We start from the raw sequence: 52812 nt of genomic DNA, 5'->3' as shown, positions 1-52812 counted from the left end.
GTATAGATTTAGTTAAGTTTATCGTATCGGTATTGGCTGGTTGCTACATATACCAGCATGTTATTTAGGAATTGCACAAGCAGCAAGAAATTATGCAGTTCAATTTGCGGGATCATACAAACCAAATAGTTTAAATCATTCTATTAGTTTATTGCCGAATGTTAGAAGATTAGTTGGAGAATTAGAACTTGAGCTTATGCAAGCTCGCGTCTTTTTATATCAAATTGCGAAAAAGTACGATGAGGCAGAGGATAAACTATCATTACAAGCTGAACTAGCAGCAGTAAAATATGCCGTAACGAATGCGGCAATATCTATTGTAGATAAAGCAATGCGCATCGTAGGAGCAAAAAGTTTATCAGAAAAAAATCCACTTCATCGCTACTATTTAAACGTCAGAGCAGGATTGCACAATCCGCCGATGGATGATGCAACACTGTCTATATTAGCGGATGCGGCGTTTCGGTCGTAGATTAAAAAACATACTAGCTAAGAGAAAGAAGATCCTATTGTAGGATCTTCTTTTTTTATAAAAATTACTAGAACGGGAATTCTATTAAATTATTAATCATATTACTTAAAAATTAAGCGTAAGAATATAGTAAATGAAGGGAGATATAAAATGAATAAAGTGAAACTGAAAGTATTTAATATAAAGTATGTAGTGATATGTATTTTATTCACGATTATATGTATCCTCACTTCATTCTTCATTTCTAGTAATTCAAACGTATTCAAATCGTATTATGTTAATCAATTATTAGGAAGTAATTCTACTAAAGGCCTTATGTATATGATAGGAAGTGAGAATCGATATTTTGCAGAAGAATTTCATAAAGAAAAAGGAAGAGCGTCTTTGGAATCTTTTTTACTTTCACTTTCTACAAATATTAATGTCAATGATCTCCGAAGTTTATTAACTCGAGAACTTCCAAATATGAATCAATTTTATTCGGAAATATTAATTGCTGGGGAAGGAACAGATTATACGAACATTCCTGAAGAATCCAGCATTCCTTTAGAGAATATTAAAGATAAAGGTTCTGCTATTGAACACCCAAAGAGTGAGAAAGAAAACAATTCAAATACACAAAATAACGGTGAAAATAAAGTTTTTATTTATCATACACATAGTTGGGAATCGTTTATTCCTCTTATTCCAGGTGCTACTATACCCGATGATGCTTCCAGTACAAATAATGAAGTGAATATTACGTTTGTTGGAAATTATTTAAAACAAAAGTTAGAAGAAAAAGGAATAGGTGTCTCACATGATACGACAAATATGAGGGATTTTCTGCGAAATAAAAATTTGAATTGGGCCCAATCTTACAAAGGATCCCGTCAAGTATTACAAGATAAATTAGCACAAGATAAAAATATTATGTTTCCAATGGATCTTCATAGAGATGATGCACGAAAAAATATCACAACAAAAAATATTAATGGAAAGAATTATGCTCGGCTTTATTTTATTTTAGGACGAGAGAATCCTAACTATGAAAAAAATAAAAAAATAGTAACGGCAATAAATTCATATTTAGATGAGAAGTATTACGGTTTAAGCCGGGGGATTTTTATTAAAGATCGTAAAAGCGGGAATGGAGTATACAATCAAGATCTTTCTCCAAATGCATTACTTATTGAAATGGGAGGCGTAGATAATACACCAGAAGAATTATATGCTTCCGTTGATGCATTAGTAGACGCATTTAGCCACTATTATAATGAAGTAACTAAGAAAAATAACTAAATATAATTGAAAAAATCTTTCTTTTCATTCTTCTTTTTATCGTTTTATTGGAGAATGCTATGCTTCTTATTTCACCTACTGTATAATAAGAAAAAAGCACGAAAAGAGGTTATCTCATGCTAGAGGTTATTGCAACATGTTTAGAAGATGTGAAACGAATTGAACGAGCTGGCGGGAAGCGAATTGAATTAATTTCATCTTATACAGAAGGCGGTTTAACGCCGAGTTATGCATTTATAAAAAAAGCGGTAGAAGCAGTACATATTCCAATTCACGTTATGATTCGTCCGCATGCGAAGTCTTTTACATATACGGAAGAAGAAATTGAAATGATGAAAGAAGATATTATAGTTGCGCAGGAATTAGGAGCAGCTGGTGTTGTATTAGGTGTACTAAACGAACAAAATGAAGTGGATGAAGAGAAACTAGCAGATTTATTGTCTGTTGTAGATGGAATAAATGTAACGTATCACCGTGCGATAGATGATATAGAAAATCCAGTGGAAGCGATGAAAACTTTAAAGAAATTTCATAAAGTGACTCACGTTTTAACTTCAGGTGGACAAGGAGATATAGTTGATAATATTCCGGTGCTTACAGAGATGCAAAAGGTAAGCGATGGTCAAATTCAACTTGTTGCTGGAGCTGGCGTGACGAAAGAAAATATAAAGCAATTGCTAGATGAAACTGGAATCACGCAAGCTCATGTCGGTACAGCAGTAAGAGAAGGGAAATCATGTTTTGCTGAAATTGATCTTAATATAGTACAAGAATTAGTTCGAATGATAAAGTGAAACTTTAATCAGTGGGGGCATCCCCCATTGATTATTAGTTGAACCAATCGGGCTTTTACGGGCAGTTGATCCCCACCTCAAAATTCAGCTTCTTTGTTTTCGCTGAATTTTGAGGTGGGGTCTTACTGCCCGTTAATACGGGATAAAATAAACACGTAAGAAAGAGGAGAAACGATGAAGGAAAATACGAAGAAAGAATTATTCTCATGGGCTAAAACGATAGGATTTACCCTTGTATTAATCGCAATTATTCGTGGTGTTTTATTTACACCGTCATTAGTACAAGGCGAATCAATGATGCCCACTTTAGAAAATAACGAACGAGTTCTTGTGAATAAGATTGGTTATAGTATAAGTGGATTAGATCGCTTTGATATTATCGTCTTCCACGGAAAAGAAGGATACGATTTAGTAAAACGAGTAATTGGTTTACCAGGTGATACAGTTGAGTATAAAAATGATGTTTTATATGTAAACGGAAAAGCAATGGAAGAACCATATTTAAAAGAGTTTAAAGAAAAAGCAGCAGGCCGTGTATTAACTCCAGACTTTACGTTAGAACAAATCACAGGAAAAACGAAAGTGCCAGAAGGCCAAGTGTTTGTTTTAGGGGATAATCGTGAAGTTTCTAAAGACGGTCGTATGTTTGGATTTATTTCAGAAGATGAAATTGTCGGAAAAGGACAAGCTGTTTTCTGGCCGTTGAAACAAGTAAGAGCGTTATAAAGCAAGTATGGGAGAAATATTCTTCCGGCGGATTTAAATCACATTTTTTGTGAAACTGAATGTTCAGTTAAGAAAGACAGAGGTCATTTTGATTATTATTTTTCAAAATGGCCTCTGTTTATTTGAAGATAATATTGAAAGGAGGGAATTAAGATGACAACGAAAGAATCAAAAGTTATCTTAAACAGGAAAGGAGCCAGGAAAGTAAACGAAATTCCTAAAGAGGTCTTACAGTTACTACAGCAAGGGAAAATAGAAAGTGTTAATCTAACAGAATGGCTAGCTATAAATCATATTGAACTACTTAAAAATGTCTTACCTTCAATAGGACTCAAGAATAGTTTGGAATATATAGTAGGTGAATTGGAAAAACAGAACGTTGAAACAGGAATGAAAGTCATACGAATAACAGGCACTTTACTAGATGAAATTATAATCAAAGAGAATGAAGGAAACAAGGAAGACGTACTGTTAAAATTATCTAAGCATATTTCAGATAGTGTACGATGTTGGGCAGCGTTTATGAATAAAAAATCAAATAACACATTAAAAGATACATTAACGTATATTCGACCTTTTGCGGCGGATCATCATTTTGGTGTTCGAGAAATTGCTTGGATGTCAATTAGAGAAGATCTTTCACAAAATATAGAAGAAAGTGTGGAATTGTTAGTAGAATGGGCAAAAAGTGAAGATGAGAATATTCGCAGGTTCTCTGTAGAATCTATTCGTCCTCGAGGTGTATGGAGTAAACATATTGAAATATTAAAACAAGAACCAGAAAAAGCACTTCCCATTCTTAATTTACTTAAATCAGATCCATCAAAATATGTACAAGATTCGGTTGGAAACTGGTTAAATGATGCAAGTAAAACGAAACCGGATTGGGTAATGAACCTGTGTGAAGAATGGGAAAAGGATACTGACATAAAATCAACTAGTAGAATGATTAAAAAAGCTAAAAGAACGATTTTGAAAAATAAGTAATATGTAACTAATAGACTTGTTAGTTCTACGAAGGAACAATCAATCATGTTAAAAAAAGAATACTTTGAATAACTATGAGAAGAGCATGTATTGAACAATACATGCTCTTTATATTTTCTTTTATATCAGTGTTATTAATGAAAGGTGATCAAATTTTATTTCAAATCTAAACTTCCGTACTTTTTTATTGTAACTTTTATTCAAATAGTTTTGTAGCAACATGTACTTTGGAAAGTGAACCGTCTCTATTTCTAAAAATAATTTTATATTCACCGTCAGGAAGCCAATCACTCCAATTTATACTAAATTCACTTATCGCTTGTTCCCCTGGTTTTAAAGTTCCGTCAATCATCCAAGCACCTTTAGCGTTATATAAAGTATAACTAAAAGGAGAATCACCAGTATTTTGTACAAGAACGCTTAAGTTATCTCCATTAAAATAGTTGAAATTATAAGTGGTTGATCCGAAAAATGCAACGTCTTCGTTAGTTATGGCACGTTGTTCAATTTGAGAGTCTAGCTTAGTATCTTCGTTTGTAGCAAATGTCACATTATAACCTATACAAAAAGATAGCATAATAGCAGGAATCACTAGCAACTTTTTCAAAAGAAACACTCCTTATATTTCGTATTATGTATATGATAATTGAAAAATATTGAAATGTAATAGTTTAATGTGAAAATTTACAAATGTATATAATTATTTACGCTTATTTTAAATTACTGACAAAACATAAAGATTAAGTAATTGAAAAAAATATTGATAGAATTGAAAGAATATTTTATAATTTTAAATTATATGTTTGTTTCGAAAAATGGAATTCAAGTTCCGAAATTCGGAACAAGAGGGAGATAGAATGAGTATAAATAAAACGGCAGTTAAGACAATGGATATTTTGGAATTGTTTTATGAGCATGAAGAACTAAGTTTAACAGAGATGGTTCAGCTTACGAGTATGCCGAAAACATCTGTTTATCGTTTAATCGGCTCGTTAGAAGAAATGGAGTTTTTACAAAAAAACGAGAAGGGAAGATATCGTCTAGGAGTCGTTTTTTTACGATTTGGTCAACTTGTTTCACAAAGGTTATCAGTAAGAAATATTGCGATTCCATATATGAAAGAGCTTAGGGATAGTTTAGGGCAGGCAGTTAATTTAATTATTCAAGATGGTAATGACGCGATTTATGTGGAAAAGATGGAAGGAGTTCAGCCGGTACGTGTGTATACGGCGGTTGGAAGACGAGCTCCACTTTATGCCGGTGCTTGTCCAAGAATTTTACTATCGTATTTCTCTGAGGAAGAGAAACGAAAATACATAGAGGAAACGGATTTAAAGCAGTTTGCAGATGGAACAATCGTGGATAAGAAGCAATTGCTAGAAGTGTTACAAATGGCGAAAAAGGAAGGACATACCATTAGCTACTCTGAGTTAGAAAATCATACTGCGGCTATAGCAGCGCCTATTTTTGCAAGCGATGGAACGGTTGTAGCAGGTATTAGTATTTCGGGATTAGCAATTGAGTATAGCGAAAGTAATATTTCATATTTTATCGCGAAGGTGAAAGAAACAGCACATCGCATTTCGAAAGAACTCGGCTTTTTGGCATAGAAAGAGGGAGTAGGATGAAATTTTCTGCATTAGGGGATCAAGCAATTATTGTTACATTTGGTGAAGAAATGGGGATGGATGTATACGAAAAAGTGCAACGACTATTTCAAGCACTACAGCAACATCCGTTTACAGGAATGATTGAATGCGTTCCGTCGTTTACTTCCTTAGCGGTCTACTACAATGTATACGAAGTATGGAAGCGAAATGAGAGAAGTGAAGGGTTATATAATTACGTTTGCCAATATATAAAAGAGCTGTGTGATTCGTATAAAGAAGAATTGAACCGAGATGTGAAACAGATTTCTATACCAGTTTGTTACGGGGAAGAATATGGACCTGATTTAGAAGAGGTTGCACATTATCACGGTTTGCAAGTAGAAGATGTGATTCGAATACATAGTGAAACAACATATTTTGTGTATATGCTAGGTTTTACACCAGGGTTCCCGTATCTAGGAGGACTATCAAAAGAACTAGAAACACCTAGAAAAGAAACACCACGGCTGCAAATCTCTCCTGGTTCAGTAGGTATTGGCGGTAATCAAACAGGTATTTATCCGCTTGAAACACCAGGTGGATGGAATATTATTGGCCGAACACCAATCTCCTTATTTAATCCGGAAGAAGAAACACCAACTTATATTCAAAGCGGTATGTATTTACGATTTATTCCAATAACGAAAGAAGAGTACGTATCACTTGAGGGGGCTAAGGAATGGATGTAGAGGTTTTGCATGCAGGAATGTTTACAACAGTCCAAGATTTAGGGCGATCTCATTATCAACAATACGGCGTACCTGTTGGCGGGGCTATGGATCAAAGTGCACTTCGGATGATCAATATGTTAGTTGGTAATGAAGAGAATGAAGCGGGACTCGAAATGACGATTATGGGACCGAAAATGTTAATAAAGAAAACGACGTTACTTGCGATTGGTGGTGCGGATATGGAACCGCTACTAAATGGGGAGCGTATTCCATTATGGTGTCCTATTTTAGCGGAAGAAGGTAGCATGCTTTGCTTTGGAAAAGTGAAAAGCGGTTGCAGAACGTATGTGACTTTTGCAGGTGGTATACATATTGATCGTACAATGGGAAGCAAAAGTACTTACATACGTGCTGCGATTGGTGGTATTGAAGGAAGAATGCTGAAAAAAGGGGATTATTTTCAACTTGGTACGCACTCAGAAATGGCGAATCGTTTCATTCAAGACTTACAAAAGGATGAGCGAATGAAAACGAAATGGGCAATTAGCAGCAGCGTACGACCAAAGTATAAGAAACATCCTAAGCTTCGTGTCATCACTGATTTTGAATATGATCAATTTACAGAAGAAAGTATACAGGCATTTTTTACGAAAGAGTATAAAGTATCTAATTACGCTGACCGTATGGGCTATAGAGTTGAGGGAGAAGTTTTAAATAGGATGGAAGAAAAAGAGATTTTATCGAGTCCGGTTACATTTGGGACCATTCAAGTTCCAAACGGTGGACAGCCTATTATATTAATGGCAGATAGGCAAACGACAGGTGGCTATCCGAGAATGGGAAATATCATTTCAGTAGATTTACCTCTTCTTGCCCAGCTAAAACCGGGGGACTATGTTTCTTTTGAGAAAATTAAGCTTGAAGAAGCGGAACAATTGTACATAGAAAAAGAAATAAATATGAATCTATTAAAGAAATTCATCGCTTTACGAAGCTGAAATTAGGAGGAAACATTGTGACTACAATCGATTTAAACTGTGATTTAGGAGAAAGTTTTGGAGCTTATAAAATGGGGAATGATGATGAAATTCTTCCGTTCGTTTCCTCTATAAATATTGCTTGTGGTTTTCATGCGGGTGATCCAACTGTAATGAGAAAAACGGTTGAGAAAGCACTGCAGCATAATGTAGCAATAGGGGCACATCCTGGTTTTCCTGATTTAATTGGATTTGGGAGAAGGAACATGAACGTTTCAGCAAATGAAGTATACGATTATGTTTTATATCAAATTGGTGCATTAGACGCTTTTATGAAAGCAGCTGGCGGGAAAATGCAGCATGTAAAACCGCACGGTGCTCTATATAATATGGCGGCGACTGATTCGGAAATTGCAGATGCGATCGCAAAGGCAATTTATCATATGAACCCCAATCTATTACTTTACGGATTAGCGAATAGCGAGGCGTTTATACAGGCCGCGGAAAAATACAATATAACTCTCGTACAAGAAGCTTTTGCTGATCGTACGTATCAGCAAGATGGGACGTTAACAAGTCGTACGGAAGAAAATGCACTCATAAAAAATGAAGAAGAAGCGATAAAGCAAGTGCTTGAAATGGTGAAAGAAGGCTATGTAAAAGCGGTGAACGGAGAGAAAGTAGTAGTTCAGGCGAAAACAATTTGTTTACATGGTGATGGAGAGAAAGCAGTGCAATTTGCGAAGAAAATATACGGAACATTCGAACTTAATGGTGTTTCTATTTGTGCACCAAAATAAAAAATAGGGGGAAGTGCTGGAATGATTAAATTAATCGGGATACTACTTGTTGCAGTTGGCTTTTTATTTAGATTAAATACACTGTTAGTCGTTATGGTTGCAGGTATTGTTACTGGTATGGTTTCAGGATTAAGTTTTTATGATGTGATCAGTATGTTCGGTAAATTTTTCATAGAAAATAGATATATGTCTATGCCGATTATACTAACTTTACCGGTAATCGGAATTTTAGAGCGTTACGGTTTAAAAGAAAGAGCAGAAGCACTTATAACGAAATCAAAAGGCGCAACAACTGGAAGAGTCTTAATGTCGTATTTTACGATAAGAGAATCATCAGCAGCACTTGGATTGAATATTGGTGGTCATGCACAAACAGTAAGACCGCTCGTTGCACCGATGGCAGAAGGAGCAGCACAAGGTAAATACGGTAAACTGCCTGAAAAATTAAGAGAGAAGATTAAAGCAAACGCAGCAGCTGCGGAAAATACAGCTTGGTTTTTCGGAGAAGATATATTTATCGCGACTGGTGCGATTTTATTAATGAAAGGATTCTTCGATTCAGTAGGTATGCATGTCGGTGTGTGGGATATGGCGCTTTGGGGTATTCCAACCGCAATATCAGCACTTATTGTAAGCTGGATCAGGTTTAGAAGATTTGATAAATATATAGCGAAAACGATGACATCAAAAGAAAAAGAAGAGAAGGAGGCAATATAAAATGAACATCATTACAATGGATACAATTTATTACGTATTAGGTATAATCGTTGCCTTTATCGCTGTTCGTATCGCATTCGATCGTGAACATCCAAATCGATTTGGTTCTAGCTTATTTTGGGCGTTATTTGCAGTTACGTTTTTATTCGGAAATGTAATCCCTTCGTTTTATGTTGGCTGTATCGTACTTGCTATGGTCATGTTAGCTTCACTAAATAAAGTAACAAAATCAGAAGAGAAAGAAGTTCCAGTACAAGAACGTGTAAAACATGCTGAGAAATTAAAGAATAAAATTTTTATGCCTGCACTATTAATACCAATTTTTACAATCATCGGTACGTTAACGTTAGGAAAAATCAAATGGGGGAATGTTTCGCTTGTTGATCCAGATAAAGTAACGCTAGTCGCATTAGCGCTTGGGGCATTACTTGCATTTGTTGCGGCAATGCGTATCACAAAATCGAAAATAACAACGCCTGTGCAAGAAGGAAGCAGACTACTACAAGCTGTCGGCTGGGCTGTGATTTTACCACAAATGTTAGCAGCACTTGGCGGTATTTTCGCGAAATCTGGCGTTGGGCAAGTCGTTTCTGATTTAGTCGGCCAAGTATTACCGACAGAGTATCCGTTCGTTGCTGTTATGGCGTATTGTTTAGGAATGATGCTCTTTACAGTCGTAATGGGAAATGCATTCGCAGCATTTGCCGTTATTACTGGCGGAATTGGCTTACCTTTAATTGTACAAATGCACGGAGGAAACCCAGCAATTATGGCAGCACTCGGGATGTTTGCTGGATATTGCGGAACGCTGCTTACACCAATGGCAGCAAACTTTAATATCGTTCCGGCGATGCTTTTAGAGCTAAAAGATAAAAATGCAGTTATTAAAGCGCAAGTACCAATTGCTCTTTCAATCTTTATTATCAATATGTTTATTATGTACGGACTTGTATATCGTTTCTAATTAGGAGGGTAAAACTATGAAAACAGTATTACTAACAGGATTTGATCCGTTCGGCGGAGAAAGCATCAATCCAGCTTGGGAAGTCGCAAAAAGTTTGCACGAAAAAACAATCGGAGAATACAAGGTTATTAGTAAACAAGTACCAACTGTATTTCATAAATCAATACAAGTATTAAAAGAGTATATAGAAGAACTAAACCCAGAAATGATTATATGTATCGGACAAGCTGGGGGCAGACCAGATATTACGATAGAGCGTATCGCAATTAATATTGATGATGCAAGAATTGCTGACAATGAAGGGAATCAGCCGGTAGATGTACCGGTTGTAGAAGAAGGACCTGCTGCCTATTGGTCTACGCTTCCGATGAAAGCAATTGTAAAAAGACTTCAAGAAGAAGGCATACCAGCTTCCGTTTCACAAACAGCAGGTACATTCGTTTGTAATCATTTATTCTATGGTCTCATGCATGGACTAGAGAAACAGGGTAAGAAAATAAAAGGTGGATTTATTCATATTCCGTTTTTACCAGAACAAGCGAGTAACTATCCAGGCCAACCGAGTATGTCACTTTCTACTATTGGTAAAGGGATAGAATTGGCGATTGAGGTAACGACGATAGTTGAGGTGGATATTGTGGAAGTTGGAGGTACGACGCATTAAGTAGAATGAATTGTACAACACCTCCTGTAAACAACTGGTATAATAAGAATAGGAAAATACATAGAGGTGATTGTTGTGCAGCAATTTGAAGAAGTACGTTCAATTTTAGAGCAAGCGAAGAAAATTACAGTGTTAACAGGTGCAGGAGCAAGTACGGAAAGTGGTATCCCAGATTTCCGTTCAGCAAATGGATTGTATGCTGATGCGAATGTCGAGATGTATTTATCAAGAGGATATTATAATAGAAGCCCGAAAGAATTTTGGAAGCATTATAAAGAAATCTTTCAAATTAATACGTTTCATCAATATAAACCAAATCGTGGCCATCGCTTTTTAGCTGAATTCGAAGAACAAGGGAAAGATATTACGATTTTAACGCAAAATATTGACGGTTTACATCAATTAGGCGGTAGTAAACATGTCATTGATTTACATGGAACACTTCAAACAGCACATTGTCCGAAGTGTAAAGCGGGATATGATTTACAGTATATGATTGATCATGAAGTGCCTCGTTGCGAGAAGTGTAATTTTATCTTAAATCCAGACGTCGTTTTATACGGAGATACATTACCGCAATATCAAAATGCAATAATACGTTTATATGAAACAGATGTACTTATCGTTATGGGAACGTCATTAAAAGTACAACCTGTCGCTTCATTCCCAGAAATTGCAAAGAGGGAAATAGGGGCAACAACGATCTTAGTAAATGAAGAGTTAACTGGGCAAGAATATAACTTTGATTTTGTTTTTCAAAATAAGATTGGTGAGTTTGTTGAAGGATTGTCTTCGATTAAATAAGTTATCGAAAAAACTGAGGTATCCACCTCAGTTTTTTATTTGAGTAATCGCTGTATTAAACAACATGAAAACATTTCGATAATGTAGTAATCACATCTTTATAACCCATAAAAAATGTTTTGGTTGGCAAAATAGCAGAATAGGAAGAAATGTTTTCTTTAGCGAGTACACAGTCGTCATAAAGTAAGCTAATATGTAGCTGTTGTAAAGGTTCTATTTGGTTTTGATTTAGGTATAAAACTAAGTCATTATAAAGTTGTTCACTATAATCACTTACAGAATGTTCTAATGAAAGCTGACCTGCTATGCTAGTCCACCATACTTTAAAACTACATATTAACTCTTTAAAGGATTCTTCATTACATAAATGAGTGTCAAAAAACTTCTCATAAAAGATATGATTTTCTTCATAGAAAATTTGTAAATCATATTTGTCGTTAGCAATTTGTTTGCGAAGTGTATGCCATAATTCTTTGAAATTCGCTTCAAAGTCAGTAGAGAAGTTTAATTGTCTTGCTATGTAAGGAAATCTCAAATTTTCTTTTTTCTCTTTTTGGTTGAGATACATATTTTGAATATAAATCATAAAATTTAAACAATGTGACGTATTAGTATGTATTGTAAATGCATCTGTCATTTCGTTTTCTCCTTAGTAATGTCTTTTATTGATTTATTTCTTAAGTATACAAAGAAATGAAAACGAGGGGTATAAAAAACCAATTATTACGATATTTCTTTCAGAATAAAATTCATGTTATGACGTATTAAGGGGAATGGTAATAAATAGGATGTAAAATTAAAATACTGAAAATTAAATCTTTTATTTCTTTTATAATTAATATAAAATTCTATATATATCATATAAATAAATTTGATACATAATGGTTCTGTGTAGAAATGTTAATAGAATGAAGCGAGGGAGCGAAATGAGACAGAAAAAGGAGCAGAAGAAACAATCGAAAAAGAAAAAGACTCATATTCCTTTTCGGTTAAATGTACTATTTTTTATCGTCTTTCTTTTATTTTCAGCTATTATAATTCAATTAGGTAAAGTACAAATCATTGATGGCGAAACGTATAGAAATGAAGTGAACAAAAAGGAAGATGTAACGGTAAGCACGCCTGTTCCTAGAGGAAAAATGTTTGATCGGCAAGGTCAAGTGATTGTAAATAACAAACCGCTACGAACCGTTACATATACGAAAATGAAAGGAGTAGATTCGAAAGAAGTTTTACAAGTCGCAAGACATTTAGCGCAGCTAATTGAAATGTCACCAGAAGATATAGGTAAGTTAACAGAAACAGATAAAAAAGATTTTTGGATGCAGTTAAATGAAAAGCGTGCCGCAGCAAAAGTAACGAAAGAAGATGAGAGTACATTTAGGAAGCAAGAGATAGAAGGGAAAGAATTAGATGGAAAAGTAGAAGAGTTGCGCCGAGAAAGAATTACACAAGAAGAATTAAGTGAACTTTCAAAAGAGGATCTAGAAGTACTAGCAATTAAAAGTAAGATGAATGCGGGATATAAAATGACGCCGCAAATTGTTAAAAAGGATGTAAGTCAAAATGAATATGCAGTCGTAAGTGAAAGATTGGCAAGTTTGCCAGGAGTGGATACGACAGTGGATTGGGAACGTGAATACCCAAATGATAAAATACTTCGTTCTATTCTTGGTAGCGTTTCTACTGAAAATGAGGGGTTGCCAAGAGAACAATTAGATTATTATTTAGTACGTGATTATAACCGAAATGACCGTATTGGTAAGAGTTACATCGAGAAACAATACGAAGATGCATTACATGGAACGAAAGAACAGACTAAAAATATTACGGATAAAGCAGGAAATATTATTCGGACGGAAAAAGTGACCGAAGGAAAAAGTGGAAATAATTTAATGTTAACAGTAGATATGGAGTTACAGAAAAAAGTAGAAGAAAGTCTTGAAAAGAATTTACGAGCATTTCATTCTGCAGAGCCGATGATGGATCGTGCGTTCGTAGTAATGATGAACCCGAAAAATGGCCAAATTTTATCAATGGCAGGAAAGAAAATTGTAAATAAAGATGGTGGGATGCAAATAGAAGATTTTGCTTTAGGAACGATGACAAGTTCTTATGAGTTAGGCTCAACTGTGAAAGGGGCTACATTATTAGCCGGATATCAAACGGACACAATTAAGCCGTATACGCATTTCTTTGATGCACCAATGTATTTTAAAGGAAGTACGAAGCCGAAGAAATCGTGGAAAGAATTTGGTGATATTGATGATTTAAGAGCTTTACAAGTATCATCAAACGTTTATATGTTTAATACAGCATTAAAAATGGCTGGTATAAATTATGTACCAAACAATCCGTTAGACATTAAACAAGAGACATTTAATAAAATGCGCTACTATTTTAGACAGTTCGGGTTAGGTGTACCAACGGGTATTGACTTGCCGAATGAATCGATTGGTCAAATGGGTAGAACTGATAACATACCAGGTTTTTTACTTGATTATGCGATTGGACAGTACGATACATATACGCCGCTTCAACTTGCTCAATATATTTCAACGATTGCAAATGGTGGTTACCGAATGAAACCACAAATTGTACAAGAAGTGAGAGAGCAACCACATAGACCAGAGGATGTTGGAAAAGTTGTCCGGTCTATTGAACCAGTTATTTTAAATCGAGTGGATATGGACACTTCATACATTAATCATGTAAAAGAAGGATTTAGAAGAGTTTTTCAAGAAACTGACGGAACAGGTACTGCAACGTTTAAAGGATTACCGTATAAACCAGCTGGAAAAACAGGGACAGCTGAAACTGTATATGGTGGAGAAAGTGATATTGGAAGAGATGAAAACTATAACCGGAAAAAATGTTATAATTTAACTCTTGCCGGTTATGCACCATATGATGCTGATCCGGAAGTAGCTTTTTCAGTTGTTGTACCATGGGTGAATGATGACAAATCAGGAATTAATTCCGCGATTGGTAAAGAGATTTTGGATGCGTATTTTGAATTGAAAACGAAAAGAGCGGGTGGAAATCCAGTCCCAGTAGAGCAGCCGAACAAGGCCCAGTAAAAATAGTATCACTGCATGGAGACATATTGTGCAGTGATATATTTTTTGAGTTAAAAAGCGTTTAAATAAGGTGGGAATGGATATGAAAGAGGAGATTAAAAGAGGCTGGGGAAAATACATACTCTTCGTGTTTGTTTTGGTAGTAGCCTATCATTCTTTTACTTTATGTAAAGTGGAAGGGAAATCAATGCAACCGACTTTATATGAAGAAGACTACGTATTTGTAAATAAAGCAGCAGTACATTTTTCTAACTTAGAGCACGGAGAAATTGTCATTATAAAGGAAGAAGATGAGTCGAAATATTATGTAAAACGAGTAATAGGACTTCCTGGTGACGTAATTAACATAACGAATGGAACAGTATATGTGAATGATAAAAAGCAAGAAGAACCGTATACAAATAAAGATTTATTCAATAATACGCAAGTGTTTTATAACTTTCAAAAGACAAAAATCCCGCCAAATAAGTTATTTGTAATGGGAGATAATCGTGAACTTAGTAGAGATAGTCGAAATGGTTTAGGATATATTGAAGAAGATAATATAATAGGCAAAGTGGAATTTGTATATTATCCTTTTTCAAAAATGAAGATCATAGAATAAGTGGGGTAATACAAAACCCCACTTATTAAAGTTTCACTTTATCTTCTTTAAAAAACCTTTAGGGTTAAATGAAATGAAAAACTTATGCTTGGATTCATCGATTATGAAATTATTATTTTTAGCTAAAAACTCTTCAACAGCTTCCATTGGGCCAGGCCCCCAATCGGGAGAAACAGGATTTCCATTAATAGATGTATCCTCTACAATAATATAACTGCCAGTAGTAACGATAGATTTATAAAGTAAAAGTTCTTTTGCTACATGCTCTTTACTATGATCTGAATCTAAAATAACTAAAATCACATCATCAGGTTTACGCATACTTAATATTTTTTGCACAGCGGTTACTGAAACAGAAGAAGCTGTTAAATACGTAATACGATCATGGGATGGACGATTTGGTTGTGGAAATACATCGATAGTCAGAACGTGTCCTTTTCCAATTAAATCTAATATAGAAGCTAAATACAGTGCACTACCACCGTAAAAGGTCCCACATTCAATAATTAAATCAGGTTTTAATTCGTAAATGATTTCTTGATATAAAAAGAGGTCAGAGGGAAGTTTGGAAATGGGAACCCCGAGCCAATGTGTATCATATAACCAGACTCGACTATCGTAATATTGTTTTAAAAATTCGCTACTTAAGTTATCCATCTTGAACACTCCTTTCTGAAACGAAAGTTGTACAATATAATATGTAAAACATAATTATAAGGAGAATGTTTTTGAATAAAAATGAGCAAAACACCTCATTAAAAACCAATTGTGTGTATAATGAAAAATCTTTGTACAGCAAATTTAATCAAAATGCAGTGTAAATCTGTAGATGAGGAGGAAAGGAAATGATCGTATGTATAAGTACACAATTTGATTCATTAGAAAAGGAAATGAAATACTCTTATTGAATAGAAATAAAAAGCCGAATATGGGAATGTGGAATGGTGTTGGAGGAAAAATAGAAGATAATGAAACGCCATACGAAGGAATAATTAGAGAAACGTTGGAGGAAACGGGAATAGAGCTTCCATGTGTAACGTATAAGGGGAATGTTATTTTTAAAGATAAAGACGAGTCTTGGCATAGTGAGGGAATGTATGTATTCCTTGCTGATTTGCCAGATGGAGTACATATGAATACACCGTTAAGTACGGCGGAAGGATTATTAGAATGGAAAGAAATTGATTGGATATTAGATGGTGATAATAGAGGTGTAGTTAGCAATTTACAAAGATACTTACCAGTAGTATTAACAGAAGAAAATCAGTTAGAGCATATATTCACATATGACAACCGGAATATTATTAATTATACAACTGTATTTTTGACAGAAGATGATGCGAACAAAAGGTATGAAAAACAACTCGTTTCTCAATAGGAAAAATATGAAAACAATCACTCTTATAATCTAGTAGATAATATTGTAATAGAGCAATCGGCTAGATAAGAATTTGGATGATATTACTTTTCTTATATTAACAGAGTAAATAAAGCGATTTGAAGGGGGGAACTCAAATTATGGCATTCAAAAACGAGGACGAACTAAATAAAGCTTTCGAGGCAGCTAAAGCGAGTTTAGCAATAGACGGTATGACCGTTACAAAAGAAATGGAAAAAATTATTAAAGCGAAGATAACAGGAAAGATAACGCACGAGCAACTTATTACATTAGCTGATGCGATTGCGAGACGTGAACGTACTTAACAATCTAGAAGCCACCACAAACTTTTGTTAAATAAACGAGAAAAAAGAGATGGCAGAACCATCTCTTTTTCATTTTCGTATACTCCATGATTAGCCACGAATCGCTTTAATAATAAAACGATGTTGCTTCACATCAAAATAACCTTTTTGTAAGATGATTTCATGTATACGATATAATTCTTCAAAATAACCTTCGACAGTAAAATCAGGAATTTGCCAAGGAATCGCTTTTAAATAATAGACGATAGCGCCAATATCATAAAAACGTTGAAAAGGAAATTCTTCTTTTGCTTCTAAAATAGTAAATCCATTTTCATTTAGTTCATTACATGCAGTTTCCAGAGACCAACTTGCAAATTCGCTATTTAGATGTATACCAAACTGCTCATTAAGTTCCGCACAATCGAGACCACCAACTTGTTGTGTAAGAAATATTCCATTAGGAGAAAGGATTCTTTTTACCTCAAAGGCAGCATATGATTCATGTTGATTCACAATGAAATCAAACTGACCATCTTGAAATGGTAAAGCAGTATCCTCAGTTACCTCTACAACAGTAACCCCTAAAGGCTCTAATTTCTTTCGAGCAATTGGCACGTTTGGAGCGTAACCCTCAGTCGCATAAATAGTTGACGGGAACGGTTGTAACATAGACAAAAACTCTCCGCCGCCAGTCCCCATATCAAGCATTGATTTTGCACGCTGCATAAGCTGGAAAGCAGTGCTGCCGTACGACCACGATAAAGGTTCGCTATTCATTCGACCAGTTTCTGAAATGAAAGAAAAATCCCAGCCGCTAAAATGTGTATTTGCACTTTCTAATAAAGTTAAAAATAATGGATCACGTTTCATAATTTTGTCCTCCTATTTTTTAACAAATGATATGATGAGAAAAGAAAAAGGGAGGACCTCTTATTAAAGTGAAGCGGTTTTACGTTTCGTGTTCGAATAGATTCATATAAATTTGCTCCTTGTGAGAATGGTTATTTATATATTCGGGATAATCGAGTGGAAATCCTTTGAATTTATTAGGGAAGGTGAGCGTACGATCAAATTTTGGATAGGGTATACAGTAAATCTACATTGTGCCAAGATATTTCACATTTCTATTACATAACAATAAAGTCGTACTGTTTATAAAAAAGTGGCACCGTTTTATCCCTTTGGATGTACTTATCTATGGGGATATTTTTATTAATAAAAGAAATAGATATATATACTGAATATAAAAACGTTTTAATTCTTTGAAAACATTCGATAATTTAGTATTGTTTATATATGGAATGTTTTATTTGTACGAAAAGAGGGTAATGGGCTAGATGAAAAAAATGAAAAATGTAATGTTGCTAGTGTTGTGTTTCTTATGTTTAAGTGGTTGTAATTATGAAGATGAAGATCAGGTGAAAAAATATGTGAAAAAAAAGCACGGAATTGATGTGATTGTAACACATTGGGGTGCTATACATGAAGGGAATATGGGACATACATATCATACTGTTCAAGCAAAAAACAATAAAAATATTCAATTTAGAGTAGAGGTAGATGGTTTCTTATATTCAAGAATAAAAGGGGATGAATATCAATACGGAAAAAAAACATATGAGGAATATAAGAAATTTAAGCCAATGCTAGAGGAAATGAAAAAATTAGGTTACGTAGAACCTGAAAATAAAAATGTTTTTCAATATATAGTGGATGATGATATAGAGGAGAAACCAACTGATGAGTTATTATTAACTTTAAAAACGAGTGACAAGATTGATTACAGTCAATTTGAATCAAAAGAATTAGATCGTTTATATGCTCTAATCCAATTCATTCAGAAGAGTAATAAAAAGATAACAAAACTTGAAATTGAGGATTATAATGGTGAATCTATAGGCCTCCCTTTTCATAATGTGCAAAAAGCTATAACGAAAGAAGAACTGCTTTTAACAATGAAAAACACCGTAAGTGGTTATTGGACATATTTGATTCAAACTGAAACAAAAGTAGGCCAAAGGTTAAATGAAATTCAAAATGATCGTTTTGTAATTGAAGATATTACTTGTTCACACCCGAAAGACGGCAATTGTCTAGAGTATGAATTGACTTTAGTTTTCAATGACAGTGAGATAAAATATAGAAATGATTCCTATGTAATAGAGGATTTGAGAAAGGTAGTCACTATTCTTAAAGAAGAACTATATAATAAGGAATTTAACATATTTTTAAGGAACAAGGATGGAACAAGTTATTCACTCTGGCTATCATCAGAAAAAATCAAGAAAAGTAATAACATAGAAGAGTTAGTAAAATAAAGGTATAAAGAAGAATTTTAAAGCACTTTTTACGTTTATAATTGCTTTATATAAAAGGAAAAAACGCTTATACTTCATTTTTGAAGCATAAGCGTTTTTGTTTAAAATACTTAAAAAGAAAAATCTTTTGGTAAAGTACCATTTTTAAGCACCGTTCGTAACCCATGTTTTATAATCCAAGGGTTAACAGGATACTGGTTATCGCGTAATTGCTGCAACCATTGAAAAACGAGTTCTTTATCTTCTTTCGTAATATCGTTAATATGATTGGCTACTGATTTTTGGACATATTTAGAAGGGTCATTCATTAATGGCTCTAAAAGTTTTAAATTGTTCTTAAAGTCACCTTTCAGAGCTCCTATTTTTTTAGCCCAAGGAAGTCTTGGTCTTGTACCTTCGGAAACTAATCTCCTAATGTGGCTGTTTTCGTCATGAATCCACTGTTGTAATATGTTTAGTGTATCTTCATGATATGTTTCAAGAAAAGGCCGAATGGCATATTCAGCAGTATTCCTTTTTGTTATTTCATACATTGCGTTGAATGAGGTTTCAAAATCGTTAAGCCCATATTTTTCAACGTATTTTGCAATAGGCATGTACATATATCCGTTTGTAAATGTGCCTACTTCTGTTGTATTTTCTGGTCCCAATGTTTTCAGTAATATATGTATTGCTGCATGAAAATCTTTTTGTAAAGCATTGTGTAATTCATCTGCAATTACTTCAATACGCTGCTTTAACTCTAAACTTTCAACTTTACATGTTACGGAAGATACGAAGTTTCTTTTCGAGAAAGTAGGAACGTGTTTACAAATAGAATCAGCCATACTTTCTGCTAATTCTTCATTAAATAAAAATTTCAACGGAACATATTTACCCATGTTTTCACCTCGGTGGTCAAATAAAAACAATTTTTATTTTTTAATCGACAATCCATAAACCAAAGTCTCACTCGGAGTCGTAATACTAAAACCAGTCGTCTTATAATCAAGTTTCACCGTATCACCAGTGTAGTCTTTCGTGAATGAATCCATTTGTACGATAAGCTCTGCATCTTCATATACAACGTCATCTGCATCATATGTATCCCAAATTAAATCCACATCAACGAAAATACTACAAGAGTTTGTCATTGTTCCTCTAATGCGAATGATCTTTTTGTCTTCACGTTCTAATCTATGTATAGCTGCTTTTGCTTCATCAGTAATACGAATGTTCATGGTATCCCAACCTTTATTTATATTTCCTTTATTATTGCAAAAACAGGAGCAATAGGGAAGGGAGAAGCATTGGAATAAAAAACGAGCAAACAAATTTGTTTGCTCGTTTTACTTTATTTTAGTTCACATTTATCAAGTGGAATCACTTTCGTTTTCTTCGTAAATTTATATCCTAACCATAGTACTAAGAAAAGTGGTAAACCGATATAAGAAACGAGTACACCGTTCCAATCGATTGATTCGCCCATAAATGCGCCGTAGTTTTGACCTAAAATTACGATGACACAAAGTGCAAATGCGAAGATTGGACCGAACGGGAACCATTTCGCTCTATATGGTAAGTCTTTTAAATCTTTACCTTGAGCGATATATGCTTTACGGAAACGGTAATGACTAATTGCGATTCCGACCCATGCGATAAAGCCAGACATTCCAGATGCGTTTAATAACCAAATGTATACAACACCGTCACCGAATAATGAGGCAATAAAAGCGATACTACCGACAATTGACGTTACGATTAATGCGTTAACAGGTACACCGCGGCTATCTAATTTACCAAGAAACTTTGGTGCTTTTCCCTGGCGAGCTAGATCCCAAAGCATACGAGTTGATGCATACATACCAGAGTTACCAGCAGACAGTACTGCCGTTAAAATAACAGCGTTCATAACAGAAGCAGCAAAGGCAACGCCCGCTTTTTCAAAAATAAGTGTAAATGGACTTACTGTTACATCGCTTGCAGCAAGGCTTTCAGTCGTATAAGGAATTAATAAACCGATAACGAGAATCGCAAGGATATAGAATAAAAGAATACGCCAAAAGATCGAGCGAATTGCTTTTGGAATGTTACGCTCTGGATCAGCAGTTTCACCAGCAGCTACTCCTAATAATTCAGTTCCTTGGAAGGAGAAACCAGCAGCCATAAATACACCGATAATTGCCATAATGCCGCCATTAAATGGTGCATCTGCAACAGTGAAGTTTTTAAAGCCAACAGATTCGCCGCCCATAATTCCAAAAATCATCATGAAGCCGACAATTAAAAAGATAATAATAGTAACTACTTTAATAAGTGCGAACCAATATTCAGATTCACCAAACCCTTTAACAGATAAATAGTTTAAAAGGAAAATAATAGCTAAACATAATCCACTCCAAATAAGAGAAGGAGTATCTGGGAACCAAAATTTCATAATTAATGTTACAGCAGCTAGTTCAGCAGCAATTGTAATGGCCCAGTTATACCAATAGTTCCATCCAAGTGCAAAGCCAAGTGATGGATCAACAAACTTTGTTGCGTACGTACTAAAAGATCCAGTAACAGGCATGTAAGCTGCGAGTTCAGCTAAGCTTGTCATTAAAAAGTAAACCATAATTCCAATTGCGGCGTATGCAATTAATGCACCGCCAGGACCAGCAGAATGGATAACACCACCGCTAGCAAGAAATAGTCCGGTACCGATTGTACCACCGAGAGAAATCATCGTAAGGTGACGAGATTTTAATCCGCGTTTTAATTCACCCTGTCCTTGTGTAGTTTGCGTTTTAGAGGTAGATTGATTTGTTGCGCTATTCATGTTCAACACTCCTTTTCTTGTAGGTTAGGAAGGAGCGGGGGAGAAAAATACAAAAAACCGCCAAAGGAATTTGGCGGAACGTTTCACAAATAACCACCCCATCATACCCTTCCGTTAAGATAGCACCCCACGTTTACACGGTAATTTTGTAAACGTGACAGTTCTGTTCCTTTCGGAGACAGCCCCAGCTTATACTTCCAGAGAAGAAATATAAACTTCGGCAACTTTTCCTTTCAAACGAAGTCAGGGACATTCTCAGTGTCTCGTCCGTTTTACTTTTAAAAGTCGCAACCTCTACCTCATCGGATTGATGAGGATTTTATATATTGCTAAGATTTTTAATATATGGCAATTGTAATGAGTTTCTGAATATATTGCAAGATATTTTGTTAGGAAAAGTCAAAAAATATCGGTTATTGTATAGGAAACGCTTGCAAAACTCCACCCGAACCTACTGTTATGTAACAAAAAATAAAGAAAGAAATTGTTATACAAATGTTTCGCAAAAAATATTGGAAAACCCTTTAAAAATAAAAGAAAATTCTGAAAATATAATTCGACATAACTATTAAAAGAGGATTATTCCTTAAATTCGTTTCAAAGAATAAGTATAAATTTGATAAATAGAATGAATATTCTTTTTATTTCTGATAAAATTGAGGTATTGTTTAATTGAAAAGGGGAAATCAACATGAAATTAGAAACAGAAAGGCTCTATATAGTGCCGTGTACAAAAGAGAGTATTCACGTTGCTAACGAGCAAGGATATAATAGTGGTCCACATATTGTAGGGCATGTAGAAAATATAAAGCAAGATAAGGATTTATTACCTTGGGGCGCGTGGTATGTCATTCGAAAAGAAGATGACATCGTTCTAGGTGATGTAGGGTTTAAAGGGAAACCAAATGAGGAACATACAGTAGAAATTGGTTATGGATTTATTGAGAAATATTGGAATAAAGGGTATGCAACAGAAGCTGTAAGAGAATTAATAAATTGGGCTTTTCAAACAGAACAGGTAGAAACAATTATTGCAGAGACACTTCTAGAAAATGATGGATCGATTCGTGTATTAGAGAAATTACATATGAAAAGAATTGGCACTACAGAGACAATGATAAATTGGAGAATGGAAAAATAAAAAATACCGCTCGAAGTATATCGGGCGGTATTTTTATCGTTATGGTAGCATTTGCTTTTGATCATTCGGATATCCGGCGGTCGATGCGTTAGAATGTTTGGAATGATTGCGAACAGCAATGAAAATAGAAATAATAACGACAAGACCAACTGCCACGTAAGAAAGTGAAATAATAGTTGGATCCACTTTAAATGTAGTAAGCAGTGTACGAATGTTTGTAAAGATAATAAGGCCACCAACTAATACGCCAAGTAAATGAGAAGGTACGATGCGCACTAACCACGCGGCGATTGGTGCCGCAACGATACCACCGAGCATGAGAGAAAATACCCAAACCCAACTTACTTGTTCCCAGCCAAGTGAAATGAAAAATCCAATTGTTGCAGCGAGTGAAACAGGAAATTCACTCGTATCTACAGAGCCGATAACTTTTCTAGCTTCGTTTCCTCTTGCTAAAAGTACAGGTGTCGTAATTGGACCCCAGCCACCACCACCAGTTGAATCAACGAATCCAGCGAATAAGCCAAGCGGAACAAGCTGTTTAGCAGACATACGTTTCTTTGAAGTGACAATTTGTTTTTGAATGATGAATCGTAATAAAATATAAACCCCTAAAGTAAATAAAAATACGGAAATGTACGGTTTAATTACATCGCCAGGTAAATTACTTAAAAAACATGCCCCAATAAATGCGCCAACTGCTCCTGGCAATGTAAGCCTGGAAACGGTATATTTATCAACGTTTCCAAATTTGATGTGGGATGCACCAGAAGCGGCGGTTGTAACGACTTCAGCTAAATGAACAGATGCGGAAGCGACAGCAGGTGCGATACCAAACATTAGTAAAAGTGAGGTAGATGTTACCCCATACGCCATTCCAAGTGCTCCGTCAATCAATTGAGCGAAAAATCCAATAATAGCAAAGACAATTAATTTCTGCATAAATAATCCCCCTGTAATAGTAAATGAAAAAGGCACTTTTCCCGTATGAGAAAAGTGCCTTTGGTTTTTCCAATCAGCAATAATTAAATTTGTTTCATTATAATACACATTAATCGTATAAATCAACTAGGTTTTAAAGTTTTTTGAATTGAACGAAATAAAAATAAAATATACAATAAAAGGATGGAGAGAAAGGGGAGAAAGACATGTTACGATTTGATCATCTCGTACACGCAGTGAATTGTACACCGGAGGAAGCGGCAAAGCAAATGCAGGAACTTGGATTTCATACTGTATTAGGCGGAGAGCATACTACTTGGGGTACTTGGAATAGTTTAAGTTATTTTGATTTATCATACATAGAATTTCTGGCAGTTCAACATGAAGAAAAAGCGAAAGAAGCAGAAAATCCATTAGTACAAGAAACAGTGGTGAAATTACAAACTGGAGAAGGTATGTTACAAATCGCAATTCGAACAGATGCCATTGAAGAATTAGCAGATCAGTTTAGTAAATACGGTTTACAAACGATAGGGCCATTTGAAGGGAAGCGTATGAGAAAAGATGGCCGCCTTTTAGAATGGAAAATGTTATTTGTAAAGCAAGAAGAAAATGGACCGAAATTACCTTTCTTTATACAGTGGAATGAAACAGACGAAGAAAGAAGAAATGATTTACGCAACATAGGGACAATCACTGAACATAAAAACAAAGTACAACAAATTGAAACGATTCATTACGCAGTGAAAAGCGTTCGAGAAACGGTGCGGAAATGGAAAGAAGTAATGGGGCTAACCGCAAGCTCAATCATACAAAATGAAGAATGGAATGCGGAGTGTCAAAGCGTATCATTCGGTGACATTCATGTGCAGTTTTGTGAACCGGTTGGAGAAGGGCTAGTACAAGAATGTTTGAAGCATCGTGGCGAATATCCATTTGCAGTGGAGTTTAAAGGGGAAAATAAACGAGAGCATGAAGTGTTAGGTAGTTTGTACATATATTGATAGAGGTGAATGTTTTGGAAGAAATGCTTAGAGAGATAGAGAGAAGACTAGAATGGCCTCGTATTATAAAGTGTACAGCTATTTCAAAAGGTTTTTCACATGAAGAGAAATATAAAGTTGAATTAGAGAATCGAGAAACATATTTTGTAAAAGTATGTGATGCTGTTCATTTTGAGCGAAAACATGAAGAATATACGTATATGAAACAATTAGAGTTATTACATATTCCAACGCCCAAGTTGATTCATTTCATAAAACTTGAGGAACTAAATAAAGGTGTTCAAGTATTTGAATGGACCCAAGGTGTAAATGGTGAAGAAGGTTTAGGGAAGTTATCGGTGGAAGAACAGTATAATGCAGGAAGAAAAGCAGGGGAAGTGTTAAAGAAGATTCACTCACTAGAAAGAGAAAGTGCGAGTGATACCTGGGAAACGGTTCGATGGAATAAATATGAAAGATACGTAGAAGCGTTAGCAAACTATGAAATAGACTTCCTTGATTTAAAGCCAGTTTTAAGATTTGTAGGGGAGCATAAACAATTATTGAAAAATCGCCCTATTACCTTTTTACACGATGACTTCCATCCAGCAAATAGTATGATTCATAATAAGGAATTTATCGTTATCGATTTTGGTGGATATGATTTTGGCGATCCAATACACGATTTTTATAACGTAGCGATTTTTACTACAAGAATAAGCAAACCATTTGCGGTTGGACAAGTTCAAGGTTATTGCGGAGGCGAACCATCGCTTCATTTTTGGCAACTGTACTCATTATATGCAGCAATGACATTCCCAGCTGATATCGTATGGACAAACCGAAGTACGCCACATTTAGTAGATGATATGAAGGAAAGATTGAACGGAATTTTAGAAGATCATAATCATTTTTCATCCTATATTCCAAAATGGTATCAATCACAACATGAGGATATAATAAACAATAAGTAATGGAGGGATTTATATGGATAAAATAGCGGTAATTTCAGATATTCACGGTAATATTCCGGCATTAGATTCTGTACTGAAAGATATTAAAGTAAGAGGAATTGAGCACATCATTTGTCTTGGAGATCTAGTTGGAAAAGGTCCTCATTCTAGCGAAGTGATTGAAATCATTCGTAAAGAATGTGATGGAGTTGTAATGGGGAACTGGGATGATTTTATTACAAAACCGACTGAATTTCAGGCGTTAAAATGGCATCAAAAACAACTATCGGAAGAACACAATGACTATTTAAGAAACTTACCATTTTCAATCGAATTTTATATGAGCGGCAAACTCATTCGTATGTTCCACGCTTCGCCGAGAAGTTTATATGAAAGAATTCAACCACATGCCTCAAGAGAAGAACGGATTAGTATGTTCGAAAACAGTGAGCTCACAGAGAATATAGAAGGGGAAAGAAAACCAGATGTCGTTTGCTACGGTGACGTTCACCAAGCGTTCGTTCAAAATTTCAGAGGGAAAACGTTATGTAATGCTGGTAGTGTAGGTAATCCTCTTGAAATTACACAAGCGTCCTATTTAATATTTGAAGGAACTTACGATAAAAAAGAAGCAGCGAGCTTTTCCATTCAACTCGTACGTGTACCGTATGATATTGAATTGGCCATCAGGCTAGCAGAAGAACTCAATATGCCAGAGATTGAAGAATACAAACAAGAGTTACGCACTGCTTTATATCGAGGATTTAAGGGAAAGTAAGCCAATCATAATATATCAACGATTTTTCAAATATATCTATCGTAACTTAAAATATATCAACGATTTTTTCGATATATCAACGATTCGACAAAGGATATCGACTTACCGACAAATAGTGACACATAATGTTACTCATAATAATATTATGTAAACAGGTTGTGTGGAGGAAATATCATGAACCGAAAACAACGTATGAAAGAAATTGTAGATCATATTTTAAAATTAAACGTAACCCATCCAACAAGAGTTGGAGTAAGTGGTATTACAGCGTCAGGAAAAACAACATTCGCAAACGAATGAGCATAATCCGAAAGAGTGTGCGGATGTTGTTTTTCAGAATAGCAATTTTGACGATCCGTTAGTTATATGTAAAGGAATTTAATATCGTTTATATAGCAAAAAATTTGTGAAAGGGTGATGTTTTGGGTGGATAAAAAAGATAATCCGAACGAATGGCCTGTGTGGGCGAATGAGTCAGTAGAGATAGTTAATGCAAATCCTGATTGGCAAGATAAAGGCCGATGTGAAGAACAGCAACTATATGAACTGCTTGCTCCTCACGGTATAAGCAAAGTAATACATATAGGAAGTACATCCATACCTGGTTTACCAGCAAAACCTATCATTGATTTAATGGCTGAAATAGACTCATTTGATAGAGTACTACATATTTCAGCGAAATTGGGCATATATAATTGGCATTATGTAAGCCCAGAATTAGATGAAAGACCTTGGAGAAGGTTCTTTGTGAAAGTTAAGAATAATAGGCGTGTAGCGCACCTGCATTTGATGGTTAAAGGAACTGAGCGATGGGAGCAACAACTTTTATTTCGCAATCGCTTACGAGAAAATCCACAATTAGTTTATGAGTATTCAAATCTTAAACAAGATTTAGCTAAAAAATTTAACCAAGATAGAGAAGCATACACAAAAGCTAAAACAGAATTTATTAAACAAGTTCTAAAATGATTTAAATTTTGATTGTAACTACGTTTGAATATAAAAGAAAAAACATACTTTATTTTATAACTTAAACTTACATGAAATGCATGTAAACAAAGTGAGAGACTACGATGCTCTAATGTATTTCCTTTTATTTATCATGATAAATTTTATATAATTGAATCAAGTTCATAGAAAGATAGGTACTAAAACGATTCTAAAAATCGACTTGATTTTATGAAAAAAATTAAAGGGAATAAGGAAAAAATAAGTTAATAAAGTACAAAGGGGACAGGAAATCTAATGAATGAAGTACTAGAATTAAAAGAAGAACTACTACAAATTAAAAATAATAATTATGCTGTACCAGAAGATGTAGATGCATATCCATATGCGCAGTGGATGTTAGATTATATCGGATCACCTGATGCTGAATTACGCGATGATTTAATTTATAGTACGCTTCATACATGGATTACAAGTGATGTGTTTAGACAAAAAGAATTACGAGGGTTAATGCTACAAGCGATTAGTCCTGATTATTTATTTTATAAAATTGGTGAAAAGGGCACAGACTCTGTATTTAAACGTGCATTCTCCGTATTAATTCCGCCACTTATTTTATCTGTTCATGAAAGAGAACCATTGTTATCTGAAGAGCAACTGTACAGTGTGGCAGAACAAGTGTTGGAATATGTATATTTAGAAGAAGATGTAAGAGGTTACGTAGAAGGAAAAGGTTGGGCACATTCTACAGCACACGCAGCGGATGCCCTCGATGCTTTAGCGCGTACAATACAAAATCGTGAGTTTTCATATGCAATACTAGCTGCTGTTCGCCAGAAGGTTCGATTGGGTGATTACGTATATGTACACTTTGAGGATGAGAGATTAGTAAAGCCAATTATGTCATTACGCAACCAAAATCTATTAACTGAAGAAGAGTGGAGCAATTGGCTACAAAGTATAGCAACTGTTGAAGATATCCGACATCCGCAGCATGCTATTTTAGTACAAAATATTAGAACTTTCTTAAGAAGTTTTTATTTTAGAGTTTTAGAGGCGGAAGGTAGTACAGCCTTTACAGATGATATATTGGAGACTTTGAAGGATTTGCGTAGGTATTAAAAATATATCCAAATTAAGAGCAAATTACATAAAACCAACACCCCCCAACCATACTAATAAAATGTGTTGGAGGTGAATGTTATGGATGAAAAAGACTTTGAAAAAGTTTACAATGATTACTTACATCAAGGAGAAGAGCAAGTGCAATTTGAAGTAGACCATGAAGTCAATTCAGGAGCAGAACAAATTGTTGCCGTTCGTAAAAATGATGATGGGGATTTAATAGCGTTTAAAACAAGTAGCGGAAGAGAGTTAGATTATATAGCTGCTCTTAGTGAAGCGAAATCAGGGAAGTTAGCTCATGTGGACGTATTTCATAAGTATGGTAGAGATATTATACGTAGTGAACCTGATGGAATAAAAGAAAATAACTTAGATAATTTACCTTCATTTTAAACGGGTAAACCTCAAGAAGAGAATGTTCATTTGGATATTCTCTTCTTTGTTTTGCGAAGTTTTCCTTGCAAAAAGACGGTTCATTTTTAATGTGCGATCATACTTTTAAAGAGCGCTCTAAATTTCTCTTTATCTTCTGCTGTAAATGGTTTCGGTCCCTTTGTACGCTTACCACTTTTTCGAACCATTGCACTTAAATATCGTGTTTGTAACAATTGTTCAATGTTATCATTCGTATACTTATAGCCTTTATGGTGTAGCACGATACAGCCTTTTGCTAAAGCGAGTGAAGCAAGGCCATAATCTTGTGTTACGATTAAATCTTCTTTTTGAGCTAATTGCATAATCCGGTAATCTGCAGCATCTGCTCCGGAATCAACATAAATTGTTTCTACACCTTTTGGCTGCTCCGCATTAGAATAATGAGAAAAACTAGTAACGAGGGTTACAGGGATTTCAACATTCGTAGCTTCTAAAATAATTACATCTTTTACAGGACAAGCATCTGCATCAACGTAAATTTTCATTTTTACCACTCCTATAAAGTGAAACTTTAATCAGTGGGGGGATTCATCCTCCACTAATTATTAGTTGAACCAATCGGACATTTACGGGCAGTTGATCTCCCACCTAACTTCTTTGTTACAGCTGAATTTTGAGCTGGGAGTTTTATTGCTCGTTAATGCGGGGTAACTAGGTTCGTGTTGATAATAATGGTAGATTTAGGTTTTGTCAAACGAGGATTTTGTATTTTAACTTACAAAAATTGTATATTTTTTAAAGTATATGCTAATATATAATTGATGGAATAATAATAATTTTCGGAAAGAAGGAATGGAATGATTTATAAAGCAGATAACAATGTAAGGGAAAAGTTAGTTGAGATGTTTGGGAATTTCGATAGTACTATTGTACTTTCCTATCTCCAAGGGCATATGGGAAGTGCGTGGGTAGACAATCCTGAAAATCCAACTGTTGCTCAAATAACTGTAGGAATTTTTGTGTTTTATGCCGGGAATCCAAACGCAAAAGAGGCGGAAGAATTACTATATAATCTACCTGATTTTACTCTTGCCATTGTTGATTCGGATGAATGGAAAAAACGGATAGAGACTGTTCACAAAGGATCAATTGAGAAGTTTCAAAGGTTTAGATTTAATAAGAATCCCGGCGATTTAGATAAAGAATATATACGGGATATTTTGTCTACATTACCTCAAGATTATGAAATGAAAAAGATCGATAAAGATATAGCAAAGTTTTCTTCATTTCATGCACTATCAGAAGATTTTACTAGTCAGTTTAATTCAATGGATGATTTTATTGATAGGGGCGTAGGGTACGCCATTTTAAATGAAGGACAAGTTGTTTCTGCTGCAACATCCTTTAGTATATTTGATGATGGAATCGAGATTGAAATTGCGAGTCATTCTGAACATAGAAGAAAAGGTTTAGCTAAGATTGTAGCATCTGCACTTATATTAGATTGTTTAGATAGAGGGAAATATCCTAGTTGGGATGGAGCAAATTCTGAATCTGTTGAACTAGCAAAAAAGCTAGGCTATACTTTTAAAGAATCTTATGATACATATTTTATTGAAATACAAAAATGAATCAATACAAGTACATAAACTAAAGTGGTTTTTAGTTTATGTACTTATTTAAAAATTAATGAAATTCTATTGACGATATGTAAGGATGCTACTTATTTTCCACAAACCAAAATAGCCTCACGTAAACGAGAAATCCCTTCCTCAATTTGATCAATATTCACTTTTCCATAAGATAAACGAATATAACCATCTTTCGCACCGAAAATACTACCGGGCATAAAGGCGATTTCTTGTTTTAAACTTTGCATAATAAGTTGTTTTTCGTTTATCGGTTCTTTTAATTTTCCCCATATGTATATACCACCGGTCGGATTTGAAAATGAGATTTTATCGTGAAGTTGCTTATTTAGGGCACGAACGATAACGTCTCTTTTTTCTGCTAGTTGTTTTCGTAACGGTACGATATGTGACTGAAATGGTACAGTTTCGAAAAATTGCTGCATAAGCCACTGCGGGAAAATGCTCATACCTAATTCCATTTGATGCCGTGCGTCAGATAACCTTTCAACTACAGACTGCGGGGCGACAAGCCAGCCAACTCGTAAGCCTGGTGCAATCATTTTTGATAAGGAATGTACATAAATGACTGTCCCATTTTCATCTATTGATTTTAAAGTAGGGCAAGGTTGTTTCTTTTCTAGCGTAAGTAGACTGGACGGATCATCTTCCACAATCGCAATTCGTAAGTCTGCGCAAAGTGATAACAGTTTTTTTCTACGGTTTGGATGTAGCATTGTGCCCGTAGGATTTTGGAAATTTGGATTTAAAAAGATCATTTTAATACGGTGCTTTCTATATAACTCTTGCACATCGTCTGGATTAATACCGTGTTCATCGACAGGTAATGGGAAAATACGAATACCTGCTGATTGGAATAACGGTAAGGAATAACAGTGCGATGGACTTTCGAAAGCGACAGCATCACCGGGATTTAATAAACATTGTACGATAAGGTGAAGTGCTTGCTGTGCGCCAGATGTAATCATAATGGATTGTTCAGTCGCTTCAACTTTTAAATATTCCTTCATATATTTTACGACCGCTTGTCTTAGCGGAAGATAGCCTTGCGGATGATCATAACTTAATGAATGCGTTAACGGTTGTTCTCGTAAAATCGTTTGTAGTTGCTCGTGAGGATAGAGATTACAACCGAGCTCTCCGTTTGCAAAATCTATAATATTTTCATTTTGTTGTACTTCTGCTCGAATATGGCGAAGTAAGGGTAAGTTTGGTAAGAAAGTACCACCTTCTACGAAATTTCTCCAGTTCGGCGTTAATGTTGGAGAAACACCCCACATATGTGTACTCACACGTGTACCTTTACCAGTCGTACTTTCTACAATTCCCATAGCACGCAGCTCATTATAAGCAGTCGTTACCGTACTTCGGTTTACATTTAATTGCGTAGCTAATTTCCGTTCTGAAGGGAGGAAGCTTCCAGGAGGAAGTTCTCCGTATGTAATACGTTTTTCAATAAAGTCAACAACTTGCTGATAAATTGGGATTTTACTGTCGTTATCTAGCTTCCATTCCATACAAACGCCTCCGCATCTCTTATATACATTCAGTATAACAAATTGGCTGGGGAAAAAAACAGCCAATTGGACGGTGCTATATCCAGCCAATTTTACTATGCTAAATATGGAAGGGGAGATTCGGATGAAACGATGGCAAATGGAGTGGCTCCTAGTATCAGTAGCATTAGTATGGGGAGCAAATTATACAATTGGAAAGTATGGCGTGGCATATATGTCATCCATTCAATTTAATAGTTTACGATTTTTAGTAGCATCTCCGGTATTATTACTTATTACATTTATGATGGAACGCTCATTACGTATTGAAAGAAAAGATTGGTTACGATTAATAGCAGTCGGTATCGTTGGTACGGCAATGTATCAAACGATGTTTATGCTATCTGTGAAATATACTTCAGCAACGAACGCCTCATTATTAATTGCGATGTCACCTATTTTTACAGGGATATTAGCAGTATTACACAAACAAGAACGTTTTTCGATGAAAGTTCAAATTGGTTCAATCGTAGCGTTTATTGGTGCAGCATTCGTTTTATTAACAGGGCATACAGGAGGAGCTACTTACGAGTATGCGTGGCTCGGAAATATAATTGGATTAGTCGCAGCAATTGCTTGGGGATGGTATCCAATTTTAGCACAACCTCTTATTACAAAATACTCCGCAATGAGAGTGACTTCATGGTCTACTTTAATTGGAATTGTACCGCTTGTTATATACTGTTTATTCAATGTAAACACATTAACGTGGCCAGTAGACATGCCAAGCTGGGGTTCTCTAGCATATTCAATCATCTTTGCGACCATCTTTGGGCTAGCAATGTGGTATGTTGGCATTAGTCAAATAGGTTCAACGAAAGTAATGGTTTATATGTATCTTGTACCATTGTTCGCAGTTATCTTTGCGGCAGTAACAATTGGGGAGCAAATTAATATGATGCAACTCGTTGGCGGACTTATTATTTTCATTGGCTTATATGTTGTAAAAAAAGGCGGAATCAAAAAGCCTGCTCTTAATTTGAAAAAGGTAAGTTAACAGTAAAAATGATCTCTTTCATATAGAAGGAGATCATTTTTTATTTCGTAATAAAAGCGCTTGTTCAACCGCCCATTTTTGATGATCGTGAATGAGAAGCTCTACAGCATGTAAAGGAGACATCCACCTTAGAACATGATCCTTCTCACAGTTTTCAGTTTGTTTCTGCACCATGTTCGCAATGTAAAAGAACCCATCATTTAAATAATATGTATCTTCCTTTTCAGCATAAAAATATCGCATTGCATTACCGATATACTGTTCAATTTCAATTGCCCATCCTAATTCCTCTAGTAATTCACGATGTATACATTCTTCTTTTGTTTCATTACCTTCCATACCACCGCCGGGTAAAAAGTAGCATTCTCCTTTTTGGATAACAGCAATCTTTGAAGAAGATGATTGAAAAATAATCGCATAACAACTAGGTCTTAATACATATTGTTCAGTAGGCTTTTTATAACCAAAAGTAAGTTAAGACATCATAAAACACCTCATTTCTCTATAAAATACATAAAAGGAATATTAAGGTAAGTGCAGAATTATATAAGTATAATCTTATGAGATTGGAGTGTTACCAAAATGATAAATCGAAAATGTTCAAGGTGTAAAGAAATAACAGGTGCGTTGCACGGTGGTAAAAAAATTAAGGAAGAATTTTTGTGTGAAGACTGTTTGCAAAAAGGAATTGCGAGTGGGGAAATCGAATTATCACAAGTGGAAGAAAAACAAACTTCATATCTTTCTATAAAAATATTAAAAATAATGAGTGTGATTTATTTAATAGGATCAATTTTAATGGCTTTTTCTGCTGGATCGCTTATACATGATCCAGGATTTGGAGAAGTATCAATTTCAGGATCAGGTGCAGTTGGTGTTATTATTATTGGATCCATATTCCAGTCGGTACTTGTATTTTGCGGTATTTGGGTATTCATCCTATTAGTAGAAACAGTCATTAAAATTTATGAAAAAATGAAGTGAGTGAGAGGGAGAAATACATGCGAGTAAGAAACATACAAGGGGAAGATTATGTAAAGATTCATTCTGTTTTAAATGATTGGTGGGGCGGGAGAGACATGGCGGACATGTTGCCAAAATTGTTCTTCGTTCACTTTCAAGAAACGAGTTTTATCATTGAAGAAGAGGGAGAAACATTAGGTTTCTTATGCGGATTCTTTTCACAAACGCATAAAGAGGAAGCGTACGTTCACTTTATCGGTGTAAATCCGAAGTATAGAAGAAGAGGAATCGCATCAACATTGTATTCATATTTCTTTGATATCGCCCGTGCAAATAACCGTAAAGTTGTAAAAGCAATCACATCACCAGTTAATAAAAAATCGATACAGTTTCATAGGGAGATTGGCTTTCAAATTGAAGCTGGAGATGATGAGATAGAAGGTGTATCGGTACATACAAATTATGACGGGAACGGCGGGAGTAGAGTTTTATTTTTAAAGCATGTGTAAAAGTAGGCTAGCGCCAAGTTAGCCTTTTTGTTGTGAGGAGGCAAGGATATGGAGAGTTCTCAAAGTAGAAATGAGTATGTAAGACGCATACATACAGTTCAAGATTATATAGAATCAAACATAGACAGTTCACTATCCATTGAAGAGTTAGCGGATATAGCAGGATTTTCGAAGTATCATTTTCATCGGATTTTTAAAGGAATAGTTGATGAGCCATTATCTCGGTATGTGAATCGCTTGAAACTAGAAAGGGCAACACATCTACTTACATATCGAGCAGACATGACGATTACAGATATTGCGTATCACTTCGGATTCACAGATTCAGCTGTTTTCTCCCGAACATTTAAAAATTATTACGGAGTAAGTCCGTCTCAATATCGAAACGACAATAGCAAGAATTGCAAAGACGTAAGCAGAGCTTCTCAATACAATGAATGTAAGAAGGTTCGAGGTAATGTTGAAATTGTAACAGCGGATGATATAAACCTCGCATACATAAGACATATTGGTACATATGAGGAGTTAACTATAGCTTTTCCAGAAATGATAGAGAAATTATTTTATTACGCAGCTAAGCAAAACTATCATGTATTTGAGGATACGAAAGTATTAACCATTTACCACGATCATCATGAATTTACTGAGGACTATCATTTAAGAACAAGTTTATGTATAACAATTCCGGATGCGTCCGCAGTAAAAACGAGTGATATTGGAATAATGGTAATACCTTCTGGAAAGTATGCAGTAGGGCATTTTGAAATATTCCAGGATGAATATAAAGGAGCATGGGATTTCTTATACGGTGAGTGGCTTCCAAATAGCGGATATAAACCGAGAGATTCGTATCCTTTTGAAGTATATAGAAATAATCCCAATCAGCATCCCAAGCATAAACATATAGTTGATATATATGTACCTATCGAACCTTTTTAATCATAAGTTAAAGGGGAAAGAATAATGAAAACTGCTGAAAAGTTAGATCAAATTATAAAAGAAGAATATAAAAATATGAATGGTATGTTAGTAGTGCAGAAAGAGAATGTTATTTTTGAAAAATATTATAACGGACACGGTCCAGATGATGCATTTCATGTAGCATCTGTCACAAAAACGATAATCTCTGCGTTAATTGGGATATGTATAGATAAGGGCTATATAAAAAGCGTTGATCAAAAAGTAATAGAGTTTTTCCCTGAATATAAACTTAAGGCATCTGAAATAACAGTGCGACACCTCCTTACAATGACAGCACCATATCCTTTTGTAGACTGGCAGGAACCGTTAGAAGAACTATGTACACAAGAGGATTGGGTACAGTATACACTTAATAGAATGGGGAACGGCGGAGAAATCGGATTTTTTAAATACTCATCTGCAGGAGCTCATGTACTATCAGCAATTATTACGAGCGCAACAGGAAAAAGTGCTCGTGAATTTGCAAACGAATACTTATTTCAGCCACTCGGCATGAGAGAAATTCCAAACTACAATATGAAAGCATTTGGATTCGATGACTTATTCGGAAAAGATGTAAAAGGATGGGGTCATGATCCAAACGGTATTTCAACGGGTGGATGGGGACTAACGTTAACGATTAGGGATATGGCTAAGTTTGGACAGATGTATTTGAATGAAGGTATTCATAATGGAAAACAAATACTATCAAAATCATGGATAAAAGAATCAACAGAAATGAACCAAAATCAATATGGTTATTTATGGTGGTTACGAGAAGAAGATGGAATCTTTTCATACTGTGCTATGGGTGATGGTGGGAATATGATTTGTTGTGTACCGGAGAAGGATTTGGTTGTAGTAATTGCTTCTGAAGTTATGCCGAATGCACGGGATAGATGGGAATTAATTAAAGGGTGCATACTTCCTTATTTAAAAGATTAAAATGGTTATTTTTATAAAAATAAGAATGAAAGGTTTAGTTAAACTTGTTTTGTTCTCCATGATAGAAAAAAGTGTTGTGTTAACAAAGTTATGTAACTAAGATTATAAAACTTCAACACCTATACGATTATTAAATAATTGCAAGGTGTTGAAGTACTTTATAATCTATTAAAGCTGCTTTCAACTAAAAGAAGAAACATCTTTTTTCTTAGCTGTTTAACTATTTTTTAACTTTGTGAAGTATAAGATACATCGTGCCCAGCACAATTGCTAGTAAGGTAAATTTGATTAATTCTATTAGGCTGGCATCCCACTTGTTTTGTACTACATCTGTTAAATAAAATACATTAAACATACCATGTAAAATTGCGGGTGATATTACAGAACCACCATATTCTCTCGTGTACGTCAAAATTAAAGACAATATAAATAATAAAGAGAGATAACTTAATATTCCTACAAACTGAAACTCATAATTTTTATAAAAGATAGCTACTGGTAAATGCCATGAAGACCAAAGCAAAGCTATAATAATAGCTGTTTGCATAAATGAATATTTTTTTCGTAAATAGAAATGAAAATTCCCTCGCCATATAATCTCTTCTAATAATGCAGATAAAGATCCAATTGTAAGACCAACGAGCAAGAGAAATCCTAATTCATTCCAATGATGATATAAGAACTTTATATCATAAATATAAAAATAAAAATGGAGACATAGCCCTAGAAGTAGTGGAAATAATATGGAGAAAATTAGTGTTTTTATTTTTGGGCGTGAAATTCCAAATGTATGAACTATTTTTTGTTTCTTATATAATGTTTGATATGAAATAACCGCTAAAAGCGGAACAACCATTGTAAACCCCAAATAATTACGACCATTTTCTATGTTCAGCAAGATGATATATACAAGTGATGTAAGAAAATAAATACATAATGTTGAATGATAAACTATGTGTTTATTAATATTTTTCACCTGCCTAAGTATGTATAAGTGGTTAATCGAATATCCGATATTTTAATTATATATGAAATGGAAATCGACAGAATGAATATTTCCATATTATTGTTTTTAAGATAGAAAAAGTGTCGAAATTGCATATATTGAACTTGTAGAAAAAAATAAATTATCCCCCGTAACTTTTCACAACAAAAAATCGTTAAACAAAAGAATAGATTTTTTATTACGAATGGGGGAGAACCATGAAAATTCTAATACTAGGCGGTACACGATTTTTAGGAAGAGCATTTGTAGAAGAAGTTTTGAACAGGGGGCACGAGGTTACAGTATTTAATCGTGGAACAAACAAAGAGATTTTCCCTGAAGTGGAACATTTAATCGGTGACAGAAATGGTAATGTATTAAGCTTAGAGAATCGAAAGTGGGATGTTGTCATAGACACGTGTGGCTTTTCTCCGCATCACATTCGGAATGTTGGAGAAGTATTAAAAAATCATATAAAGCATTATATATTCATCTCAAGTCTTTCTGTATATAAAGACTGGATTCCACATGACATAAAAGAAGACTATATATTACAACCTGAACCGACGGAAGAGCAAATAAAGGCTGTAGAGAATGGTGAAGTTTCTCCTTATGAGCATTATGGTGCGCTGAAAGTATTATGTGAAAAAGAAGCAGAGAAGTATTGGCCGGGGCGTGTTTTACATGTAAGAGCAGGACTTCTTTCAGGAATGTTTGATTATACAGATCGACTAACATACTGGATTCAGCGTGTTGCAAAAGGAGGTAAAGTGTTAGTTCCAGGAAGAAAAGACCGTCCAGTGCAGATGGTTGATATAAAAGATGTCGCGTGCTTTGGACTCAACATGGCAGAAAATAATAAAGCAGGTACATTCAATATAACAGGTCCGAATGATAAATTGACGATGGAAGAGCTATTAAATACGTGTAAAAAGGTTACGAATAGCGATGCTGAATTTGTTTGGGTAGACGAATCGTTTATGAGTGAACATAATGTGCAGCCTTGGACAGAAATGCCTTTGTGGATTCCAGAAACTTTCCCATTAGATGGTGAGACGAAGCCGTGGAGAGGCGGGTTTTCTATTTGTATCGAAAGTGCGGTTAATGAAGGGCTTACTTTTAGAAGAATAGAAGAGACCGTTACAGATGTGTATGAGTGGATGGAGAGTACGGACGAATGGAAATTAAAAACAGGTATTTCAGGTGAGAGAGAGAAAGAATTGTTAGAAAAGTGGAATGGATAGTTTTTATAGATAATAGGAATGGATAGAAATATGATAGGTCAATTAAAAAAGGTTAGAAAAAGAACGATAATTTCAACTGTAATAATGCTCTTGCTAACTGTCATTCTCGTAAGAAATAGTACGTGGTATATCTCTCGTTCCTTTTCTTCTGAATTTTTTCAATTGCCGATGCCTTTGGATAGTAAAGTGATTAAAGATTATGAAGCGGATGAGAAAAATTGGATTGAAATAGGGAATGGCGGTTATTGGGAAGTGGTAGCGAATCGAGTTATAGAAACGAAGCAATCGAGGGCAGAAGTAATCTCATTTTATCAAAAAATAGGGAAGTTAAAGTATCCAAATTCTAACGTGGTCGGTGTAGAAATTCAGCTCTATTTTAAAGGTGATAGTACGGTAGTAGAAACCGAAAAGGGAAATTATTACCGAGATAAGACGGGAGATACTCGTTATGTAAGTGAATATGCTATTAGAGATATAAAGAAGGAAAAACAACCAAATGATCCAGAGATGATAACATATGTGATACAAGTACATACCCAATTTGATTATTGGTATAAACTTGATTGAACATGAAGAATTATAGGAGGAGAAAAGATTATGTGGAAAAAACACCATTCGCAGTATTTCATCAAACTTAAGTTTAAAAAATCCAGCTATAAAGGCTGCACACGCCGAAGTTCAAAAAAATTTGCAGGTGGAGTTACCGAATGATTTATATCAATTATTACAGGAAACAAACGGTATAGCTGGTGAATACGGAGACTTTATTTGGGATGCTTCAAAAATTAATACTGAAAATATGAATATGAGAAATATAGTTGATTTCAAGGATTTATATATGCCTTTTGACTGTTTATTATTTTTTGCTGATGGCGGAAATGGTGATTTGTTTGGCTATTCCATTTTGAATGGGATAGTGCAAAGCGATGATATATACGTATGGAACCATGAAAATGATAGTAGAACGTGGATTGCTCCTTCGTTAGAAATTTTTATGGAGTGGTGGGAGAGCGGAAAGATAACAATTTAAACATAGTATTAAGAAAAAATGCCTTGTTACTAAAGAAACAAGGTGTTTTTCGTATGTAAATTTATAACTCAATTGGTTCTTCCCCGTACATTTCCCACAGCTTAGAAAACATATTTTTCAGTCCTTCTTCGTCATCCTCATCCTAGTCTAACTTGATATCAACTTCCTCAAATTTTTCTTCTATTTCAAACTCTTTCTCTTTCACACTATCAGTTGTGCCAATTTTTCTGTAAAACACAACGAAGTCTTTATCGTGTATTAGCTAGTAGCAAGACCTCCACCTCAAAATCCGGCTAATACAAGGGAGGCCCGTATAAATAAGTTGTATTAATTACATTATTAGATTGTGTTTGTAACTATATTTTGGAAATTTTCTGTTGATTTGAAATGTGCGATAGTATATATTGTATATAAAGTATATATACAATATTTTTCAAAAGAGGTATTTGCATGCAAATCATTATTAAGAACACTTCAAAGGAACCCATTTACGAACAAATTGGACTCCAAATAAAAAAACTTATTTTACTAGGTGATTTAAAGCAAGGAGATGCTCTTCCTTCAATGCGTCAGTTAGCAAAAGATTTAAGAGTAAGTATTATTACAACGAAAAGAGCATATGAAGAACTGGAAAAAGATGGTTTTATTAATTCGATTGTCGGAAGAGGGTCCTTTGTAGCAGAACAAAACATTGAAACTATGAAAGAAGAAAAATTAAAAACAGTTGAAGAAAAGTTATGTGAAGCGATTCAAAATGCTAAGCAAATGGATGTTTCTTTAAATGAGCTAAAAGAAATGCTTACAATTTTATACGAGGAGGAAAACTCTTGGAAAACGTAATAGAACTTCAAAATGTCAGTAAATCTTTTAAAGGGTTTCAAATAAACAATTTTTCGATGGAAGTAAAAAAAGGATTTGTTACGGGTTTTATTGGAGGAAATGGATCAGGTAAATCTACAACGATTAAAATGATTATGAATCTAATAAACCCGGATAGTGGAAACGTCTCCTTATTTGGCATGAACTATTCGACTGATGCGAAACGAATTAAAGAAAGAATTGGCTTCGTTTATGACGATAATGTGTTTTATGATGAACTCACATTAAAGGAAATTACTAAAATTATTGCGCCTGCTTATAAAAAATGGGATTTTAACCAATTTACATATTATAAAGATCTGTTCGAATTACCATTAAATAAAAAAATGAAAACATTCTCCAAAGGAATGAAAATGAAAGCCTCTCTCGCAATTGCCCTTTCACATCATGCTGAACTAATTATTATGGATGAACCTACATCTGGACTTGATCCTGTATTCAGAAGAGAATTATTGGATGTTCTACAAAATATTATGCAGGATGGAGAGAAAACTATCTTTTTCTCATCACATATTACAACGGATTTAGACCGCATTGCCGATTATATTACATTTATTCAAAATGGAAAGCATATTTTCACAAAAGATATTTATGCCATTGCAGAGGATTATGTTTTAGTCAAAGGACCACTAGATTTGTTAAAGTTTGATACTGAGCGTGAATTTATTTCTGTACGTAAGGCAAATACAGGTTTCGAGGGATTGATTGAAAATGCACATTCTATCGAAAACTTATTTGATAAGGATGTGGTGATTGAAAAACCAAGTTTAGAGGATATTATGTATTTCATGAAAAAGGGGGATTCAAGATGCTTAACTTAATTAAAAAGGATTTGATTTTACAAAAAACTTTCTTGCCTGCTTATCTCTTATTTCTAGTTACCTATTTGTGGGCCGGCATGGATGTAGCATATGTCATAATCATTTGTAGTGCCGTTTTTGTAATTAACACATATCAATCTGATGATAAAGATAATGCTAATATTTTAGTAAACTCATTACCGTATACTAGGAAGGAAATTATAAGTTCAAAATACGTTGGAACCTTACTTTTTACAATAGTAATTATCCCATTTTGTTTAGTTGGAAAATATTTTATTTTAGACAGCATGGAATTTCAACTTTCCTTAGAAAGTTACATACTAGGCTTCTTGGCAGTCATGCTGATAACAGCATTTTACATCCCATTTTTTGTTGCATTTAAAGTGAAAACACTTGTACCAATTTTTATATTTTTATCTATTGGAGTTATATATTTAATGCGAAATACTCCATATTTATTAAATAAATATGCTAATGGCGTACTGACCTTTTTAAAAGAGATTTCAGATTTGAAATTATTTCTTTTATTTGCTGTCATAGCAGTGGGGTTCTATGGGGTTTCATGGATATTATCTATTCGTATCTATCAGAACAAGGCTCTTTAATAGCAAGTTCTAAAAGGAGGGTGGTTTAAATGACATCAAAAAAAGAGCGTCCTAGTCGAATACGAAATTGGCTGAAAACTATTGGAGCATTTTTCGTTATGCAACTAATTTTTATCATCCTTGATATGAATTCGTGGATACCGAACTTCAAGGAAGGAGGAGTTGGGGATCGTCTCGTTAATTCAGAGTTCTTTACGGAATGGTTCGCTCCTTATAAAACAAAGCAATTTAATGTACTAACGGCAGTTATGGCTATTTTATTATTCCTAAATGTAGTAACAAGTGCAATAAAAGACGCTTTTTCTAGAAAAAGAATTAATTAGCACATAAGTTGACCTTGCGTCTTTTTAATAATGTCTTAACTATATTTAAAAACAACAGGAAAAAAATAAAAACTCCACTTATTGATGTTTCACTTTATCTTTTACAATGATTCCTTGAAAATTATTTGATTTTTCAGTTTTGTATATTGATAGAGATGCATTCGTCCCCCATAATACTTCCAAAGTGTGCGCAGTAATTGTGACATATGTATTTATACTTGTGATGACAAATGATGTGTATTGTTTTTGGAAAGTTCGAAAATTATTGAACGAACTAGAGAAATTTAGTAATCTTATTTGTACAGCACATACAGATTAGTTTTGTAATGGTTCGATATTTAAAAAATATGTAAGGGGGAATGGGTGTGGATCTTACGTTTAAAGTAGAGGAAACATGTTTTAATTACCGTGTCGGAGCAATTTGTAAACATGATAATAAAATCCTTATTTTGCAAGGGGACGGTGAAGATTTTTGGTACGTACCGGGCGGACGAGTGAAAATGCTAGAAAATAGTGAAGATGCGTTAAAACGGGAGCTGGCAGAAGAACTAGACGTACCTATTAAAGTGAAGAGATTAATATGGTCAGTAGAAAATTTCTTTATACTTTCTGAGCGAAAGTTTCATGAGATTAGTTTTTATTATGAAGTAGAGCTACATGATTTACCTGCAAATGGAGCGGATCAATATATTTTGGAAGAAGAGGGTAGATCGTATTTGTTTAAGTGGGTGCCGGTAGAAGAGTTAGAGGTATATAATTTACAGCCTGCGTTTATAAAAGAAAAAGTAAAGGATATAGCAGTTCATACAGAACATATTGTTTTGCAAAAATAAACGTATTCGGAGGGGAAAAGGGTGAAGGGGACTAAAAAAGAGATACATATAAATGACAAAGTAATTCATTACACACATATCGAAAAAGGTTCTAGTAGGGTTTGCTTTATGTTTTCAGGTTCAGGATATAATTATGATAAGCCGTTATTCTATTATGCAACGATGTTAATGCTAGAAAACAAAATTGATGTTGTACATATTCACTATTCCTACGACAAACAAGTAATGAATAAACCAATAGAAGAACTAACGAAAGTAATGATGGATGATATTAATCCTGTAATGAAGGAAGTATTAAAAGGTGAGCAATACAATCATACGATGTTTTTAGGGAAGTCACTCGGAACAATACCGATTGCAAATGATGTAATGAAGAGAGAAGAGTTTTTACAGTCAAAAATGATACTACTTACACCTTTACTAACTTTTGAATCTATTTTTGATTCTATTTTACATAGTAGTCACGAAGGGCTTTTAGTAATTGGGGATAACGATCACCATTATAATGCAAATCAAATGGATCAGTTATATAAAACAAATTTAACGATTGATGTTGTTAAAAACGCAAATCATTCTGTAAATGTTGGGGAATATGAAACAAAGAATTCAATTGAAGCGATAGCAAATATAATAGAAAAGCTTAAAGAAGTTGTTAGGAAAAACTAACTTATCAATACATGCAAAAAGAGGTGCGAATTGCACCTCTTTTACTTTAATAAGCCTTCAGCACATGAAGCAAATAATCCTTCCGATTTAGCGGATTATAATCAACACGTTTTCGAGTAGGGAAGGGAGGCTTCAGCTTTGTGAAACCAGATGGATTTGTTGTGAAGATACCTTCTCCTTCAGTAAATGAATGAAGCATTCGTTTAAAATTCTCTGTTTTCGCAACAGGTAATGACCCTGTTAACTGGTAAGAATTGTTATTGAATATAGGCTCTGCAAAAGTTGCTGGAACGGCAGCGAGCTTATACATTGCAGTACTAATTGCGTGCTCCGGTACAGTTAATTCAAACTCATTTACTGGTTCATATACATATGTTTCAGCTTGCTTTAAAGCATCCATTAATACGATCGGTGTTAAATTTCTAAAGTCACTCGCTGTTGTAACAGGACTAGCATAACCTGTATGTGTTAACGTGACAGAAATGTCCGTAACTTCCCATCCGTATAAACCTTGTTTTAACGTTTGAAATACTGTATCTTCAATCGCTTTATGAAATGCTAAAGGCAATGAACCAAGCTCAACACCTAATTTATACGTTATGCCAGAGTTAAGTTCACCACGTTCAATTTTAAAACCAATTGTTGCGTAAAATGGATTCGCTTTTTCACCCATTACTTCCATGCTATTACCTACGCCAATTGGTTTCTCAATGCATACAACTCGCGTATTTGAAAAAGTAACCTGCAAATTATATTTCTCATACAGTGTTGTTTCAATGACTTCTTTTTGCACCTCACCGAAAAGGCGAATGTATAGTTCATTATGAACATTGTCTTTCCACACTTTAATGAGTGGATCTTCTTCACATAGTTCCATAAGAGCAGCGTACAAATCATGAATTCGTTCCGTAGGCACCGTATCAATAGTAGCTTCCATTTGTGGTTCGGCAAAGTGAATGTCTTTTATATAATCAGTCCGTTCACCGATAATATCACCAATTTTTATATCATTCAGTCCCCACACTTTACAAAATTCACCGCTTGGAACGGTAGAAGTTTGTAAAGCATCTCCATTATGAAATATGCACATTTTTTTAATCTTTTCCTTATGTGGTAGAGATTCATTGCGCTGTATATCCACATATTTTCTAACTTGTAAGCTACCTGAAAAAACTCTTACATAAGCAATCTTTTCTCCAGAATATTCACGGTCAATTTTAAAAACTACACCGGACAATTTTTCATCTTGAGATGAAGAATTAGCTGGAAGTAAGGCTGAAATATTTTCGAGCAGTTCAGTTACGCCCATGCCTGTCATTGCTGAACCGAAAAAGACTGGATACACATTTGCTTGCGCTATTTGTTTAATGAGTTCTTCTTTTAATAGAGTGTCCGGTACAATTTCGTTATTTACGTATGACTCAAGTAATGATTCATTATATGGTGCTAACAGTTCCATACAATCGTCATATGATTTGTACTCAATGATCCGGGTTTCTTTCGTTCCTTCGTATAGGGCAGAGTAGAAAGGGAATGCTTCATTTGAAAGAATTTCTTTTATTTGTTTCATAACTTTTTCAGTATTTGCACCGCTACGATCAATTTTATTTACGAATAATATTGTTGGGATATTTAGTTTCTGTAATGTTCGCATTAAAATTTTTGTTTGTGCTTGCACACCTTCAACGGCAGAAATAACTAAAATTGCACCGTCTAAAACGCGGAATGATCGCTCCACTTCAGCGATAAAATCAGCGTGTCCAGGTGTATCAATGACATTTACTTTTATATCATCAATAAAAAAAGAAACGACAGATGCTTTAATCGTAATTCCGCGCTGTCTTTCTAATTCCATTGAGTCAGTTTGCGTATTGCCACTATCTACTCGGCCAATTTCTTTAATCACATTCGTTTCATAAAGAATACGCTCAGTCAAACTCGTCTTGCCAGCGTCTACGTGCGCGACAATCCCTATATTTATTGTTGTCATATGTGAATATCCTCATTTCATTTTCCATTTTTATTTCCTCATTTCTATTTGTGTATTGCCGCATTACAATCACTCTCCAGTCATTTAAATTAGTACTATTATAGTGCAATTAACATTTTTTGTAACGCGACAAAGCGCCTTAATTTGGAAAAATATAAATGAAAACAAAATGCTTGCATTCTAAATCGATATAGATTATATTAATTGACATATCAACTATTGATACATCAAATGTTTTTATTTTGATTGTGAAGGAGGGTTAATTTGACAAGTTCATGCTCAAAAGAAGCGATTATTTTATATAAATTACACTTTCTAAATAAAGAAGTAAGTTCGAAGTTTGAAGGGTGTACGGGTATGAGCCAGTCTCGATTAGAGCTTATACTTCAGTTATATGAAGTAGGTGAAATTAGTCAAAAAGCACTTCAACAAGAAGTGAATATTGATAATGCGGCGATTACAAGGCATTTAAAACAGCTAGAAGCAAACGGAATGATTGTAAGACGAAAAAATCCAGATGATAACAGAATTACGTTAGTTTCTCTTACAGAAGAGGGACGAAATAAAATTCAAGCGTTTCAAGAGGAAAAAGAACGTTTTGCAGCATCTGCATTTAAAGGATTAAGTGAGGAAGAACGCGATAATCTTTTAAATATGTTAAATCACATTCAAGAAAATATAAAAGAATTATAAAAAAGGGAGAATACAACTATGACTAACTCAGTAAAAACAAATGATTTTAACGAAATTTTAACAGGACGTCGTTCAATTCGTAAGTACGACCCAACAGTAAAAATTAGCAAAGAAGAAATGACAGAAATTCTTACAGAAGCAACACTTGCACCATCTTCAGTAAACATGCAACCATGGAGATTCTTAGTAATTGAAAGTGACGAAGCAAAAGCAACACTTGCGCCACTTGCGAAATTCAATCAATCTCAAGTAGAAACATCTTCAGCAATGATCGCTGTGTTTGGTGACTTAAACAACTTTGATAACGCAGAAGAAATTTACGGTTCAGCAGTAGAGCGCGGTTTAATGCCAGCAGAAGTAAAAGAAGATCAAATGAAAAAACTTTCTGGTTACTTTTCAATGGTTACACCAGAAGTAATGAAAGATACAGTACTAATTGACGGTGGTCTTGTAGCAATGCAATTTATGCTAGCAGCTCGTGCTCACGGTTATGACACTTGTCCAATTGGCGGATTTGAAAAAGACCAAATCGCAGAAGCTTTCGGATTAGATAAAGAACGTCACGTACCAGTAATGTTAATTTCAATCGGAAAAGCTGCTGACAGTGGTTACCAATCAGTACGTCTTCCAGTTGAAAAAGTTGCTGAGTGGAAGTAATTTTAAAAGAAATAAGTGGAATATGAGAGGGGAAACACCATGATTATTATTCACGCAATATTTCAAGTAGATCCAGCGAAACAACAATCATTTTTAGAAGAAATTCAGCCACTTATTCATGGTTCAAGAGAAGAAAGTGGAAATGTCTCTTATGATCTTTATAAAGATACAGAAAAAGAAAGTGTTTATACGATGGTAGAAGTATGGAAAGATGAAGCAGCAGTTGCGAGTCATAATACGAGTGAACACTTCACATCTTTCGTTAGTAAAGCACAACAATTTTTAACTGCTCCGCTTAATATAATAGTTTATAATGGCGAGTTAGTAAAATAATAAGATAGAAAAAGATGACTTTGGCATATGGCTGAGGTCATCTTTTTTTGTATAAGTAAAATCTACTTTCGATACAGTTATGTTTGAAATAGAAGATTTGCTCGTATCCTCAGTAACAGTGCTGAATTGTATGTTAAATTAGAACATTCGGTTTATTAGAATATTTTTCCGTGGTATAATTTTTGTAAATAAAAGGTAGAGGGGAGTAAGTGATGGGAGAATTTCAAAGTAATTTGCATAGGGCAACGCAACTTGCAACAAAAATGAGAAATGCTTCAGATAGAATGCAGAGTGCTACTAGTCGCTCTATAAATAAGGCAACGCGTACTACACTATCTGTGAACTTCAAAGCACAAGAAGCAAATCAGCAAAATTTACACATCACGAAACAATTTTGCGCTGCTTTTCAACAGACGATTGATAATATCCATTCTGTAGCAAATGAATTTGAGAAAATGGATACCGGACTTCAAAAGACTTTTCAATAATGTAACGGCCTACGTAAAGGGGAAAAGGTAGGGAGAAAAGATGAGTCAAGAACTTGAAACGAGAATAAGTCAATGTAATCAAAAATTACGAAGTATATTTGAAGAACAAAATGAAAACCGAATTGCACTGCAAAATCAAGAACAAGCTGAGGCTAGTTTCAATGAATGGAAAAATCGAAGTAATCGTTTATTCAGCAGAATACTAGAAACTTGGCATGGTGACAAAGAAGTATTTCACCTGTTCACGAATATGCGGCAAGAGATCAGGCAGTATGAAAGAAAACTTACATTCGAATTAGAGTACGAAAAAGAGACGTTGCTTAAAGAAAAACGGCATCTCAGTGAGAAAGAAAACGACCTTTCCTATGAACAGCAGCAACTACAAAGGGAGGTCAATACATGAGTTTAAACATGTATTTGGGAGAAGTACAAAGTCAAACTCAAAGTATGAACGCTATATGCAATGCTACGATTCAAAGTATGGAACAAGCCATTCAATCTATTGATGCATTTGCGATAGATACAGTATTACAAGGACAAACATACAGTAGTGCAAAAGCCTACCTTGTCCAAACATTTCGGCCATTAGCGCAAGGAATCATATGCTTATGTGAAGAATTAATTCGCCAAAACGAAGCATTTCCAAATGAGTTCCAAGCAAAAGTTGCTTCAACAGATGTGATCGAACATGAAATAAGACAACAAATACAGGAAATCAATCAATCGATTGCAAGTATAGAAGCAATAGAAGTACTTACACCGATGCCTGGAGTAGGTGCAATTGTAACGGTATTAGGTACAATGAGAAAAAAACTGGAAGAAAAACTAGAGCATTTATATGAATTCAATCATTCATCCAGCAACAACTACAGTACCGCCCTCCAATTAGCAGCTAGCATCACAGCCGGACTCGCTGAAGTGCAAAGCGGGAAAGGATTTAGTCCTGTGAGTGGGACGTTTCATAGTGAAAAGTTAAATATGGAATGGGCAAAGCAAATTCAAATAATTATAGAAGAGAAAATACGGAAATCTGACAATGGTATTGGAAAAAGTGTAGATTTAGAGCACAATGTGTATAACGACATTGAAGGAATAAGCAGCGAGAATCAATCTATCAATAATAGATTTACAAAAGAAGAGATACAAGCGACACAAAAATACCTTGAAGGAATTAAAAATGGTACAATAAAAGGGAATATAGGTGAGGATTTCCAAGTTGAAACCGATGATTATGAAATGGAGCATAACATCTTTGGCCAGCCAGTTGGTGGTAAAAGACCAGTACTCGATCCTTTTTTAATTGGTGTGGCGAAGTTTGGATTCGATTTTCTCTTTGGTGATCTTTTCACACTCTTTGACCCAGAAGCTACCTATGGTGAAAAACTCCTAGCAGTTGGGATGATGACTCCATATGGGAAAGGTGTAAAAATAGTTGATAAACTTCATGATTTAAAAAAGATTGGAGATGTGAAGAAAGCAACGTCTGGGAGTGCGGGGGTTGCTAAGGGTACGGGTAAAGTTTATCCTACAAGGGAAATTGATACAGCAACTGAAGCTCATATAATTGATAGAGTGAAAGAGCTAAGGGGGAAATTAACTAGTGGATATAAAAAGTCTGGGAACTTTGCTTTAGCAGAAGTAGATGTTAAAGGTATTGATAAATCAGAGTTTTTTGCTCAAAGTAGCATAAATGAACTAAATGGTACGTTAGAGGAAAGGATAGCGGATATTTCATTAAAGCCTAATAACCCAACTTTTAAAGCTTCAAAAGCAGCAGATAAGAATGGAATTGAGTACCCAAGAGATTCTGATACTGAGTATAAAATTCTAAATGATATAGCTAACAGACTTGGAAATAATACTGAGGCAAAAGGTAAAATAAAGTTATTTACAGAACTAGATACTTGCGATAGTTGTAGTAGGGTAATAGCAGAATTTGCTAAAAAATATAAAAATATAGAACTAGAGGTTATCCATAATAACGGAAACAGATTAAAACCATAGTCTATAGGAGGAATATAAATGGAAGATTGGGAGTATAATGAATTAATTGAGGCTGTTAAAGAAATGTATGATAATATGTTAAATGAAAATAGAGGATATAAATATGCTACTGCAAGAACATTTTATGAGTTCGAAACCGTCTGCAATGAGGGTGAAACAGAAAATTTATTAGTTCACTTAGCCATTGGAGAGATAGTAGTGACACATCCAAAAGTTTTTGTGGGTGTGGTTGATATCATAAAAAAAGAACTAGGAAGCATTGATAGGAATGGATTAGAGAATGAATTGTTATCAGAAGAGGTTGAGGATCTGTTGACCAGAATAAATAATGTCAATCATAAACTTAATAACGTAATATTGGACTATGATCCTAATGCTGATAATTATGATAATACGTCAAGATAATAGACACAGATTCCTACCGGCTTTCGTTTGGTGGTCTTCATAAAAAAGTTTAAATAAAGAATAATATGTATCCTTTGTAGAGGTCATCTTGAAAAAAATTATGCAACATCAAGAAGATGATTTCTGTATTCGGGTATTTCCCCTTATAGTAGACAGCTGAAAGAAGGTTACTGTACTGTTTATTATGGAGGGGATTTTTTATGTCTTTAGATAAAGTTCTATTGCAGGATGTGAGGGAGTAAAAAGATTTAGAGAGAAGGTAGGATTAAAGCCATACTCAATAGATTCAGGTGATACAGTTGCAAGTATTACTGTAGGCAATAAGACTTATTTTGGTGTAAATTCAACTATTACCAAAGAGTCACATAAAGAAACTAGAGAGCTGCGGAAAAGTGGTTAAGAGAAGTAGAGTGGGTGCCGCCCAAAAAGGATAATCCAAAACATTTGAGACATGCAGAGTTATATTTTTTAATAAGAGCATTTGAAAAACATGGATTTTTAAATAACTAATATTTATGAATAACTTTAAAGCTTTTTTGCTCTAAGTAATACTCATGTTTAAATTATAGTTTATAAAAGTAAACAAATTAGTTTGCTTATAATGATTTTTAAAATATTACAACCTATGATACTAGATTTATAGCTATGTACAAGAGCAAAAAAGTTTGTAGTACAAAAATTAAAAATATGAACGCATATAAGACAAGTGAACTCAAAAAAACAGGCTTTAAAAAAGTAAGGACTCATGATGGTTGTACCGTCATGGAGTACTGTGTGCAATGATAGAATAGAAAACAAAGTACGAGCTTAGGCGAGATGACATTTTACGGGGCGATAAATATAAACACATGGAGTGTATATTAAACTAACAAACTCGTACAAACTCGTAAGTTTTAACATAGTATTTGTCATGATGTACAAAAGGTGTCATACTGTTACTACAAAACTTACAAATTTATGCTACTTAAAAACATATGAACTTAAAGCACTTGATTGTCAACTAAAGGCAACAAGTGCTTTTTTTCGTTTTAGCGTAGAAATAAGTTGGTACACGTATAATTTTATAAATGTATTAAGTGTTAAATTTAATAGACTGTAATGGCTTTGTACAGTGTATGATGATAGTAGAGGGAAAACTAAAGGGTTGTATTATGTTTTGAAGTCATCGTAAAGTACGTTTTAACGGATGGACGTTATGAACACGTTATCCGCAAAAAACGGGTAAACGTTACAGGGACTAAAATTACTGTAACGGGAGGGAATTTATGATGGGAAAGAAAGTAGTTGGTTACATACGAGTTTCAACGGAAGGACAAGTACGTGATGGGTATAGTTTAGCGTATCAAGTAGAAGAGATTGAACGTTACTGTAACGAAAATAATTTAGAACTACTTCGTGTGTATGAAGATAGAGGATTAAGCGGAGCGACTGTTGATGAAAATGGATTAACAGTTGAACGTGAAGGCTTACAAGAACTATTGTCAGATATGGCATATCAACAAGTGAAGCACGTGATTGTACTCAATACATCTCGGTTATGGCGCTCTGATATGGCAAAAGTGTTAATACAACGAGAGCTAAAGAAATACAAGGTAGATGTGAAAGCAATTGAACAACCCAATTACAGTATATACACACATGACCCAAATGATTTTTTAGTAAATGGCATGTTAGAGCTATTAGACCAATATCAACGTCTCGAGATTGCATTGAAGCTAAGTAGAGGCAGAAAGAAAAAAGCGGAACAAGGTGGATATGCAGGTGGTGGTGTACTGTTTGGCTACAAGGCAACAAAAGGACAAAAGGTGTTAGAAGTAGATGGTGAGAAAGCAGTAGTTGTACGTAGACTATTTGAATTACGACACTTTTTTAAACATTGGTCACTTACGCAATTGGCAGAACAATTGAATGTGGAAGGCTACTGCACAGCGAAAGGTAAACAATTTACGAAAGTACAAGTGAAACGCATGTTAGATAGAGAGAATTTTTATCGTGGCATGTATGAATACGGGGAAATACAAACAAATGGAAAACATGC

At 34.6% G+C, this 52812-nt stretch carries 60 protein-coding genes, 3 pseudogenes and 1 riboswitch; of the genes and pseudogenes, 49 read left to right on the top strand and 14 right to left on the bottom strand.

Features of this window, described 5'->3' with window-relative positions:
• Positions 1-28 precede the first annotated feature (28 nt).
• The 5 genes and pseudogenes from ACXY7N_RS29345 to ACXY7N_RS29325 form a co-directional block, all read left to right on the top strand.
• Positions 29-472: pseudogene (locus ACXY7N_RS29345) on the top strand (acyl-CoA dehydrogenase family protein); the annotation flags it as partial.
• Between the two features lie 150 nt (positions 473-622).
• Positions 623-1753 (top strand): stage II sporulation protein P, encoded by a 1131-nt coding sequence (gene spoIIP, locus ACXY7N_RS29340; protein ID WP_016136754.1) that lies wholly within the window; start codon positions 623-625, stop codon positions 1751-1753.
• Positions 1754-1869: 116 nt separating this feature from the next.
• Entirely contained in the window at positions 1870-2547 is a 678-nt protein-coding gene (locus ACXY7N_RS29335) for a copper homeostasis protein CutC (RefSeq protein WP_016087291.1), read from the top strand.
• 174 nt (positions 2548-2721) lie between these two features.
• Positions 2722-3273 carry a signal peptidase I gene (lepB, locus tag ACXY7N_RS29330; RefSeq protein ID WP_000662489.1) on the top strand — a complete coding sequence of 184 codons (552 nt, stop codon included), beginning with the start codon at positions 2722-2724 and terminating at the stop codon, positions 3271-3273.
• A gap of 153 nt (positions 3274-3426) precedes the next feature.
• Positions 3427-4260, top strand: a complete 834-nt coding sequence (locus ACXY7N_RS29325; protein ID WP_016136753.1) for a DNA alkylation repair protein — start codon at positions 3427-3429, stop codon at positions 4258-4260.
• Between the two features lie 196 nt (positions 4261-4456).
• Here the strand turns inward: ACXY7N_RS29325 and ACXY7N_RS29320 are convergent, their stop codons facing one another.
• Positions 4457-4867, bottom strand: coding sequence for a hypothetical protein (locus ACXY7N_RS29320; protein WP_000735607.1), 411 nt, complete (start codon positions 4865-4867; stop codon positions 4457-4459).
• Positions 4868-5117: 250 nt separating this feature from the next.
• On the opposite strand from ACXY7N_RS29320, the gene ACXY7N_RS29315 reads away from it, so the two are divergent.
• The 8 genes from ACXY7N_RS29315 (at position 5118) to ACXY7N_RS29280 (ending at position 11506) form a co-directional block, all read left to right on the top strand.
• Positions 5118-5870 (top strand): IclR family transcriptional regulator, encoded by a 753-nt coding sequence (locus ACXY7N_RS29315; protein ID WP_016134848.1) that lies wholly within the window; start codon positions 5118-5120, stop codon positions 5868-5870.
• Positions 5871-5884: 14 nt separating this feature from the next.
• A complete protein-coding gene (gene pxpB / locus ACXY7N_RS29310; RefSeq protein WP_016134847.1) occupies positions 5885-6598 on the top strand; it encodes a 5-oxoprolinase subunit PxpB in 714 nt (237 codons plus the stop codon).
• Positions 6589-7578, top strand: coding sequence for a 5-oxoprolinase subunit C family protein (locus ACXY7N_RS29305; RefSeq protein WP_098486838.1), 990 nt, complete (start codon positions 6589-6591; stop codon positions 7576-7578). The genes pxpB and ACXY7N_RS29305 overlap by 10 nt, the downstream gene beginning before the upstream one ends.
• 17 nt (positions 7579-7595) lie before the next feature.
• Complete coding sequence (pxpA, locus tag ACXY7N_RS29300) at positions 7596-8357, top strand: 5-oxoprolinase subunit PxpA (protein WP_098878917.1); 762 nt, start codon at positions 7596-7598, stop codon at positions 8355-8357.
• A 21-nt stretch (positions 8358-8378) separates the two neighbouring features.
• Positions 8379-9074: a DUF969 domain-containing protein gene (locus ACXY7N_RS29295; protein WP_000593388.1), complete on the top strand. Its 696-nt coding sequence runs from the start codon at positions 8379-8381 to the stop codon at positions 9072-9074.
• Between the two features lies 1 nt (position 9075).
• On the top strand, positions 9076-10038 hold the full coding sequence (locus ACXY7N_RS29290) for a DUF979 domain-containing protein (protein WP_016087297.1): 963 nt from the start codon (positions 9076-9078) through the stop codon (positions 10036-10038).
• Between the two features lie 16 nt (positions 10039-10054).
• The gene (pcp, locus tag ACXY7N_RS29285; RefSeq protein WP_098878916.1) at positions 10055-10702 is read left to right on the top strand and encodes a pyroglutamyl-peptidase I; all 648 of its coding nucleotides are present in this window, start codon (positions 10055-10057) and stop codon (positions 10700-10702) included.
• A 75-nt stretch (positions 10703-10777) separates the two neighbouring features.
• Positions 10778-11506 (top strand): NAD-dependent protein deacylase, encoded by a 729-nt coding sequence (locus ACXY7N_RS29280; RefSeq protein WP_141552374.1) that lies wholly within the window; start codon positions 10778-10780, stop codon positions 11504-11506.
• A gap of 55 nt (positions 11507-11561) precedes the next feature.
• Here ACXY7N_RS29280 and ACXY7N_RS29275 read toward each other — a convergent pair whose 3' ends face one another.
• Positions 11562-12143 (bottom strand): hypothetical protein, encoded by a 582-nt coding sequence (locus ACXY7N_RS29275; RefSeq protein ID WP_016136749.1) that lies wholly within the window; start codon positions 12141-12143, stop codon positions 11562-11564.
• 289 nt (positions 12144-12432) lie between these two features.
• On the opposite strand from ACXY7N_RS29275, the gene ACXY7N_RS29270 reads away from it, so the two are divergent.
• Both ACXY7N_RS29270 and lepB (ACXY7N_RS29265) read left to right on the top strand, forming a co-directional pair.
• A complete protein-coding gene (locus ACXY7N_RS29270; protein ID WP_016136748.1) occupies positions 12433-14586 on the top strand; it encodes a peptidoglycan D,D-transpeptidase FtsI family protein in 2154 nt (717 codons plus the stop codon).
• A gap of 82 nt (positions 14587-14668) precedes the next feature.
• Positions 14669-15190 (top strand): signal peptidase I, encoded by a 522-nt coding sequence (gene lepB / locus ACXY7N_RS29265; RefSeq protein ID WP_016087302.1) that lies wholly within the window; start codon positions 14669-14671, stop codon positions 15188-15190.
• A 33-nt stretch (positions 15191-15223) separates the two neighbouring features.
• Here lepB (ACXY7N_RS29265) and ACXY7N_RS29260 read toward each other — a convergent pair whose 3' ends face one another.
• Complete coding sequence (locus ACXY7N_RS29260) at positions 15224-15856, bottom strand: cephalosporin hydroxylase family protein (RefSeq protein ID WP_033659717.1); 633 nt, start codon at positions 15854-15856, stop codon at positions 15224-15226.
• A gap of 211 nt (positions 15857-16067) precedes the next feature.
• Here ACXY7N_RS29260 and ACXY7N_RS29255 point away from each other — a divergent pair, with 211 nt between their 5' ends.
• Positions 16068-16568, top strand: coding sequence for an NUDIX hydrolase (locus ACXY7N_RS29255; RefSeq protein ID WP_488592832.1), 501 nt, complete (start codon positions 16068-16070; stop codon positions 16566-16568).
• Positions 16569-16708: 140 nt separating this feature from the next.
• Positions 16709-16894 carry an antitoxin VbhA family protein gene (locus ACXY7N_RS29250; protein WP_098985916.1) on the top strand — a complete coding sequence of 62 codons (186 nt, stop codon included), beginning with the start codon at positions 16709-16711 and terminating at the stop codon, positions 16892-16894.
• Positions 16895-16984: 90 nt separating this feature from the next.
• On the opposite strand, the gene ACXY7N_RS29245 is transcribed toward ACXY7N_RS29250, so the two are convergent.
• Complete coding sequence (locus ACXY7N_RS29245) at positions 16985-17746, bottom strand: class I SAM-dependent methyltransferase (protein WP_016136745.1); 762 nt, start codon at positions 17744-17746, stop codon at positions 16985-16987.
• Between the two features lie 467 nt (positions 17747-18213).
• Here ACXY7N_RS29245 and ACXY7N_RS29240 point away from each other — a divergent pair, with 467 nt between their 5' ends.
• Positions 18214-19194, top strand: a complete 981-nt coding sequence (locus tag ACXY7N_RS29240) for a hypothetical protein (protein ID WP_016087307.1) — start codon at positions 18214-18216, stop codon at positions 19192-19194.
• A 110-nt stretch (positions 19195-19304) separates the two neighbouring features.
• On the opposite strand, the gene ACXY7N_RS29235 is transcribed toward ACXY7N_RS29240, so the two are convergent.
• The 3 genes from ACXY7N_RS29235 to ACXY7N_RS29225 form a co-directional block, all read right to left on the bottom strand.
• The gene (locus ACXY7N_RS29235; RefSeq protein WP_353811168.1) at positions 19305-20075 is read right to left on the bottom strand and encodes a DNA alkylation repair protein; all 771 of its coding nucleotides are present in this window, start codon (positions 20073-20075) and stop codon (positions 19305-19307) included.
• A gap of 33 nt (positions 20076-20108) precedes the next feature.
• A complete protein-coding gene (locus tag ACXY7N_RS29230; RefSeq protein ID WP_016134839.1) occupies positions 20109-20414 on the bottom strand; it encodes an iron-sulfur cluster biosynthesis family protein in 306 nt (101 codons plus the stop codon).
• Between the two features lie 113 nt (positions 20415-20527).
• On the bottom strand, positions 20528-21994 hold the full coding sequence (locus ACXY7N_RS29225; RefSeq protein ID WP_016087310.1) for an amino acid permease: 1467 nt from the start codon (positions 21992-21994) through the stop codon (positions 20528-20530).
• Positions 21995-22106: 112 nt separating this feature from the next.
• A riboswitch (Lysine riboswitch) is annotated at positions 22107-22299 on the bottom strand.
• A gap of 386 nt (positions 22300-22685) precedes the next feature.
• On the opposite strand from ACXY7N_RS29225, the gene ACXY7N_RS29220 reads away from it, so the two are divergent.
• The gene (locus ACXY7N_RS29220; RefSeq protein WP_116363793.1) at positions 22686-23135 is read left to right on the top strand and encodes a GNAT family N-acetyltransferase; all 450 of its coding nucleotides are present in this window, start codon (positions 22686-22688) and stop codon (positions 23133-23135) included.
• 39 nt (positions 23136-23174) lie between these two features.
• Here the strand turns inward: ACXY7N_RS29220 and ACXY7N_RS29215 are convergent, their stop codons facing one another.
• Complete coding sequence (locus tag ACXY7N_RS29215) at positions 23175-24077, bottom strand: sulfite exporter TauE/SafE family protein (RefSeq protein WP_016136743.1); 903 nt, start codon at positions 24075-24077, stop codon at positions 23175-23177.
• Between the two features lie 206 nt (positions 24078-24283).
• Between ACXY7N_RS29215 and ACXY7N_RS29210 the strand changes: the two genes are divergently transcribed.
• The 7 genes from ACXY7N_RS29210 to ACXY7N_RS29180 all read left to right on the top strand — a co-directional run bounded on the left by ACXY7N_RS29210 (position 24284) and on the right by ACXY7N_RS29180 (position 29257).
• Positions 24284-25081, top strand: coding sequence for a VOC family protein (locus ACXY7N_RS29210; RefSeq protein WP_116363792.1), 798 nt, complete (start codon positions 24284-24286; stop codon positions 25079-25081).
• A 14-nt stretch (positions 25082-25095) separates the two neighbouring features.
• Positions 25096-26034, top strand: coding sequence for an aminoglycoside phosphotransferase family protein (locus ACXY7N_RS29205; protein ID WP_116363791.1), 939 nt, complete (start codon positions 25096-25098; stop codon positions 26032-26034).
• Positions 26035-26047: 13 nt separating this feature from the next.
• Positions 26048-26791 carry a metallophosphoesterase family protein gene (locus ACXY7N_RS29200; protein WP_016136741.1) on the top strand — a complete coding sequence of 248 codons (744 nt, stop codon included), beginning with the start codon at positions 26048-26050 and terminating at the stop codon, positions 26789-26791.
• A gap of 174 nt (positions 26792-26965) precedes the next feature.
• Positions 26966-27091, top strand: a complete 126-nt coding sequence (locus ACXY7N_RS29195; protein WP_016087316.1) for a hypothetical protein — start codon at positions 26966-26968, stop codon at positions 27089-27091.
• Positions 27092-27217: 126 nt separating this feature from the next.
• Entirely contained in the window at positions 27218-27760 is a 543-nt protein-coding gene (locus ACXY7N_RS29190; RefSeq protein ID WP_116363790.1) for a GrpB family protein, read from the top strand.
• A gap of 276 nt (positions 27761-28036) precedes the next feature.
• Positions 28037-28861, top strand: coding sequence for a DUF2785 domain-containing protein (locus tag ACXY7N_RS29185; RefSeq protein ID WP_116363789.1), 825 nt, complete (start codon positions 28037-28039; stop codon positions 28859-28861).
• A gap of 81 nt (positions 28862-28942) precedes the next feature.
• Positions 28943-29257 (top strand): DUF3892 domain-containing protein, encoded by a 315-nt coding sequence (locus ACXY7N_RS29180; protein WP_016134832.1) that lies wholly within the window; start codon positions 28943-28945, stop codon positions 29255-29257.
• Between the two features lie 86 nt (positions 29258-29343).
• Here the strand turns inward: ACXY7N_RS29180 and ACXY7N_RS29175 are convergent, their stop codons facing one another.
• Entirely contained in the window at positions 29344-29784 is a 441-nt protein-coding gene (locus tag ACXY7N_RS29175; protein ID WP_016134831.1) for a YaiI/YqxD family protein, read from the bottom strand.
• A 312-nt stretch (positions 29785-30096) separates the two neighbouring features.
• Between ACXY7N_RS29175 and ACXY7N_RS29170 the strand changes: the two genes are divergently transcribed.
• Complete coding sequence (locus ACXY7N_RS29170) at positions 30097-30870, top strand: GNAT family N-acetyltransferase (protein ID WP_016134830.1); 774 nt, start codon at positions 30097-30099, stop codon at positions 30868-30870.
• Positions 30871-30962: 92 nt separating this feature from the next.
• Here the strand turns inward: ACXY7N_RS29170 and pdxR are convergent, their stop codons facing one another.
• Positions 30963-32405 (bottom strand): MocR-like pyridoxine biosynthesis transcription factor PdxR, encoded by a 1443-nt coding sequence (pdxR, locus tag ACXY7N_RS29165; protein WP_016134829.1) that lies wholly within the window; start codon positions 32403-32405, stop codon positions 30963-30965.
• 124 nt (positions 32406-32529) lie between these two features.
• On the opposite strand from pdxR, the gene ACXY7N_RS29160 reads away from it, so the two are divergent.
• A complete protein-coding gene (locus ACXY7N_RS29160; protein WP_016134828.1) occupies positions 32530-33441 on the top strand; it encodes a DMT family transporter in 912 nt (303 codons plus the stop codon).
• Positions 33442-33474: 33 nt separating this feature from the next.
• On the opposite strand, the pseudogene ACXY7N_RS29155 reads toward ACXY7N_RS29160, so the two are convergent.
• Positions 33475-33915: pseudogene (locus ACXY7N_RS29155) on the bottom strand (NUDIX hydrolase); the annotation flags it as partial.
• A gap of 108 nt (positions 33916-34023) precedes the next feature.
• Between ACXY7N_RS29155 and ACXY7N_RS29150 the strand changes: the two are divergent.
• The 4 genes from ACXY7N_RS29150 to ACXY7N_RS29135 are packed head-to-tail and all read left to right on the top strand — an operon-like array spanning position 34024 to position 36818.
• Complete coding sequence (locus ACXY7N_RS29150; protein WP_016087323.1) at positions 34024-34425, top strand: DUF3980 domain-containing protein; 402 nt, start codon at positions 34024-34026, stop codon at positions 34423-34425.
• Between the two features lie 17 nt (positions 34426-34442).
• Complete coding sequence (locus ACXY7N_RS29145; RefSeq protein ID WP_016134826.1) at positions 34443-34913, top strand: GNAT family N-acetyltransferase; 471 nt, start codon at positions 34443-34445, stop codon at positions 34911-34913.
• Positions 34914-34961: 48 nt separating this feature from the next.
• Positions 34962-35852: an AraC family transcriptional regulator gene (locus ACXY7N_RS29140; protein ID WP_016134825.1), complete on the top strand. Its 891-nt coding sequence runs from the start codon at positions 34962-34964 to the stop codon at positions 35850-35852.
• Positions 35853-35876: 24 nt separating this feature from the next.
• The gene (locus tag ACXY7N_RS29135; RefSeq protein ID WP_116363788.1) at positions 35877-36818 is read left to right on the top strand and encodes a serine hydrolase domain-containing protein; all 942 of its coding nucleotides are present in this window, start codon (positions 35877-35879) and stop codon (positions 36816-36818) included.
• Between the two features lie 220 nt (positions 36819-37038).
• Here ACXY7N_RS29135 and ACXY7N_RS29130 read toward each other — a convergent pair whose 3' ends face one another.
• Entirely contained in the window at positions 37039-37794 is a 756-nt protein-coding gene (locus ACXY7N_RS29130) for a CPBP family intramembrane glutamic endopeptidase (protein ID WP_016087327.1), read from the bottom strand.
• A gap of 227 nt (positions 37795-38021) precedes the next feature.
• Here ACXY7N_RS29130 and ACXY7N_RS29125 point away from each other — a divergent pair, with 227 nt between their 5' ends.
• From ACXY7N_RS29125 to ACXY7N_RS29115, 3 genes are read left to right on the top strand one after another with little or no spacing between them, the layout of a single operon-like run.
• Positions 38022-39047, top strand: a complete 1026-nt coding sequence (locus ACXY7N_RS29125) for an SDR family oxidoreductase (protein WP_000697744.1) — start codon at positions 38022-38024, stop codon at positions 39045-39047.
• Positions 39048-39077: 30 nt separating this feature from the next.
• Positions 39078-39614 (top strand): hypothetical protein, encoded by a 537-nt coding sequence (locus tag ACXY7N_RS29120; RefSeq protein WP_000580171.1) that lies wholly within the window; start codon positions 39078-39080, stop codon positions 39612-39614.
• Between the two features lie 46 nt (positions 39615-39660).
• The gene (locus ACXY7N_RS29115; RefSeq protein ID WP_033658743.1) at positions 39661-40077 is read left to right on the top strand and encodes an SMI1/KNR4 family protein; all 417 of its coding nucleotides are present in this window, start codon (positions 39661-39663) and stop codon (positions 40075-40077) included.
• Positions 40078-40138: 61 nt separating this feature from the next.
• Here the strand turns inward: ACXY7N_RS29115 and ACXY7N_RS29110 are convergent.
• Positions 40139-40225 (bottom strand): annotated as a pseudogene (locus tag ACXY7N_RS29110) (DUF4240 domain-containing protein); the annotation flags it as partial.
• Between the two features lie 302 nt (positions 40226-40527).
• Between ACXY7N_RS29110 and ACXY7N_RS29105 the strand changes: the two are divergent.
• The 6 genes from ACXY7N_RS29105 (at position 40528) to ACXY7N_RS29080 (ending at position 44204) form a co-directional block, all read left to right on the top strand.
• Complete coding sequence (locus ACXY7N_RS29105; protein WP_001165710.1) at positions 40528-40917, top strand: GntR family transcriptional regulator; 390 nt, start codon at positions 40528-40530, stop codon at positions 40915-40917.
• A complete protein-coding gene (locus ACXY7N_RS29100; protein ID WP_000432458.1) occupies positions 40905-41777 on the top strand; it encodes an ABC transporter ATP-binding protein in 873 nt (290 codons plus the stop codon). The genes ACXY7N_RS29105 and ACXY7N_RS29100 overlap by 13 nt, the downstream gene beginning before the upstream one ends.
• The gene (locus tag ACXY7N_RS29095) at positions 41765-42382 is read left to right on the top strand and encodes an ABC-2 transporter permease (RefSeq protein ID WP_000933349.1); all 618 of its coding nucleotides are present in this window, start codon (positions 41765-41767) and stop codon (positions 42380-42382) included. The genes ACXY7N_RS29100 and ACXY7N_RS29095 overlap by 13 nt, the downstream gene beginning before the upstream one ends.
• Positions 42383-42411: 29 nt before the next feature.
• Positions 42412-42705, top strand: coding sequence for a YfzA family protein (locus ACXY7N_RS29090; protein ID WP_000202084.1), 294 nt, complete (start codon positions 42412-42414; stop codon positions 42703-42705).
• Between the two features lie 365 nt (positions 42706-43070).
• A complete protein-coding gene (locus tag ACXY7N_RS29085) occupies positions 43071-43538 on the top strand; it encodes an NUDIX hydrolase (protein ID WP_116363787.1) in 468 nt (155 codons plus the stop codon).
• Positions 43539-43559: 21 nt separating this feature from the next.
• Positions 43560-44204, top strand: coding sequence for a hypothetical protein (locus tag ACXY7N_RS29080; RefSeq protein WP_016087330.1), 645 nt, complete (start codon positions 43560-43562; stop codon positions 44202-44204).
• Positions 44205-44250: 46 nt separating this feature from the next.
• On the opposite strand, the gene ACXY7N_RS29075 is transcribed toward ACXY7N_RS29080, so the two are convergent.
• Complete coding sequence (locus ACXY7N_RS29075; protein WP_116363786.1) at positions 44251-46194, bottom strand: elongation factor G; 1944 nt, start codon at positions 46192-46194, stop codon at positions 44251-44253.
• Positions 46195-46458: 264 nt separating this feature from the next.
• Between ACXY7N_RS29075 and ACXY7N_RS29070 the strand changes: the two genes are divergently transcribed.
• The 8 genes from ACXY7N_RS29070 to ACXY7N_RS29035 all read left to right on the top strand — a co-directional run.
• Positions 46459-46887, top strand: coding sequence for a MarR family winged helix-turn-helix transcriptional regulator (locus tag ACXY7N_RS29070; RefSeq protein WP_000204180.1), 429 nt, complete (start codon positions 46459-46461; stop codon positions 46885-46887).
• A gap of 18 nt (positions 46888-46905) precedes the next feature.
• Complete coding sequence (locus ACXY7N_RS29065) at positions 46906-47544, top strand: nitroreductase family protein (protein ID WP_088084524.1); 639 nt, start codon at positions 46906-46908, stop codon at positions 47542-47544.
• A 39-nt stretch (positions 47545-47583) separates the two neighbouring features.
• The gene (locus ACXY7N_RS29060; RefSeq protein WP_088084523.1) at positions 47584-47877 is read left to right on the top strand and encodes a putative quinol monooxygenase; all 294 of its coding nucleotides are present in this window, start codon (positions 47584-47586) and stop codon (positions 47875-47877) included.
• A 212-nt stretch (positions 47878-48089) separates the two neighbouring features.
• Positions 48090-48365: a TIGR04197 family type VII secretion effector gene (locus tag ACXY7N_RS29055; RefSeq protein ID WP_016134810.1), complete on the top strand. Its 276-nt coding sequence runs from the start codon at positions 48090-48092 to the stop codon at positions 48363-48365.
• A 40-nt stretch (positions 48366-48405) separates the two neighbouring features.
• Positions 48406-48768 carry a DUF3958 family protein gene (locus ACXY7N_RS29050; protein ID WP_088084522.1) on the top strand — a complete coding sequence of 121 codons (363 nt, stop codon included), beginning with the start codon at positions 48406-48408 and terminating at the stop codon, positions 48766-48768.
• Complete coding sequence (locus tag ACXY7N_RS29045; RefSeq protein ID WP_116349108.1) at positions 48765-50369, top strand: deaminase domain-containing protein; 1605 nt, start codon at positions 48765-48767, stop codon at positions 50367-50369. Before ACXY7N_RS29050 ends, ACXY7N_RS29045 begins: the two co-directional genes overlap by 4 nt.
• An 18-nt stretch (positions 50370-50387) precedes the next feature.
• Positions 50388-50774, top strand: coding sequence for an Imm3 family immunity protein (locus ACXY7N_RS29040; protein WP_098521315.1), 387 nt, complete (start codon positions 50388-50390; stop codon positions 50772-50774).
• A 1268-nt stretch (positions 50775-52042) separates the two neighbouring features.
• Positions 52043-52812, top strand: a 770-nt coding sequence (locus ACXY7N_RS29035) for a recombinase family protein (RefSeq protein ID WP_488592831.1), incomplete at its 3' end; no start/stop codon positions are given.

It is taken from the genome of Bacillus sp. 5w2 (assembly GCF_054353775.1).
Note: the sequence above shows the minus strand (reverse complement) of the source record. Positions and strands in the feature narration are given on the sequence as shown.

Bases quoted from the DNA above. Each gene is read 5' to 3' on its own strand.
- ACXY7N_RS29220 (WP_116363793.1), top strand. From the start codon at position 22,686: ATGAAATTAGAAACAGAAAGGCTCTATATAGTGCCGTGTACAAAAGAG.
- ACXY7N_RS29295 (WP_000593388.1), top strand. From the start codon at position 8,379: ATGATTAAATTAATCGGGATACTACTTGTTGCAGTTGGCTTTTTATTT.
- ACXY7N_RS29040 (WP_098521315.1), top strand. From the start codon at position 50,388: ATGGAAGATTGGGAGTATAATGAATTAATTGAGGCTGTTAAAGAAATG.
- ACXY7N_RS29200 (WP_016136741.1), top strand. From the start codon at position 26,048: ATGGATAAAATAGCGGTAATTTCAGATATTCACGGTAATATTCCGGCA.
- ACXY7N_RS29185 (WP_116363789.1), top strand. From the start codon at position 28,037: ATGAATGAAGTACTAGAATTAAAAGAAGAACTACTACAAATTAAAAAT.
- ACXY7N_RS29210 (WP_116363792.1), top strand. From the start codon at position 24,284: ATGTTACGATTTGATCATCTCGTACACGCAGTGAATTGTACACCGGAG.
- ACXY7N_RS29180 (WP_016134832.1), top strand. From the start codon at position 28,943: ATGGATGAAAAAGACTTTGAAAAAGTTTACAATGATTACTTACATCAA.
- ACXY7N_RS29105 (WP_001165710.1), top strand. From the start codon at position 40,528: ATGCAAATCATTATTAAGAACACTTCAAAGGAACCCATTTACGAACAA.
- ACXY7N_RS29225 (WP_016087310.1), bottom strand. From the start codon at position 21,994: ATGAATAGCGCAACAAATCAATCTACCTCTAAAACGCAAACTACACAA.
- ACXY7N_RS29150 (WP_016087323.1), top strand. From the start codon at position 34,024: ATGATAAATCGAAAATGTTCAAGGTGTAAAGAAATAACAGGTGCGTTG.
- ACXY7N_RS29120 (WP_000580171.1), top strand. From the start codon at position 39,078: ATGATAGGTCAATTAAAAAAGGTTAGAAAAAGAACGATAATTTCAACT.
- ACXY7N_RS29215 (WP_016136743.1), bottom strand. From the start codon at position 24,077: ATGCAGAAATTAATTGTCTTTGCTATTATTGGATTTTTCGCTCAATTG.
- ACXY7N_RS29305 (WP_098486838.1), top strand. From the start codon at position 6,589: ATGGATGTAGAGGTTTTGCATGCAGGAATGTTTACAACAGTCCAAGAT.
- ACXY7N_RS29050 (WP_088084522.1), top strand. From the start codon at position 48,406: ATGAGTCAAGAACTTGAAACGAGAATAAGTCAATGTAATCAAAAATTA.
- lepB (WP_000662489.1), top strand. From the start codon at position 2,722: ATGAAGGAAAATACGAAGAAAGAATTATTCTCATGGGCTAAAACGATA.
- ACXY7N_RS29075 (WP_116363786.1), bottom strand. From the start codon at position 46,194: ATGACAACAATAAATATAGGGATTGTCGCGCACGTAGACGCTGGCAAG.
- ACXY7N_RS29270 (WP_016136748.1), top strand. From the start codon at position 12,433: ATGAGACAGAAAAAGGAGCAGAAGAAACAATCGAAAAAGAAAAAGACT.
- ACXY7N_RS29170 (WP_016134830.1), top strand. From the start codon at position 30,097: ATGATTTATAAAGCAGATAACAATGTAAGGGAAAAGTTAGTTGAGATG.
- pdxR (WP_016134829.1), bottom strand. From the start codon at position 32,405: ATGGAATGGAAGCTAGATAACGACAGTAAAATCCCAATTTATCAGCAA.
- ACXY7N_RS29055 (WP_016134810.1), top strand. From the start codon at position 48,090: ATGGGAGAATTTCAAAGTAATTTGCATAGGGCAACGCAACTTGCAACA.
- ACXY7N_RS29325 (WP_016136753.1), top strand. From the start codon at position 3,427: ATGACAACGAAAGAATCAAAAGTTATCTTAAACAGGAAAGGAGCCAGG.
- ACXY7N_RS29140 (WP_016134825.1), top strand. From the start codon at position 34,962: ATGGAGAGTTCTCAAAGTAGAAATGAGTATGTAAGACGCATACATACA.
- ACXY7N_RS29230 (WP_016134839.1), bottom strand. From the start codon at position 20,414: ATGAACATTCGTATTACTGATGAAGCAAAAGCAGCTATACATAGATTA.
- spoIIP (WP_016136754.1), top strand. From the start codon at position 623: ATGAATAAAGTGAAACTGAAAGTATTTAATATAAAGTATGTAGTGATA.
- ACXY7N_RS29235 (WP_353811168.1), bottom strand. From the start codon at position 20,075: ATGGGTAAATATGTTCCGTTGAAATTTTTATTTAATGAAGAATTAGCA.
- pxpB (WP_016134847.1), top strand. From the start codon at position 5,885: ATGAAATTTTCTGCATTAGGGGATCAAGCAATTATTGTTACATTTGGT.
- ACXY7N_RS29290 (WP_016087297.1), top strand. From the start codon at position 9,076: ATGAACATCATTACAATGGATACAATTTATTACGTATTAGGTATAATC.
- pcp (WP_098878916.1), top strand. From the start codon at position 10,055: ATGAAAACAGTATTACTAACAGGATTTGATCCGTTCGGCGGAGAAAGC.
- ACXY7N_RS29245 (WP_016136745.1), bottom strand. From the start codon at position 17,746: ATGAAACGTGATCCATTATTTTTAACTTTATTAGAAAGTGCAAATACA.
- ACXY7N_RS29275 (WP_016136749.1), bottom strand. From the start codon at position 12,143: ATGACAGATGCATTTACAATACATACTAATACGTCACATTGTTTAAAT.
- ACXY7N_RS29335 (WP_016087291.1), top strand. From the start codon at position 1,870: ATGCTAGAGGTTATTGCAACATGTTTAGAAGATGTGAAACGAATTGAA.
- ACXY7N_RS29135 (WP_116363788.1), top strand. From the start codon at position 35,877: ATGAAAACTGCTGAAAAGTTAGATCAAATTATAAAAGAAGAATATAAA.
- ACXY7N_RS29145 (WP_016134826.1), top strand. From the start codon at position 34,443: ATGCGAGTAAGAAACATACAAGGGGAAGATTATGTAAAGATTCATTCT.
- ACXY7N_RS29250 (WP_098985916.1), top strand. From the start codon at position 16,709: ATGGCATTCAAAAACGAGGACGAACTAAATAAAGCTTTCGAGGCAGCT.
- ACXY7N_RS29090 (WP_000202084.1), top strand. From the start codon at position 42,412: ATGACATCAAAAAAAGAGCGTCCTAGTCGAATACGAAATTGGCTGAAA.
- ACXY7N_RS29240 (WP_016087307.1), top strand. From the start codon at position 18,214: ATGAAAAAAATGAAAAATGTAATGTTGCTAGTGTTGTGTTTCTTATGT.
- ACXY7N_RS29175 (WP_016134831.1), bottom strand. From the start codon at position 29,784: ATGAAAATTTACGTTGATGCAGATGCTTGTCCTGTAAAAGATGTAATT.
- lepB (WP_016087302.1), top strand. From the start codon at position 14,669: ATGAAAGAGGAGATTAAAAGAGGCTGGGGAAAATACATACTCTTCGTG.
- ACXY7N_RS29160 (WP_016134828.1), top strand. From the start codon at position 32,530: ATGAAACGATGGCAAATGGAGTGGCTCCTAGTATCAGTAGCATTAGTA.
- ACXY7N_RS29045 (WP_116349108.1), top strand. From the start codon at position 48,765: ATGAGTTTAAACATGTATTTGGGAGAAGTACAAAGTCAAACTCAAAGT.
- ACXY7N_RS29125 (WP_000697744.1), top strand. From the start codon at position 38,022: ATGAAAATTCTAATACTAGGCGGTACACGATTTTTAGGAAGAGCATTT.
- ACXY7N_RS29315 (WP_016134848.1), top strand. From the start codon at position 5,118: ATGAGTATAAATAAAACGGCAGTTAAGACAATGGATATTTTGGAATTG.
- ACXY7N_RS29195 (WP_016087316.1), top strand. From the start codon at position 26,966: ATGAACCGAAAACAACGTATGAAAGAAATTGTAGATCATATTTTAAAA.
- ACXY7N_RS29060 (WP_088084523.1), top strand. From the start codon at position 47,584: ATGATTATTATTCACGCAATATTTCAAGTAGATCCAGCGAAACAACAA.
- ACXY7N_RS29095 (WP_000933349.1), top strand. From the start codon at position 41,765: ATGCTTAACTTAATTAAAAAGGATTTGATTTTACAAAAAACTTTCTTG.
- ACXY7N_RS29065 (WP_088084524.1), top strand. From the start codon at position 46,906: ATGACTAACTCAGTAAAAACAAATGATTTTAACGAAATTTTAACAGGA.